Origin of the sequence: Pseudomonas bharatica, from assembly GCF_048586865.1 — a bacterium.
Classification (GTDB): Bacteria; Pseudomonadota; Gammaproteobacteria; order Pseudomonadales; family Pseudomonadaceae; genus Aquipseudomonas; species Aquipseudomonas bharatica.
Window position 1 is genome coordinate 1 of record NZ_JBMAWR010000023.1, and the last position, 55,573, is coordinate 55,573.

Genomic DNA, 55,573 nt, shown 5'->3' on the forward strand with positions numbered 1-55,573 from the left:
CAATCGCGGGTGAACCCGCTCCTACAGGGTCCGCATACAGCTTTTAAGTGTTTACCAGCGAAGATCCCGAGCCGGCACCGGTCGTCCATACCAGTATCCCTGCCCCATGTCGCACTGGTGCTCCAGCAGGAAACGCGCCTGTTCCGACTGTTCGATGCCCTCGGCATGGATCGCCATGCCCATGCTCCGGGCCAGGGCGATGATCACCCGGACGATCGCCACGTCATCGTCATCCCCGGGCAGCCCGGCGACGAAGCCCTGGTCGATCTTCAGTTTCTGCACCGGCAGGCGCTTGAGCCGCAACAGCGAGGAATAGCCGGTACCGAAGTCGTCGATGGCCAGGCGCAGGCCTAGGTCGCGCAGGCGATGGAGTTGCTCCAGCGCCACTTCGTGGTCATCCATCACCGCGCTTTCGGTCACTTCGATCTCCAGGCGCGCCGGTTCCAGGCCGGTGTCGTCCAGCACCTGGGCAACCTGCTGGTACATCTCGCGATGGGCGAACAAGCGGCTGGAGACATTGCAGGCGACGAAGTCGAGCACCCTGCCCTCGCCCAGCCAGCGCACCATCTGCTGGCAGGCCTGGCGCATGACCCACATGTCGATGTCGGCGATCAGCCCGGTGCGCTCGGCGATGGGAATGAACTCACCCGGCGAGACCATCCCGCGTTGCGGGTGCTGCCAGCGCACCAGGGCCTCCAGGCCGATCATCCTGCCGCTGAACAGGTCGTGCACCGGCTGGTAGTACACCTGCAACTCGCCCTGCTCCAGGGCCCGGCGCAGCTCGCTGGCGGTTTCCACCCGCTGCTGGGCGTGGGCGGTGAGCTCCTCGGTGTACAAGGCATAACCGGAACGGCCATTGCTCTTGGCCTTGAACAGCGCCGCATCGGCGTTGCGCAGCAGTTGCTCGGCACTCTGAGCGTCGCCGGGAAACAGGCTGATGCCAATGCTGACGGTGCTGAACAGCCGATGGTTTTCCAGCTCGTAGGGTTCCTTCATCACGTTGACGATGAGTTGCGCAAGATCGGCCGCCTGCCCGACCTGCGCGCAGTTCTCGCTGAGGATGGCGAACTCGTCGCCGCCCAGGCGGGCCAGAGTCACGCCGGGGTCGATCACCAGCTTGAGACGGTCGGCCACGGCCTTGAGCAACTGGTCGCCGATGTTATGGCCCAGGCTATCGTTGATGTTCTGGAAATGATCGAGATCGAGCAGCAGCAAGGCGCAGCCGCGCTTGTTGGTTTGCGCCGCAGCCAGGGCCTGCTCGGCCCGGTCATTGAACAGCAGGCGGTTGGGCAGGTTGGTCAGCGGGTCGTGGTGGACCAGGTGGGCCAGCTCGCGCTCGGTGTGCTTGATCGCGCTGATATCGCTGAAAACTGCAACATAGTGTGTCAAACGGCCGCTATCGTCGCGAATTGCGCATATGGTTTGCCATTGCGGGTACACTTCGCCGCTCTTGCGCCGGTTCCAGACTTCGCCACTCCACTCGCCCTTGTCATGCAGGGCGCTGTACATGGCTTGGTAGAACGCCTGGTCGTGCCGTCCGGACTTGAACTTGTTGGGGCGCTGGCCGATGACTTCGTCACGGCTGTAGCCGGTGATGTTGATGAAGGCGCGGTTGACGTGGACGATGATCCCGTCGCCATTGCTCACCAGCACGCCCTCCAGGGTGCTGTCGAACACTGCGGCGGCCATGCGCAGGCGCTCGCGGTCCTCGCGCCTGAGGCGCGCGCCGACACCGATGAAGTTGAGCAGGCGTACCCGGGAAACGAAGATGAGAAAGGCGCTGCAGCCCGCCCACACATAGGCATTGACCAGCTGCCAGGCGGCCTTTTCAGACGGATCATCGAAAACACTGCTTAATATTTGATCAGAAACAACCAGCCACAGTAGCGACAGCACCAGGTACAGCGCGGCCATGCGCAAGGCTTCTCGTGCGGAAACAGACATAGCGTCCCAGATGCCCACATCAAAAGATGGGGCATTATAGGGATAGTTTTCCCGGTTGACCTCCTATCTAAAAGGCCGACTGGTTTTATTTGACATGGTGGTAATAATGTCCATCGCTGTTCAACCGCTCTAAGAGGGCACTCCCACCTATGTGGTATTACGGTTTACTCGACCTGTCGGCCTGGCAACTGCTGGCGGTCACCCTGCTGATGACCCACGTGACCATCGTTGCGGTCACGATCTACCTGCACCGCTATTCGGCGCATCGCTCGCTGGAGCTGAACGCCGGGCTCAAGCACTTCTTCCGCTTCTGGCTGTGGCTGACCACGGCGCAGAACACCCGCGAGTGGACCGCCATCCACCGCAAGCACCACGCCAAATGCGAAACCGAGGACGATCCGCACAGCCCCGTGATCAAGGGCCTGTCCACCGTGCTGCGCAAGGGCGCCGAGCTGTACCGCGCCGAGGCGCAGAACCCGGACACCCTGCGTATCTATGGCAAGAACTGCCCCGAGGACTGGATCGAGCGCAATCTCTATTCGCGCTACAAGCTCGGCGGTATCGCCCTGATGGCGGTGATCGACCTGCTGCTGTTCGGCACCATCGGCATCACCATCTGGGCCGTGCAGATGATGTGGATTCCATTCTGGGCCGCCGGCGTGATCAACGGCCTGGGCCACGCGGTGGGCTATCGCAACTTCGAGTGCCGCGACGCCGCTACCAACCTGGTGCCCTGGGGCATCGTGATCGGCGGTGAGGAACTGCACAACAATCACCACACCTACCCCAACTCGGCGAAGCTGTCGGTGCGGCGTTGGGAGTTCGACATGGGCTGGGCCTGGATCAAGCTGTTCACCTGGCTGCGCCTGGCCAAGGTGCAGCGGGTCGCACCGATCGCCCACCGGGTCGAAGGCAAGGGCCATCTGGACATGGACACCGCCATGGCGATTCTCAACAACCGCTTCCAGATCATGGCACAGTACCGCAAGCTGGTGATCGGCCCGCTGGTCAAGCAGGAGCTGGCCAGGGTGGACGACTCGGTGCGCCACCAGTTCCGCCGCGCCAAGCGCCTGCTGTCGCGGGAAACCAGCCTGCTGGAAGACCGCCATCACCAGCGCATCCAGACCCTGCTCGAACACAGCCATGCACTCAAGGTGATCTACGAGAAGCGCCTGGCCCTGCAGCAGATCTGGGCCCGCACCAGCGCCAACGGCCACGATATGCTCGCGGCGATGAAGGACTGGGTGCACGAGGCCGAAGCCAGCGGTATCCACTCGCTGCGCGAGTTCGCCGCGCAACTGAAAACCTACTCGCTGCGCCCTGCCCTGGCCTGACAGCCCCGTCCATCGCAGCGCCCCTATACGGGGTGCTGCGACCGGAACTTCCCTCCCGAATCAAGTTCTTACCAGATATGTCGCCCGCCTGGCGGGCCGGGCCGTGGCTGCCCCCAGCGCCTTACTAGAAGTACTGCGAACATGGTCGAGAACACCCCGCCGTTCAACCCGCCTCCCGAGGCTGCCCAGACATTGCTGGCCCTGATGCATGCACAAGGCGAGGTTGCCCGCCTGAGCGAGCGCGAGCAGCTGTTCAACTCGCTGCTGGACAGCGTCAACGCCGTGCTCTGGGCCTTCGATTGGGAAACCCGCCAGGTGCTGTATGTCAGCCCGGCCTACGAGCGTATCTTCGGACGTTCCGCCAGCCTGTTGCTGGCCGACTACAACCAATGGCGCGACGCGATCTACCCTGACGACCTCGACCATGCCGAGCGCACCCTGGCCGACGTGCTGGTCAAGGGCGCCGTGGAGGATCGCGAATACCGCATCATCGCCGCCGACGGCCAGGTGCGCTGGCTCAGCGACAAATGCTTCATCAACCAGCAAAGCGAAGGCCAACGGGTGATCGTGGTCGGCATGGCCGAGGACATCACCGAGAAGAAACAGCTCGAAGGCGAGCTGCAGCGCCTGGCGACCACCGACGTGCTGACCCAGAGCAGCAACCGCCGGCACTTCTTCGAATGCGCCGGGCAAGCCTTCGAGCGCGCACGGGTCGAAGGGACGCCGTTGTCCTTCCTGTTGCTGGATATCGATGACTTCAAGCAGGTCAACGACACCTACGGGCATCCGGAAGGTGACCAGGTGTTGCAGCGCATCGCCGACAGCGGCAAGGCCGCGCTCAGGCGCGGGGACCTGTTCGGACGCATCGGTGGCGAGGAATTCGCAGCGGTGTTCCCGGGATGTCCGCCGGAAATGGCGATGCAGGTGGCCCAGCGCCTGCAGCGGGAGATCCAGCGCCTGAGCTTCAGCCATGAAGGGCAGACCTACGGGATCACGGTGAGCCAGGGGCTGACCGGGCTCAATGGCGAAGACAGCGACCTGGATGACCTGTTCGCCCGGGCGGACGCGGCGATGTACCAGGCGAAGCGACAGGGGAAGAACCAGATCGTCCTGGGCTGAAGCCGAGCTTGCCTGTCAGGGCCTCATCGCCGGCAACGCCGGCTCCCACAGGTATTGAGTCCACCACCATGGGGGAGCCGGCGTTGCCGGCGATTGGCCCTCAAGGCTGGCACAAACCGTCTATTCCTTGCGCAACCGCGCCAGCTCCGCCCGTCCTACCTTGAGCAACCGCGCGGTCTTCCCGGCCGCCAGCTCCTCCAATCCGTCCTCCGTCGCCAGCCGCGCCATCTGCCCGGCCAGGTTCATTACCAGGTCCTCCCGGGAATACACCCCGCCGCCCAGTTGATAAACCGCCGCGATCAGCTCACGCAGCTCCAGCGGCAGGCGCCAGCGCGTGCGCAGGGCCGAGCCATAGGCTGCACCCGCCTGGTTCAGCGCCACCTCGACCTCGTTCTCGTCCAGCTCGCCACCGGCCAGCCGCCATTCCTGAAGGCAGCGCAGCAGCGCCAGGTCACCCAGGCAATGCAGCAACCCAGCGCAATAGCAGCGCTCGTAATCCAGTTCGAGCATTTGCGCCAGCTTGCGCCCGTACTCCGCGGTGCGTAACGAAAGCTGCCAGTACTGCTCGGCGTAACGCCCCAGCAGCGGGTCGCTGAGCCTGGCACTGCGCTTGAGGGTCAGGCCGAGGATCAGGTTCATGCTTTGGGTGGTGCCGAGCTTGTTCAGCGCCTGCAGCAGCGTCTGCACCCCGCCCTCGCGATGCAAGGCTGCACTGTTGGCTGCGGCGATCAGCACGGCGGTGATCTGCGGGTCGCTGCGCACTTCCTCTTCCAGCAATCGCAGGTCCAGGCCCTGCGGATTCAACGCGCGCTTGATCGCCTGCTGCACGTCGGCGAACAGCGGCCCGCCGTCGGCCACCGCGCGGTGCTCCTCGATGAAGCGCGACAGCGTCACCCCGGCGCGCAACGGCGGCACTTCGCAGGCAATCGGCCCGCTGCCCTTGAGCAGCTGTTCTTCAAGACGCTGGCGCAGCGCATCGAGGTTGAGCGGCTTGGTCAGGTAGGCGGTCGGCGCCAGCGGCAGTGCCTCGCGCACACTGGTCACGTCACTGCGGCTGCTGATGATGATGAACGGCAACGCCGGCGTGCGCGGCCGCGAGCGCACCTTGCGCAGCAGTTCCAGGCCGTCCAGGCCGGGCAGTTCGCGGGCGGCGATAATCAGGTCGGGCTTGCCCGAGAGGCCTTCCAGCGCTTCGTTGCCATTGGCGCAGACCTTCACTTCGGCGTCACAGCGCACACTGAGCAGCATCTGGGTCAGCATGTCCCGCACCCATGGGTCTCCCTCGGCGATCATCACCTTGGGCGAGGTGGCGGGGTCTACAGCAGTCATTGGAATCTCCTTACGGCCATCACGCGTTCCAGCGTACCTTCCAGGACATCTCCTGTAATCCTTAGAAACCTTAGCGTTCAAAGTTCATCACGCAGGCGAAAAAAAACCCGCCGAAGCGGGTTTTTTCTCTAGCGCATCACAAATCAGGCAAGTTCGGCGAAGCACTCTTCAATGATCGCCAGGCCTTTGTCCAGCAGCGCGTCTTCGGCGGTCAGCGGAACCAGGATCCGCAGGACGTTGCCGTAGGTGCCGCAGGACAGCAGGATCAGGCCCTTGTCACGCGCCTTGGCGACCACTGCGTTGACGGCAGCGGCGTTCGGGGTGTGGGTGCCTTTTTCGAAGACTTCGATGGCGATCATCGAGCCCAGGGCACGCACGTCACCGATGATCGGGTGCTTGGCCTGGATAGCCTTCAGGCCGGTAACCAGACGCTCGCCGACAGCCTGGCTGCGCTCCAGCAGTTTCTCTTCCTCGAACACTTCGATCACGGCCAGGGCCGCGGCGCAAGCGATCGGCGAACCGGCGTAGGTGCCGCCCAGGCCGCCCGGGGCGATGGCATCCATGTACTCGGCCTTGCCACACACACCAGCCAGCGGGAAGCCGCCAGCGATGGATTTGGCGAAGGTGGTCAGGTCAGGCGCGACGCCCATCTGTTCCATGGCGAAGAAGGTGCCGGTACGGCCAGCGCCGGTCTGCACTTCGTCGGCGATCAGAAGGATGCCGTGCTGGTCGCACAGGGCGCGCAGGCGCTTCATCAGCTCTTTCGGAGCAGGCAGGAAACCGCCTTCGCCCTGTACCGGCTCGATGATGATGGCAGCGATGTCACGCGGCTCGGCGTCGTTCTTGAAGATGCGCTCGATGGAGGCGATCGACTCGTCGACGCTCACACCGTGCAGCTCGTTCGGGAACAGCGCGCGGAAGATGCCGCCAGGCATCAGGCCCATGCCTGCGGAGTAAGGCACGACCTTGCCGGTCAGGCCCAGGGTCATCATGGTGCGGCCGTGGTAGCCGCCGGTGAAGGCGATCACGCCAGCGCGGCCTGTGGCGGCACGGGCGATCTTGACGGCGTTCTCGACGGCTTCGGAGCCGGTGGTGACCAGCAGGGTCTTCTTGGCGAAGTCGCCTGGCACGCGCGCGTTGATCTTCTCGCACAGCTCGACGTAAGGCTCGTAGGCCAGGACCTGGAAGCAGGTGTGGCTGACCTTGGTCAGTTGTTCCTGGACCGCTGCGACCACTTTCGGGTGCAGGTGGCCGGTGTTCAGTACTGCGATGCCGCCGGCGAAGTCGATCAGTTCGCGGCCTTCAACGTCGACCACGGTCGCGTTCTTCGCGGTATCGACGAAGATCGGGTGGATCTGGCCTACGCCACGTGGAACGGCGTTGACGCGACGCTGCATCAGGGATTCGTTGGTCTTGCTCATAGAGTCCTCAATTCGCCGATTGGGCGGCGAGTTCAAGAGGGTGGCCGGGAGTCATTGCAGGCAGCATGCGTTGATCGACTGCTGCAATGGCCCGGCCGCCGGGTGTTCCTGTGTAAAAAAGGCCAGCGAGACGTCGCTCTCGCGCCCCGCTGGCAGAGGTAAAGCCTTAACCGCGACTCAGATGCTGAGGCACAGGTATTTGATTTCCAGGTAGTCCTCGATGCCGTACTTGGAGCCTTCACGGCCCAGGCCCGACGCCTTGATACCACCGAACGGCGCGACCTCGTTGGAGATCAGGCCGGTGTTGATGCCGACCATGCCGTATTCCAGCGCTTCGGCGACACGGAACACGCGGCTCATGTCACGGGCGTAGAAGTACGATGCCAGGCCGAATTCGGTGTCGTTGGACATGGCGATGACTTCGGCCTCGTCCTTGAAACGGAACAGCGGCGCCAGCGGGCCGAAGGTTTCTTCCTTGGCGACGGCAGCGGTCTTCGGTACATCGACCAGGATGGTCGGCTCGAAGAAGTTGCCTTCGATCAGCTTGCCACCGGACAGCACCTTGGCGCCCTTGGAGACGGCGTCGTCGATGTGCTCCTGGACCTTGGCCACGGCCTTGCCGTCGATCAGCGGGCCGGTGGTGGTGCCTTCTTCCAGACCGTTGCCGATCTTCAGCTTGGCGACCGCGGCTTTCAGCTTCTCGGCGAAGGCGTCGTAGACACCGTCCTGCACGTAGATGCGGTTGGCGCAGACGCAGGTCTGGCCGTTGTTGCGGTACTTGGAGATGATCGCGCCTTCGACGGCCTTATCCAGGTCGGCGTCGTCGAACACGATGAACGGTGCGTTACCGCCCAGCTCCAGGGAAACCTTCTTGATGTCCTTGGCGCACTCTTCCATCAGCTGGCGGCCGATTTCGGTCGAACCGGTGAAGGACAGCTTGCGCACCAGCGGGTTGCCGGTCAGTTCCGAGCCGACTTCGCCGGCGCTGCCGGTGATTACGCTCAGCACGCCAGCCGGGATGCCGGCACGGGTGGCCAGCTCGACCAGGGCCAGGGCGGAGTAAGGGGTCTGCGAAGCGGGCTTGAGCACCATGGTGCAGCCAGCGGCCAGGGCCGGGCCGGCTTTACGGGTGATCATCGCCGCCGGGAAGTTCCACGGGGTGATGGCGGCGGTGACGCCGATCGGCTGCTTGATGACGATCAGGCGCTTGTCCGGCTGGTGGCCAGGAATGACGTCACCGTAGACGCGCTTGGCTTCTTCGGCGAACCACTCGATGAAAGAGGCCGCGTAGGCGATCTCGCCCTTGGCTTCGGCCAGCGGCTTGCCCTGCTCGGTGGTCATCAGGCGAGCCAGGTCGTCCTGGTTCTCGATCATCAGCTCGAACCAGCGGCGCAGCTTGCTGGCGCGCTCCTTGGCGGTCAGGGCACGCCAGGCCGGCAGCGCCTTGTCGGCGGCTTCGATGGCACGGCGGGTTTCGGCAGCGCCCATTTTCGGCACGGTACCGATGACTTCACCAGTGGCCGGGTTGGTCACCTTGATGGTCTGGCCGCTGTCCGCATCCAGCCACTCACCGTTGATGAAGGCTTGCTGACGGAACAACTGAGCGTCTTTGAGCTGCATGTCGACTTCCCTTGAACACCGTGCACGGACGGCGCGAATTATTGGTAGTTGAGTAAGCACCCTGCGGGGCGCTTGCCTGTAGGAATGAGGCACCGGATCCGGGCCAATGTTCCACTCGCAGGCGTCGAGCGTTTGAAATCTCGAACGAGATCCTAGGAGCAACCCGATAAAAGGACAAGAGGGCGTTCGAAAAAAAGAACGATTGACGGAATGGGTGGTAGGGGCAGGCGACCGGCGGTGGTGATTGAAGGAGCGACGCGGGCCTTGTGGGAGCGGGTTCACCCGCGATTGCGGTGGTGAATTCACTGACGTAATCGCGGGTGAACCCGCTCCCACAGGGTCCGTGTACGTTCGTCAGCCCAGCTCCTTCAGGTAGGCCCAGGGATAGATCCCCCGCTCATGCCCATCACTGAACACCAGCTGGACACCATAGCCCTGCCCTTCCACACGCTCCACCCGCACAGTGTCGCTGACCAGGTCGATCCGCCCGCCCAGCCGCCCTGCTCGACATTGCGAACAGGGGCATGCGCCCCGCAGCCGCGCATGGCTGATCACCTGCTCGCCATCGCGCCATTGCAGGACCAGTTCGCCTGCCTCGCGCCGGTTGCGCACCGCGCTAGGGGCGATCATCAGGCGGCGCCTTGCAACTGGACCAGGGCGATGCGCACCGCCTTGCGCACTTCCGGATCGCTGTCGGCCTCGGCTTCATGCAGGGCCGGCAAGGCCGCCGCATCGCCCAGTTCGCCAAGCGCCAGCGCCGCTTCCTTGCGCAGGTTGGCGATGGCATGCCCGAGCAATTCGGCCAGACCACCCAGCGCCGGACGATGACGCAAACGCCCCAGCGCACGCGCCGCGCGCAGGCGAACCTGCCAATAGCCGTCCTGCAAGGCGTCGATCAATGCCGCACCGGCCTCTGCCTGCCCTACCTTGCCCAGCGTGGTCGCCGCCTCTTCGCGCACTTGCCAGGCGTCGTCCTTCAAGGCGGCGGTAAGCGCTGCAAGCACCGCAGCATCGCGGCCAAGCCCGAGAGCACCGATGGCCGCACGCCGCACCTCGGTATCCGGCTCCTCGGCGGCCAATCGCGCCAGCGCCGGCAAGGCCGGCTGATGCTTGAGCCACCCCAGGATGCCCACCGCTTCGCGACGCACCGCCGCCTCCGGGTCCGCCAGCGCCAGCAAGGCCGGGCCGGCCGCCTCTTCAAGACGCAGTTCGCGCAAGGCGCGCAAGGCACTGGCCCGAACGAAGGCATCGGCATGCGTGGCCCAGGGCAGGATCAGTTGCCCTGCTTCCAGGCTTTTCAATTCGCTAAGGCTTTGTGCTGCCGCCAGGCGCACCGGCTCGGCAGTGTCTGCCAGCGCGGCGCAGAGCGCCTGCACCACTTCAGGTTCTTCCCACGCCTCCAGCAGCCGCGCGGCCTCGGCGCGCACCTCGGGCGCCGGGTCGACCAGCAGCGCATCGGTCAGCCAGGGCAGGCCGTCGGGTTCTTCCAGGTCCGCCAGATCGATCAGGGCGATGCGGCGCACGGCGGCGTCCGCGTCGTTGATTCGCGGCAGCAACTCGCGGATTTCGGGGTTGTCGCTGGTTCTTTCGCTCATAGGGCAATCCGTAACGGTGGGTGATCGCTGTCCGGCAGGCCCAGCGGGGTCAGGCGCGGCAACTCGCGGCCCTCCTCGTGGCGCAGCAGGGCCAGGCAGTGACGCTTGAGATGAGTGAATTCCGGGCTGGTCAGCAGGCTGGCGCGGCGCGGGCGGGAGAAGGTCAGGCGCAGGTCTTCGATAAAGCGCCCGGGGCGCGGGCTCATCACCAGGATGCGGTCGGCGAGGAACAGCGCCTCGTCGATGTCATGGGTGACAAAGACCACGGTGGTGCGGATGCGCGTCCAGATATCCAGCAGCAGTTCCTGCATGCGTGAACGGGTCTGGGCATCGAGGGCTCCGAAGGGCTCGTCCATCAACAACAAGCGGGGACGGTTGATCAGCACCCGGGCGATCTCGGCGCGCTGCTGCATGCCGCCCGACAATTGGCTCGGCCAGCGCTCGGCGAAATCGGCAAGGCCGACCAGTTGCAGCATCTCCAATGCTCGACGTTGCCGCTCGGCCTTGCCCTGGCCCTGCATCTTCAGGCCGAAGGCGACGTTGTCCAGCACACTGCGCCACGGCAGCAGGGTGTGGTGCTGGAAGACCATGCCACGTTGCGGCGAAGGCCCGTCCACAGCCAGGCCATCCACCTGAAGTTGCCCGCCGCTGGGCACCAGATGCCCGGCCAGGGCGCCGAGCAAGGTGGACTTGCCGCACCCCGATGGCCCGAGAATGCACACGAACTCTCCCGGCTCGATGGTGAAATCCAGCGCCTGTACCGCCTCGAAGGCCTGGTTGCCTTGCCCGAGGCGGATGGATACGCCGCGGGCATCGATCCGCCCCGGCTCCGGGGCTTGTTGATAACTGCTCATCACGAGGCCCTCCGCACGCGATACCAGGGCGTCGCCAACGCGCCGAGGCGCTTGACCAGGGCGCTGCTGCCCATGCCCAGCACACCGATCAGGAGCATGCCGACGATGATGTCCGGGTAGTTCTGCAAGGTGTAGGACTCCCAGGTGTAGTAACCGATGCCGAACTGCCCGGAGATCATCTCGGCGGTGACCAGGCAGAACCACGAGGTGCCCATGCCGATGGCAAGGCCGGTGAAGATGCTCGGCAGTGCGCCGGGCAGCACCACTTCCCGCAGGATGGCGAAGCGCCCGGCACCGAGGCTGCGGGCCGAGGCCAGCAGGCGCGGGTCCACCGCCTCGACGCCGTGCACGGTATTGAGCAGCACCGGGAACAGCGCGCCGGTGAAGGTGATGAACACCATGGACAGCTCGGACGACGGGAACATCAGGATCGCCAGCGGAATCCAGGCTACAGCCGGAATCGGGCGCAGCACTTCCAGGGGCGGCAGCAGGGTGTCCTCGGCCCATTTCGAGCGGCCGATCAGCAAACCGAGGCCGACACCCAGCACCGCCGCCAGCAGATAGCCGGCGAACACCCGCGACAGGCTGCTGACGAGGTGCGCGACCAGGGTGCTGGAGGTGAACAGTTGCCAGGCCGCATCGAGCACCGACCTGGGCGTGGGCACGTAGGTGAAAGTGAACAGACCGAAATCCAGCTTGCTGCTCGCCGCGACATGCCAGAACAGCAGGCAGGCCAGCAGCGACAGCACGCGAACCGGCCAGCGCTTGAAGGTACTCGTCATGCGGGGTCTCCAGGGTCAGGCCCCTTGCGGGGCCTACCGATCAGCGCTGGGCGACCAGCCTGCGGCTGGCATCGACGAAGTCAACGGCCTCGCCACCATGGACCTTGGCGTACTGCTCGGCCTGGTCCTTGAGCAGGAAGGCAGACAGTTCGCCCTGGCCGTTGCGCACGAACCAGGCCTGGTTGGCCAGCAGCTTGATGCCGCTGTCCGCCGCCTGGGCGTAGATGGCGCGGATGTCCTTGCCCTCCTGCTCCAGCTGGGCCAGGGCGCCGAGCGCGGCTTGCGGCGAAGCGTAATGACGGACCTTGTCCTCGCCACGCACCCAGATCTGCGCCAGGCGGCTGAAATCGGTGATCGGCTTGCCGGTCAGCGCGTCGTTGGCCTTGAGCGGCAGCGGCGCGTAGTTCTTCAAGGCAACGTCATAGTCCTGGCCGGCCTGCTTGAAGGCGGCGCGGATGTAGTGGTCGTCGATGAACGTGTCGGTGTCGAGGCCGCGATCGGTCTTCTTCAGCAACTTGAGGGTATCGATGGAGGTAGCGACCGCCTGGCGATATTCGGGTTTCCACGTCAGGTCACGGGTCTGCAGGCCGAGCGGGCCGTGGAACAGGTAGTTCACCTCGGCCTCGATGCCGGTGACCTTCTCGATCAGCTCGCTGTACTTCTCAGGCTCCGCGGCGATCAGGCGGTCGGCTTCGAGGCTGGCACGCAGGTAGGCAGTGACCACTTCCGGGTATTTCTTCGCGTAGTCGGCATCGACCAGCGCTCCGTGGAAGGTCGGTGCGTTGGCCTGGGCGCCGTCGTAGATCTTGCGGGCGAAGCCGCGGTTGGGGAACAGCTCGGCGAACGGCACGAAGTCGGCATGGGCCTCGATGCGGTTGCTGCGCAGGGCCGAACCGGCAATCTCCGGGGCCTGGGCGATGATCCGCACGTCTTTCTGCGGGTCCCAGCCCTGGGCAGCGATGGCGCGCAGGAGCATGCCGTGGGCGGTGGAGGCAAAGGGCACGGAGATGGTCTTGCCCTTGAGCTCGGCCAGCGACTGCACGCTGGACGCCGCCGGCACCACGATGCCGTTGCCGCTGCCGTGCACGCTGCCGGACAGCACGCTGATGAACAGGCTGCGCTTGCCGGCATCGAGGTGCGCGACGCCGTTGAACGAGCCGGGGAAGTCGGCCATGGCGCCGAAGTCCAGCTTGCCGGCGACCATCTCGTTGGTCAGCGGGGCGCCGCTGGTGAAGTTCTTCCACTCGATCTGGTACTTGGCGTCCTTGTACTTGCCGTCGTGGGGCAGGTACTTGTCGAGCAGGCCCAGCTCGCGGATCAACAGGCCGCCGGTAGCGCAGTTGATGGTGGTGTCCTGGGTGCCGATGGCGACGCGGATGGTTTCGGCCTGGGCGTTCAGCCCGGCGATCGCCAGCGCAAGGCCGGCCACGGTTGTTGCAAGGCGCATGGTGTTTCCCCTCGAATCATCTAGGTATTGGAATCGTCTCCGCCACCGGGCTGGGTGGTGGGAAACGAGGGGGCAGTGTCAGGGCGTCCGGTGGTTGGGCCGGATGGCGTTTCGCTTGGCGGATCAGCGCAGCAGGTAGGGGATCTCCACCTTGACCGCGCCGGTGGGGCAGTCCTTCTCGCAGGGCATGCAGTACCAGCACTCGTCGAAGGCCATGTAGGCCTTCTGCGTGGCCGGGTTGATCGCCAGAAGGTCCATGGGGCAGACCTCGACGCACACGGTGCAGCCTTTCTCGGCGATGCACTTGTCCTCGTCGATGGTCACCGGGGCGCTGCTGCGAAAGAAGATGTCCTGGGCTTGATAGGCCATTTTCACGGTGTCCTTGGAGCCTGTGGCTCTCTTTATCTGTGGCTGACAATGGGGCTTGTGGTGTGGCTGATGGCCTCATCGCCGGCAACGCCGGCTCCCACAGTTTCGGCGGTGCACACAGATCCTGTGGGAGCCGGCGTTGCCGGCGATGAGGCCACCACAAAATCAGGCGGCGTCGACCCGCACGCGCAGGCGCTCATAGGCCGTCTGCTCGTCGGCATCCAGTGCAATCAGGTAAGGCTCGACCGCTTTCTTGAAACTGGTCATCGCCCCGTCCTCACCCTTCTTCAGATGGCAATGGCAGAACCATTCGCCATCGTTGCGCTCGGGGAAATCGACCCGGTGGTGATACAGGCCCCAGCGGCTTTCCTCGCGGAACAACGAGGCCCGGGCGGCCATTTCGGCGCAGTCGCGGATCACCGCCACTTCCATCGCCCGCATCAGCTCGTGGGGGTTGTGCGCCTTCATCTGCGCCAGGTCGCGCTCGATCTCGGCAAAACGCGCCAGGCCGATTTCCATCTTCTTGGTTACCTTGGGCGGCTGCAGGTAGTCGTTGACCATGCGTCGCAGCTTGTACTCGACCTGGGCCGGCGGCAGGCCGTGCTCGCGGTGCAGCGGCGCGAAGACCCGCTCGCGCTCACGCTCGACCTGCTCCAGGTCCACCTCGGCGAATTCACGCTCAGCGACATAGCTCGCCGCGTTGACCCCGGCGAACCAGCCATAGGTAAAGGCGCCGAGCATGTAGTTGTGCGGCACCGCCGCCATGTCGCCGGCAGCGTATAGGCCCTTGACGCTGGTCTCGGCCTTTTCGTTGACCCACACCCCCGACGCCGAATGCCCGGAGCAGAAGCCGATCTCGGAGATATGCATCTCGACCATGTGCTGGCGGTAGTCGGTACCGCGATTGGCGTGGAACTGCCCGCGACTCGGCCGCTCGTTGCTGTGCAGGATTTCCTCGATGTTCTGGATGGTTTCCTCGGCCAGGTGATCCAGCTTGAGGAACACCGGCCCGTTGCCGCCCTCCAGCTCCTGGTGGAACTCCCACATCATCTGGCCGCTCCAGTAGTCGCACTCGATGAAGCGCTCGCCCTTGCTGTTGGCGGTGTAGCCACCCAGCGGACCGGTAACGTAGGCGCAGGCCGGGCCGTTGTAGTCCTTGATCAGCGGGTTGATCTGGAAGCACTCGAGATTCGCCAGCTCGGCGCCGGCGTGATAGGCCATGGCATAACCGTCGCCGGCATTGGTCGGGTTCTCGTAGGTGCCCATCAGGTAACCCGAGGACGGCAGGCCGAGGCGCCCGGCCGCGCCGCAGGCAAGCACCACGGCCTTGGCGCGGATCACCCGGAACTCGCCGCTGCGGCAGTCGAAACCCAGTACCCCGGCGGCGGCGCCTTCGCCATTAAGGAGGATGCGGGTGCAGACCATGCGGTTGCTGATCTCGACCCGGGCGCGCTTGAGCTGGCGGTAGAGCACCTTCTTGATGTCATGCCCTTCCGGCATCGGCAGCACGTAGGCGCCCATGTGGTGGACCTTTTTCACCGCGTAGTCGCCGGTTTCGTCCTTCTCGAACTTCACACCCCAGCGATCCAGTTGCTCGATGGTTTCGAAGCTGTGGGTGGCATAGGCGTGCACGGCGGCCTGGTTGACGATGCCGTCGTTGGCCACGGTGATTTCCTTGGTGTACTGCTCTGGCGTGGCATGCCCGGGGATGATGGCGTTGTTCAGGCCGTCCATGCCCATGCTGATGGCGCCGCTGCGCTTGACGTTGGCCTTGTCCAGCAGCAGCACGCGCAGCGCCTTGTTCTGCTCCTTGGCCTTGATCGCGGCCATGGGCCCGGCGGTGCCGCCGCCGATGATGACGATGTCGTAGTCCTGGGTCTCGATGCTCATGCCTTGGGCCCCTTCTGGCGGTCGATGCGCAGGCGATACTGGAAGGCGTCGCCACGGTAATAGAGGTGTTCGAAGTCCAGCGGCGTACCGTCGGCGGCGTGGGTCAGGCGTTCGATGCGCATGATCGGCGAGCCCTCCTCGACCTCGAGGGCCTGGGTCAGGTCGCTGTCGGCCAGCACGGCATCGATCGCCAGGTCGGCGTGGCCGAGGGCGATGCCGCAATCGTTCTCCAGCACCAGGAAAATGTCGCGGGTGACCAGGTCGGCCTTCTCCAGCTTCTCGCCGACGGCGCGGGGCAGCCAGGTCAGCTCCAGCGACACCGGCTCGCGGTTGATCAGGCGCACGCGGCGGATCTCGGTCACCGGCGCGCCCTCCTCGATCTGCAAGCGCGCCGCCACCAGGGCACTGGCCGGCACATGGCGCAGGCTGCGCAGGCGGTTGATCACCTCGTACCCCATCTGCGTCATGGATTCGGCCAGGCCCTGCAAGGTGCTGACGTTCTGGAAAGCCTTGGGCTTGGCGACGAACGTGCCCTTGCCGTGGATCTTGAAGATCAGCCCTTCCTTCTGCAGGTCCCCCAGCGCCTGGCGCACGGTGATCCGGCTGACCTCGAACGCCTTGCCCAGCTCGCTCTCCGACGGCATGCGGCTGTGCGGTGGATAGGTGCCGTCCAGAATGCGTTCGCGCAACACTTCCTTGAGCTGGGAATACAGCGGTACCGGGGACAGGGGGAGCAATTCGGCCATGGTTCTCTTCGCTTGTTCGGTGACTTGTTATAACAAGTTGTGACGAGAGGTTAGGCGATCTAAGACCGGATGGTGAAATACCGTTATCGAATATGGATAGTCTGTGGTGCTGGGGAAAACGGCCTAAGATCAAGGCGATGGACGCCATACCCCAAGATGGGTATCATGGCGCCCGCGTTGCACTCGTAGCTCAGCTGGATAGAGTACTGCCCTCCGAAGGCAGGGGTCGTGGGTTCGAATCCCGCCGAGTGCGCCATATACGAGAAGGCCCAGGTGAAAGCCTGGGCCTTTTTCATTTTCAGCGCGATTACCGCAAGGCTGCACGTGTGGGAACGTCGTTCTATTACCAGCTACCCCTTCACCAACCGCGTATCCAGCCCAAACCGCTCCTGCTGCACCAGCCGATACTTCCCCGCCGCCAGCTCGCAGCTCATCAGCAGATTCCACGAATGCCGGCTCACCGCCGACGGGATCAACACGAAGGCATGCTCTGCCAGCAAGGCATCGACGAATTTCTGCTGGTTGGGCGAAGCCGCCGCGCTGCTGAGCCAGACCGGGTTGGGTACGTCCTCAGGCTGTACGACCTTGATCAGGGTGGGGTCCAGCACTTCGAAACAGGTGAGCACGTGGCGCACCGTGTCCAGCGCATCGAAGCCCAGATGCACCGCCACTTCGAGAATGGCGGTCGAAGGGTCCGCCGCGGCGTACACCACCTTGCGCCCCGGCGGATTCCAGCGCCCGCCGAGCTTGTGCGCACCGATGCCGCTGTCCCAGGAATCCTTGTACACCTCACGATCGAGGCGCCATGCGTACCAGCCACCGGACCATGGCAACGGATTCACTGATAGACCCCGTGCTCGATGCGCTCCAGGTAATCCTCGACCGCCTGGAATCCGACCGGGTTGTCGATGACATCCAGCGGCACATCGCCGTCGAGGTACTTGCACGGACGCCCGAGCCATTCCTCGGCAAGCCTCAACGAACCGAACACTTCGATGGCACGCTCCAGCACCCGGGCGAACTGGAAGGCCACGGCACTTTGCTGGGCATTGAGGTGGGCGGACTCCTTGCTGCCCTGGCGCTGCAACGTGCGTACAGACTTGCCGACGATGCGGCTCATGATCTTGCGCGTCGAATACAGCTCGGACAGCGCCAGCATCGCCTGTACATCCTTCAGGTCAAACCCCTTGGCTGTAAGGCGGTAGACCATGACAGGACTGAGCAGCCCGGCCTCTTCTCGAAGCAGGTACTCCGTCGGCCGGCGACTGGCACGGAGGGACTTGCGGGCATAGGTGTCGGCGACGGCCATGGCGTACTCCTTGAGGTGCGACAAGTGACGCAAGCATAGCGCCATTTGTCGCGACCTACACCAACAGCCCGTCGCCTTCCATTCGTTGTCCACCAGAGCGAGACAGTCATACCGTTTTCACCCGATTTATCCCGTTTCGAGAACACCCTAATCTGGCCACACCTAGCGGCAACCACCCAAAACAAACTTCTCGAACAAAAGGATTTCCACCATGACCAACGCCACCTACACCTACAACCGCCTGAACAAAGACGACGCCGTAGTCCTGCTGGTTGACCACCAGACCGGCCTGATTTCCCTGGTGCAGGACTTCTCGCCGAACGAGTTCAAGAACAACGTGCTGGCGCTGGCCGACCTGGCGAAATTCTTCGACCTGCCGACCATCCTCACCACCAGCTTCGAACAAGGCCCGAACGGCCCGCTGGTGCCGGAGCTGAAAGAGATGTTCCCGGACGCCCCGTACATCCCGCGCCCAGGCCAGATCAACGCCTGGGACAACGAAGACTTCGTCAAGGCGATCAAGGCCACCGGCCGCAAGCAGCTGATCATCGCCGGCGTGGTAACCGATGTGTGCGTGGCTTTCCCGACCCTGTCGGCGCTGGCCGAAGGCTTCGACGTGTTCGTGGTGACCGACGCTTCCGGCACCTTCAACACCACCGTGCAGCAGGCCGCGTGGAACCGCATGACCCAGGCCGGCGCGCAGATGATGAACTGGTTCTCGGTGGCCTGTGAGCTGCACCGCGACTGGCGCAACGATATCGAAGGTCTGGGCAACCTGCTGTCGCAGCGGATTCCCAACTACCGCAACCTGATGAACAGCTACGCGGCATTGACTGCCAAGTGATCGCTGAATGAAGAAAGCCCGCTCGCACTGAGCGGGCTTGCTATTGCGCTTCTTTTTCACCGCCCCGACGGAAGCCATTCGGCGACTGTCCGGTCAGGCGACGGAAGAACCGCGAGAAATACGCCGGGTCGGCAAAGCCGAGGTTGTCCGAGACCTGGGCCACGGTCATGTTGGTGTAGACCAGGTTGCGCCGCGCCTCCAGCAGCAGGCGCTGGTGGATGATCTGCAGCGCGGTCTGCCCGGCGAGCTGACGGCACAGGTTGTTCAGGTGCACTGCCGACATGCCCAGGCGATGGGCGAAGGTTTCCACGGTCAGGTGCTCGCGATAGTGCTGTTCCACCAGCTTGATGAACCCGCCGAGCGACTGCCGGTTGCGCTCGTCGCGTCCGCTGGCGGTCTTGTTCTGCTGGCGCGTGCGGCTTATCCACACCATCAGCACATTGACCAGCGAGCCCAGCACCAGGTCGCGGGACACGGCGCTGCCTTCGTATTCCTTGAGCAAGGCTTCGAACAGGGTGTTGATGAAGGCGTGATCCTCGCCGAGCGCATAGCAACCGGCCGACGCCAGCACCGCCAGGGGCGCGCCGAGACGTGCTTCCAGTTGTGCCACCAAGGGGGCGCCGAGGGTCAGCACGTAGCCCTCGATATCCTCGGAAAACTGGAAACCATGCACGCACAGCGGCGGCGTGACCTGGATCGAAGGCTCGACGATCCTGCTGCGCCGCCCTTCCACTTCCACCGTCGCCTGGCCATGTTGCACGTAGAGCAACTGGAACAGGTCGGCGTGGCGGTGGGGTTTGATCTCCCAGTGGTACAGGCTGCTGCGCTTGGGGATGGACTCGCAATGCAACAGGTCCGGGGTCGGCCAGGCCTGGCTTTCGCCGTAGAGCTTGAAGACGGGGACGGGTGGTTGGGTTGCTTTCATCTGGAACGCCAGGCTCATGGGTTTCGCGGGCCTGTGGGAGCGGGTTCACCCGCGATTGCTATGGTGGGTTCACCACCGCAATCGCGGGTGAACCCGCTCCCACAGGGTCCGCATTGCCCCAAAAAAGGTGATCGATAATCGGACATATTTTTCAAAAGTGCAATTTACCGGCAACAAATCACCTTCTGTTTCCGGTTTGTTCGGCAAAAAATACAGGCGATCTCACACCTAAAAACAAACACGAGACAACCGCCATGAACACTCAGGTCGCCATCATCGGCGCCGGTCCGTCCGGCCTTCTGCTCGGCCAGCTTCTGCACAAGGCTGGCATCGACAACATCATCATCGAACGCCAGACCCCGGACTATGTCCTGGGCCGTATCCGTGCGGGCGTCCTCGAACAAGGCACCGTCGATATGCTTCGCGAAGCCGGGGTCAGCGCCCGCATGGACGCCGAGGGCCTGGTCCACGAAGGCGTCGAGCTGGTGTTCGACGGCAAGCGCGTACCGATCCACCTGACCGAACTCACCGGCGGCAAGAGCGTGATGGTCTACGGCCAGACCGAAGTCACCCGCGACTTGATGGACGCCCGCAGCGCCAGTGGCGCACCGATCATCTACTCGGCCAGCGACGTGCAACTGCACGAAGTGAAAGGCGAGCGCCCCTACGTGACCTTCGAAAAGGACGGCGAGCGCCAGCGCATCGATTGCGACTACATTGCCGGCTGCGACGGTTACCACGGTGTATCGCGCAAGACCATTCCCGCAGGCGTGCTGACCGAATACGAGCGGGTCTACCCGTTCGGCTGGCTCGGCCTGCTGTCCGACACACCGCCGGTCAACGAAGAGCTGATCTACGCCCAGCATGAGCGCGGCTTTTCCCTGTGCAGCCAGCGCTCGCTGACCCGCAGCCGCTACTACCTGCAAGTGCCGCTGACCGACAAGGTCGAGGACTGGAGCGACGAGCGCTTCTGGGACGAACTGAAGGCACGCCTGCCGCAAGACGTCGCCGCGCGCCTGGTCACCGGGCCGTCGTTGGAAAAGAGCATCGCCCCGCTGCGCAGCTACGTCGTCGAACCGATGCAGTACGGCAAGCTGTTCCTGGTCGGCGATGCTGCCCATATCGTCCCGCCTACCGGGGCCAAGGGCCTGAACCTGGCGGCGTCAGACGTCTGCTATCTGTACCGCATCCTGGTCAAGGTCTACCGCGAGGGGCGCACCGACCTGCTGGAGAAATACTCCGAGCTGGCCCTGCGCCGGGTGTGGAAAGGCGAGCGCTTCAGTTGGTTCATGACCAACCTGCTGCATGACTTCGACGGCGAGAAGGACGCCTGGGACCGCAAGATGCAGGAGGCCGATCGCGAATACTTCCTCAATTCCCGTGTGGGCCTGGCGAATATCGCGGAGAACTATGTCGGCCTGCCTTACGAAGAGGTGTGCTGATGCAGGAACGCGGCCGCCCAAGGGCAGCCGCGATGATTGCTACTGGACGAATTTCGCGCTGACGAAGGGCGCGTAGTCCGGCAGCACGGTTTCCACCTTGCCCTGCTCCTTGAGGAATTTTGCCGTCTCGGCGATCGCCGCCGGGGTCTGGCCTTGCAGCAGGCCGGCCTGGGCCTGGGCGTCGGGGAAGGCGGAGCCTGCGAGCAGTTCAGGCACATCGGCGGGATTGGAGCCGGTCAGCCTGGCGATCTTCTGTACCGGCACCGAGTCGGCAGTCCACTGCGCCTTGTTCGCCGCATAGTCGGCGAAGGATTGCAGGGTCACCTTGGCGAACTTCGCCACGACGTCCGGGTGCTTCTCGGCGAAGTCCTTGCGTGCGACCCACACTTCGAAGGTCGGTGCGCCCCAGCCGCCGACTTCGGCGGCGTCGGTGAGGGTCTTGCCGGTCTTGCGGATCTCGCCCAGCGCCGGCGACCAGACGAAGGCGCCATCGATATCCCCACGCTTCCACGCCGCGGCGATTTCCGCCGGTTGCAGGTTCACCACTTTCACCTGACGCGTATCGAGCCCCCAGTGCTTGAGGGCGCCGAGCAGGCTGTAGTGGGAGGTGGAGACGAACGGGGTGGCGATGGTCTTGCCGACCAGGTCCTTCGGACTGTCGATACCACTGCCATTGCGCACCACCAGCGCTTCGGCGGCGTTGATCTGCGCCGAAACGATGAAGGCCACGATCGGTAGCTTGCGCGAAGCGGCAGCGGCCAGCGGGCTGGAACCGAGGTTGCCGATCTGCACGTCGCCGGAGGCAATCGCGGTGACCACTTCCGGGCCGCTGTTGAAGCGGCGCCAGTCGATCTTCTCGCCAATCGCCTGCTCGTAGGCACCATCGGCCTGGGGCACCTTGCTGGGATCGATGCCGGTCTGGTAGCCCACGGTGAGACCGGCGGCATGGCTGACCAGGGTCAAGCCGGTGAGGGCCAGGGCGGTAAATACTTTGAGCGGACGGGACGGCTTCATGGCGGGGAATTCCGGAAGGGGAAAGCCATGAATCTAAATGATCTAAAAAACCAACCAGAAATAATTTATGGGCATTAGCTTATGTGCCCGAAGCGATGTGAAATTTTTGTTGGTTATGTCAAAAAAATCTTAAAAAAACACAAATAATTCTTTTTAGGTTTATCGAATTGTAATTATCCTTCGCCCCCAGCATGGCGCATTAGACCAAAGTCTTGAAACGACTGGTTACGATTGACTCGATGGTCATCCATTGGTGCTAATCGCCCATCGACAACGAGCCGGGCGCAAGACCCGACCGTTAACGAACCACAAGAATTAGAAACAGAGAGGAGCAATTCATCCATGAAGAAGTCGACCCTGACTCTTGCCGTCGCGCTGGGGATCCTGACTCAACAAGCCCAAGCTGATTTCATCAACGACAGCAAGGCCACGTTGAAGCTGCGCAATTTCTATATCAACCAGGACAACCGTAACCACGGTACCAACACCGACTACAACTATCAGGAAGAGTGGGGCCAAGGCTTCCAGCTGGACTTCACCTCCGGCTACACCGAAGGCACGGTCAAGTTCGGTGTTGATGCCATCGGCCTGCTGGGCGTACGCCTCGACTCCGGCAAAGGCCGTCATGGCAACCGTGCCAGCACCGGCTACGGCGGCCTGGTCTTCCCGACCGACAGCGACGGTCGTGCAGTCAACGACTTCTCCAGCCTGGGCGCTACCGCCAAGGTGAAAATCTCCGAAACCGAACTGCGTCTTGGCACCCTGACGCCGAAGAACCCGGTCATCTCCACCAACGACGGGCGCCTGCTGACCCAGACCTTCGAAGGTGGCCAGGTCGTTTCGAACGACATCAAGGACCTGACCCTGACTGCCGGCCAGATCGAGCATGTGAAGGGTCGTAACTCTTCGAACAACGAAGAGCTGTCCATCGCTGGCGCCAACAATGCCCGCACCGGCAGGTTCAGCAACCAGTTCCGTTATGCTGGTGCCGACTACAAGCTGACCAAGGACCTGCTGGTTCAGTACTGGTACGGCGGCCTGGAAGACTTCTACAAACAGCACTTCCTGGGTGCCGTTCACAACTGGGCTATCGGCCCGGGCGTACTGAAATCCGACTTCCGCTACTTCCACAGTACCGATGACGGCAAGAATGGTGATACCGCCGCCTACTACACCACCGGCTACTACGGTGGCACCACCACCAAAGGCAAGGTCGACAACGATCTCTACAGCGCACTGTTCCTGTACACCGTTGCCGGTCACACCTTCGGCGGCGGCTACCAGAAGAGCCGCGGCGACAGCGACTTCCCTTGGCTGAACCAGGGTGACGGCTCGTCCAACTACACCATCACCGACTCGCAGATCCAGAAGTTCGGCCGTGCCGGTGAGTCCACCTGGCAGGCTCGCTACTCCTATGATTTCGCCAAGGTTGGCGTGGCTGGTCTGACCGCCGGTGTGGTTTACCTGAAAGGTGACAACATTGATGCCGCCATCGGCGACCGCACCGAGTGGGAACGCGACATCACCGTAGCTTACGTCGTACCGGAAGGTCCGCTGAAGAACTTCGGCGTGATGTGGAAGAACGCCATGTGGCGCTCTGACATCGCCAACACCAAGGACCAGGACGAAAACCGCCTGATCCTCAGCTACTCCATCCCGCTGCTGTAACCCCGCCGCGAGATACCCAACGCCCGCCCGGCCCCGTGCCGTGCGGGCGTTGTTTTGTCCACTATTTGTTATCTCTTTACGATCTAAATAAATCGATATTTATTCTTTTTAATTTGCTCGGCCTACAGGCACAGTTGAGTCCATCAACGAACAGCCAAGGACCCGCACCATGAGCCTCAGACTCGGCGATATCGCCCCCGACTTCGAACAGGATTCCAGCGCCGGCAAGATCCGCTTCCACGAGTGGCTCGGCGACAGCTGGGGCGTGCTGTTCTCGCACCCGGCCGACTTCACCCCGGTGTGCACCACCGAGCTGGGCTTCACCGCCAAGCTGAAGGAGCAGTTCGCCGAGCGCGGCGTCAAGGCCATCGCCCTGTCGGTGGACCCGGTGGACTCCCACCACCGCTGGATCGACGACATCAACGAAACCCAGAACACCACGGTCAACTTCCCGATCCTGGCCGATGCCGATCGCAAGGTTTCCGACCTGTACGACCTGATCCACCCCAACGCCAACGACACCCTCACCGTGCGTTCCTTGTTCGTGATCGACCCGAACAAGAAGATCCGCCTGACCATCACCTATCCGGCCAGTACCGGGCGCAACTTCCACGAGATCCTGCGGGTGATCGATTCGTTGCAGCTCACCGACAACCACAAGGTGGCCACCCCGGCCAACTGGCAGGACGGTGACGAAGTGGTGATCGTGCCGTCGCTGAAGGACGAGGAAGAGATCAAGCGCCGCTTCCCCAAGGGCTACCGCGCGGTCAAGCCTTATCTGCGCCTGACCCCACAGCCGAACCGTTGATTCTGATTTAGCCATCGCAGGGATTTTCGGGCCGTTTCGACGGCCCTTTTTTTTGCCTGCTTCCAAGCTGTACACGGCCCCTGTGGGAGCGGGTTCACCCGCGATTGCTGTAGTGGATTCACTATCGCAATCGCGGGTGAACCCGCTCCCACAGGGGCCGCATACAACCCCAAAACGCATATCTCCAATTCATATAAACAAATGAAAAAATATGATTTCTAGATATATGCAAGCACCTGTTAATGTCACCCCATTCCAGCGAGCCACCTAACTCGCGGGCCTTTCGAACAGTTCCAAGGATGCGCATTCAATGTTGGTCGTTTCTATCGGTGGAAGTCCCAGCCTGCGTTCACGGTCCGGCGTGCTGCTCGAACGCGCACGCGATTGGCTGCAAGGCCAGGGCGTGGAAGTGGTGACGTTTCAGGTGCGGGACTTCCCGGCCGAAGATCTGCTTCATGCCCGTTTCGACAGCCCTCAGGTCCAGCATTTCCAGCAGCTGGTGGAACAGGCCGACGGCCTGATCGTTTCCACCCCGGTGTACAAGGCGTCGTTCGCCGGTGCCCTGAAGACCCTGCTCGATCTGCTGCCCGAGCGCGCCCTGAGTCACAAGGTGGTGCTGCCCATCGCGACCGGCGGCAGCATCGCCCATATGCTGGCGGTGGACTACGCCCTGAAACCGGTGCTCTCGGCCTTGAAGGCGCAGGAGACCCTGCAAGGGATCTTCGCCGACGACAGCCAGGTCGCCTACGGCCAGGGCAATGTCCCGGCCCATCTGGCGCCCGCCCTGGAGCAGCGCCTGAACGAATCCCTGGAGCTGTTCCACAGCGCCCTGGCCCGTCGCCCGAAACCCCTGGCGCCCGGCCTGCTCAACGAACGCCTGATCAGTGCCCGCTGGAGCATCTGATCCCGTAGCACCCGTTTCATCGTGCAACCCCCACCTTACTGGCCCGACAACGAGGCAAGCAGGTGCAGCCCGAATCCCAACACTGCAAAAGGAGAGCGCTATGCGCACTGTCGTTTTGCGTCGTGGTCTGGCCGCTCTGTTCGCTGCGGCTGTTACCTTCGGCGCCATCACTCAAGCCCAGGCCGAAACCCTGCGTATCGGCTACCAGAAGTACGGCACCCTGGTTCTGCTCAAGGCCAAGGGCAGCCTGGAAAAGCGCCTCGCCGCCCAAGGCGTGCAGGTGCAATGGACTGAATTCCCCGGCGGCCCGCAACTGCTGGAAGGCCTTAACGTCGGCTCCATCGATTTCGGCGTGACCGGCGAAACCCCGCCCGTCTTCGCCCAGGCCGCCGGCGCCGATCTGCTGTACGTGGCCTACGAGCCGCCAGCGCCGCACAGCGAAGCGATCCTGGTGCCGAAGGGTTCGCCGATCCAGTCGGTCAAGGAACTCAAGGGCAAGAAGGTCGCCCTGAACAAGGGCTCCAACGTGCATTACCTGCTGGTCCGCGCCCTCGAGGACGCTGGCCTGAAATACAGCGATATCCAGCCGGTGTTCCTGCCGCCCGCCGATGCCCGCGCCGCCTTCGAGCGTGGCAGCGTCGATGCCTGGGTGATCTGGGACCCGTACCAGGCCGCCGCCGAGCAACAGCTGCAAGCCCGCACCCTGCGCGATGGCCAGGGCATCGTCGACAACCATCAGTTCTACCTGGCCACCAAGCCTTATGCGCAGAAGCACCCTGAAGTGATCAGCGCCCTGGTGGACGAGGTGCGTGCCGTGGGCGAATGGTCCAAGGCCAACCCGCAGGAAGTGACCGACCAGGTCGCGCCGCTGCTCGGCCTGCCCGCCGATATCACCCTGACCTCGGTCAAGCGCCAGGGCTACGGTGCCGGCTTCCTGACCCCGGAAGTGGTCGCCGCGCAGCAGAAGATCGCCGACACCTTCACCAGCCTGAAGCTGATCCCCAAGCCGCTGAGCATCAAGGACGTGATCTGGACGCCACCGGCCAAGGTCGCCACCGCACCTTGACGTTTCGCCCGAGCCGGGGCACCGCCCCGGTCTGAGCCACCCTTAGGAGACAACTCCAATGAGCCTCAACGTTTTCTGGTTTCTTCCGACCCATGGCGACGGCCATTACCTTGGCACCGCCGAAGGCGCTCGCGCCGTCGATCACGGTTATCTGCAGCAGGTGGCACAGGCGGCCGACCGTCTTGGCTTCGGCGGCGTGCTGATCCCCACCGGGCGTTCCTGCGAGGACTCCTGGCTGGTGGCCGCGTCGCTGATCCCGGTGACCCAGCGCCTGAAGTTCCTCGTGGCCCTGCGCCCGGGGATCATTTCGCCGACCGTGGCGGCACGCCAGGCCGCGACCCTCGACCGGCTGTCCGGCGGGCGCGCGCTGTTCAACCTGGTGACCGGTGGAGACCCTGACGAACTGTCCGGCGACGGCCTGTTCCTCAGCCATGAAGAACGCTATCAGGCATCGGTGGAATTCACCCGCATCTGGCGTCGGGTGCTGGAAGGCGAGACGGTCGACTACGACGGCAAGCACATCACCGTGAAGGGCGCCAAGCTGCTCTATCCACCGATCCAGCAACCGCGTCCGCCGCTGTATTTCGGTGGATCTTCCGACGCCGCACAGGACCTGGCCGCCGAGCAGGTCGAGCTGTACCTGACCTGGGGCGAACCGCCGAGCGCGGTGGCCGAGAAGATCGCGCAAGTCCGCGAGAAGGCCGCCAGGCTGGGCCGTACCGTGCGCTTCGGTATCCGCCTGCATGTGATCGTCCGCGAAACCAACGACGAGGCCTGGAAAGCCGCCGAACGCCTGATCTCCCATCTGGACGACGACACCATCGCCCGTGCCCAGGCTTCCCTGGCGCGCTTCGATTCGGTCGGCCAGCAACGCATGGCCGCCCTGCACGGCGGCAACCGCGACAACCTGGAAGTCAGCCCCAACCTGTGGGCCGGCGTCGGCCTGGTGCGTGGCGGTGCCGGTACCGCGCTGGTCGGCGATGGCCCGACCGTGGCAGCGCGGGTCAAGGAATACGCCGAGCTGGGCATCGACACCTTCATTTTCTCCGGCTACCCGCACCTGGAAGAGTCGTACCGCGTGGCCGAACTGCTGTTCCCGCACCTGGATATCGAACGTCCGGCCCTGCCGCAGGAGCGTGGCTACGTCAGCCCGTTCGGCGAGATGGTGGCCAACGACATCCTGCCCAAAGCCGCGGCGCAGCGTTGAGGATCACGCCATGAGTCGTTCTTCTTCCAACTCCTGGGTCCAGCGCCTGGCGCCCTGGGCCCTGCCGGTAGCGCTGCTGGCGATCTGGCAACTGGCGGTCAGCGCCGGTTGGCTGTCGACCCGCATCCTGCCGGCGCCAAGCGCGGTGATTTCCGCGGGCGTCGAACTGGTGCGCAGCGGCGAAATCTGGACCCACCTGGCAATCAGCGGCTGGCGTGCCGGGCTGGGCTTCTTGATCGGCGGCAGCATCGGCCTGGTGCTCGGCTTCATCACTGGCCTGTCGCGCTGGGGTGAGCGCCTGCTGGACAGCTCGGTGCAGATGATCCGCAACGTGCCGCACCTGGCGCTGATCCCGCTGGTGATCCTGTGGTTCGGCATCGACGAGTCGGCGAAGATCTTCCTGGTCGCCCTCGGCACGCTGTTCCCGATCTACCTGAACACCTACCACGGCATCCGCAACGTCGATCCGGCGCTGGTGGAAATGGCCCGCAGTTACGGCCTCAGCGGCTTCGCCCTGTTCCGCCAGGTGATCCTGCCGGGTGCGCTGCCGTCGATCCTGGTCGGCGTGCGCTTCGCCCTCGGCTTCATGTGGCTGACCCTGATCGTCGCCGAGACCATCTCGGCCAACTCCGGCATCGGCTACCTGGCGATGAACGCCCGCGAGTTCCTGCAGACCGACGTGGTAGTGCTGGCGATCGTGCTGTACGCGGTGCTCGGCAAGCTGGCCGACCTCGCTGCCCGCGGCCTGGAGCGTGTCTGGCTGCGCTGGCACCCGGCCTATCAAGTGAGCAAGGGAGACCGCGCATGACCGTTCTCAAGGAACAGCCGCCGCGCCTGCTGCGTGGCATCCCGCTGGCGGTGCAGAAGGTCGAGAAGACCTTCGGCCAACGCAAGGTCCTGCGCAATATCGACCTGCACATCCCGGCCGGCCAGTTCGTCGCCATCGTCGGTCGCAGTGGCTGTGGCAAGAGCACCCTGCTGCGTTTGCTGGCCGGCCTCGACCAACCGACCGGTGGTGAATTGCTGGCCGGTAGCGCGCCACTGTCGGACGCTCGCGAAGACACCCGCCTGATGTTCCAGGAAGCGCGCCTGCTGCCGTGGAAGCGGGTGATCGACAACGTCGGCCTGGGTCTCGAAGGCAAGTGGCAGGAACGTGCCAGGCAGGCACTGGAAGCGGTAGGCCTGGCCGACCGTGCCAATGAATGGCCGGCAGCCCTGTCCGGTGGGCAGAAGCAGCGCGTGGCCCTGGCCCGCGCCCTGATCCACCAGCCGCGCCTGCTGCTGCTCGACGAGCCGCTGGGCGCCCTGGATGCCCTGACCCGGATCGAAATGCAGCAATTGATCGAAGACCTCTGGCGCAAGCACGGCTTCACCGTGCTGCTGGTGACCCACGACGTCAGCGAAGCGGTAGCGGTCGCCGACCGGGTGATCCTGATCGAGGACGGCGAAATCGGCCTCGACCTGCACGTGGACCTGCCGCGCCCACGGGTACGTGGCTCGCACCGCCTGGCCGCGCTGGAAACCGAAGTACTCAACCGTGTTCTCTCGATCCCTGGCACTCCGCCCGGGCCCGAACCCGTAGCACCCTTGCCTACGCAACTGCGCTGGGCTCATTGACCTCAGAACCTACGAAGGAAGCAAGCAGATGACTATCAAAGCGATCAACGTACGTAACCAGTTCAAAGGCACCGTGAAAGAAATCCTGGAAGGCCCGGTACTGTCGGAAATCGACGTGCAGACCGCCTCGGGCATCGTCACTTCGGTGATCACCACCCGTTCGGTCAAGGAGCTGGAACTGACCATCGGCAGCGAGGTGATTGCCTTCGTGAAATCGACCGAGGTTTCCATCGCCAAGCTGTGATGGACCTGCGCGGACCTTGTGGGAGCGGGTTTACCCGCGATTGCGGTAGTGAATTCACTATTGCAATCGCGGGTAAACCCGCTCCCACATTGATCGCGGTCGGCCTTTGATCAGTGTTTGGGCAGGAACGGCGGTAGATACAGCCCCACATACGCTTCGAACACCCGCATCCCCTCCTCCGCCATGCGCGGCGTGATCTGCCCGTGCACCTGCACCGAACGGGCATATACCCGGTCGCTCAGTTCCATCGCCAAGGCAAATACATCCACATCACGCGGCAGCTCCGGCAAGCGGAAATGCTGCTCGAACAGCTTGTGCATCAGGTCGCCCAGCTCGATATCGTGCTGGCGGTCGGCCTGGGTCACTTCGCTCAGGCCATGCTGGGCGAGGATCAGTTGCCGGGCGGCGGCGTCCTGTTGATAGATCTCCAGCATCCGCGCTTCCACCAGCCGCGCCAGGTCCCGCCAGCCGGTCAGGCTCGCGCTATCGATGGGCGCCTGCAGGCAGGCGCGAAACGCGCCGTGTACATCCGCCGTCAGCGCCTCGAGCAAGGCCGGGACGCTGGCGAAGAAGTGATAGACCGACGACGGCGGGATCTGCGCGCGCTCGGCGACGCTGTAGATCGACAGGCTGGCCACGCCCTCGCTGGCCAGCAAGGTGCGGGCCGCGTCGAGGATCGAGTCGATCCGCGCCTGGCTGCGGGCGCGGGGTTTGCGAGGGGTGCTGCCGCGGCTCATGTCAGTTGCTGATCGCCAGGATGCTGGCCTGGTAGGCGCCGACGAACAGGTCGAAGTCGCCGACTTCCTGCTGCTCCAGACGCGCCTGCTCTTCCAGCGAAGCACGGGCCAGGCTTTCGAAACGCGCCTGCTCTTCAGCCGGCAGCGGCTCCTTGCGCAGGTAGTCGGCATGCAGCTGACTCTGGCGCAGGGCGAAGGCGGCGAAGCTTTCCTGGTGCGCGGTCATGCTGGCGAGCACCTGGGCCGACGGGGTCAGCGCCGGGTCGTCGACCTTGGCCGCCTGGGTGGCGAGGGCACGGGCGTGCTCGTCGCTGCCCTGGCTGCGGTCGAGCAGTTCGGCCAACGGTGCGATACGCGCCAGCAGCTCGGAGGCCCAGGCCTTGAGTTCGACCGGCTGGCCGTCGCGGTGCAGTTGCAGGCCCGGACGCCGGCCTTCCTTGACCACCTTGAGGAAGTTGTCGGTGCACTGGCCGCACTCGCCGTTTTGCAGCAGCGGGCTTTCTTCCAAGGCGCAGAACAGCAGGAAGGCATCGAGGAACCGCGCCTGCGGCAAATCGATGCCGGTCGGCAGGAACGGGTTGATATCCAGGCAGCGCACTTCGATGTACTGGATGCCCCGGGCCACCAGCGCCTGGATCGGCCGCTCGCCGGTATAGGTCACGCGCTTGGGACGGATGTTCGAGTAGTACTCGTTCTCGATCTGCAGGATGTTGGTGTTGAGCTGCACCCACTCGCCATCCTTGTGCGTACCGATCTCGACATAGGGCGCGTAGGGCGTGGCCACGGCGCGGCGCAGGCTGTCGGTGTAGCTAGCGAGGTCGTTGTAGCAGGGGGTCAGGCCGGCCTGGGCGTTGCTCTGGTAGCCCAGGTCGCTCATGCGCAGGCTGGTGGCCCACGGCAGGAACAGGGTGTCGGCGTCGAAGGATTCGAGCTGGTGCGGGCGGCCACGGAGGAACCCTGCGTCCAGCGCCGGCGAGGCACCGAACAGGTACATCAGCAGCCAGCTGTAGCGGCGGAAATTGCGGATCAGGGCAATGTAGGCCGACGACTGGTAGTCACGGTCGTCACCGCTGCCGCCTTCGGCATCACGCAGCAGCGGCCAGAGCTTTTCCGGCAGCGAGAAGTTGTAGTGGATACCGGCGATGCACTGCATGGTGCGGCCGTAGCGCAGGGCCAGGCCCTTGCGGTAGACGTACTTGAGCTGGCCGATGTTCGAGGTGCCGTACCAGGCGATCGGGATGTCCTCTTCCGCCGGCAACGGGCACGGCATCGACGGACTCCACAGGTACTCGCTGCCGAGCTTGCTGACGGCGAAGCGGTGGATGTTCTCCAGGCTTTCGAGGGTCTGCGCCGGGTCGGCCAGGGCCGGGGTGATGAATTCCAGCAGCGACTCGGAATAATCGGTGGTGATGGATTCGTGCGTCAGCGCCGAGCCCAGGGCCTCGGGGTGCGGTGTCTGGGCCAGGCGACCGTCCTCGGTCACGCGCAGGCATTCACGCTCGATGCCGTGCAGGCACTGCTTGAGCAGGGAGAGGTTGTCGCCTTGGCCAAGCAGGCTCAGGCGGCGGTTGAGAAGTTCGCTCAAGATGGATTCCTTCACACATCAGTCGCCCCGATATGGGGGTGGAAATGACGGTCTACAAGGGTGGACAGGAGGAACTGGCGTTGTCGCCTGGTTTTCGCAGGGAATCGGCAGCGCCCAGCGCACTGCCGAAAGTACCGCAGATGGCCTTTTGCGGCTAGAGCGCCGCGAAGGTGCCTTGGGCCTTGGCGACGAGTTTGTCGTCCTGGAATACGTCGGCGTCCAGTACGAGCGTGCGGCGCCCGGCGTGCAGGACGCGGGCGATACACAGCACTTCACCTTCGCTGACCGCACGAACGTAGTTGATCTTGCATTCCAGGGTGACACTGCGCCGATCGAAGCCGTGGCTGCTGGAGCAGGCCAGGCCCATGGCGATGTCCACCAGGCTGAAGATCGCCCCGCCATGCAGGAAACCGCCGCGATTGCGCAGGTGCGGCTCCAGGGCCAGGGCCACCTCGGCAACGCCCGCTTCGAGGCGTTGCAGACGGCAGCCCAGCAACTGGCTGAAGGCGCTCTGGACGATGTCTTCAGGCGCGCCCGTCACTTCTTCTTCAACTGCTTGGCGTTGGCGAACAAGGAGGCCATGGCGTTGTTGGCCGGTGGCGGGGTGTCCTTGACCCGCGCTGGCGCGCCTTGCTGGCGACCACCCGAACCCTGGCGACCGCCGCGGGCACCCTCGACCTTCTCGCCCGGGGTGTCGCTCATGCGCATGGACAGGCCGACGCGCTTGCGCGGGATGTCCACTTCCATGACCTTGACCTTGACCACGTCGCCGGCCTTGACCGCTTCACGCGGGTCCTTGATGAACTTCTCGGACAGCGCCGAGATGTGCACCAGGCCGTCCTGGTGCACGCCGATATCGACGAAGGCACCGAAGTTGGTGACGTTGGTCACCACGCCTTCGAGGATCATCCCCGGCACCAGGTCCTTGAGGTCTTCGACGCCTTCCTGGAACTCGGCGGTCTTGAACTCGGGGCGCGGGTCGCGGCCGGGCTTGTCCAGCTCCTGGAGGATGTCGGTGACGGTCGGCAGGCCGAAGGTCTCGTCGGTGAACTTCTTCGGATCGAGACGCTTGAGGAAGCCGCTGTCGCCGATCAGCGAACGGATATCGCGGCCGGTGTCGGCGGCGATGCGCTGTACCAGCGGGTAGGCCTCGGGGTGGACGGCCGAGGCGTCCAGCGGGTCGTCACCGTTCATCACACGGAGGAAGCCGGCGGCCTGTTCGAAGGTCTTCTCGCCGAGGCGGCTGACTTTCTTGAGGGCGGCGCGGGTCTTGAAGGCGCCGTTGGCATCACGGTGGCTGACGATGTTCTGTGCCAGGGTCGCGTTGAGGCCGGAGATGCGTGCCAGCAGGGCCACGGAGGCGGTGTTGACGTCGACGCCGACGGCGTTCACGCAGTCCTCGACCACCGCGTCCAGGCCACGGGCCAGCTTGAGTTGGGAGACGTCGTGCTGGTACTGGCCGACGCCGATGGATTTCGGGTCGATCTTCACCAGCTCGGCCAGCGGGTCCTGCAGGCGGCGGGCGATGGACACGGCGCCACGGATCGACACATCGAGGTCGGGGAATTCGCGGGCGGCCAGTTCGGATGCCGAGTACACCGAAGCGCCAGCCTCGGAAACCATGACCTTGGTGATCTTCAGCGCCGGGTATTTCTTGACCAGCTCGGAGATCAGCTTGTCGCTTTCACGGCTGGCGGTGCCGTTGCCGATGGCGACCAGCTCCACCGAGTGCTTGGCGCACAGGGCAGCGAGGATGGCGATGGTGCGATCCCAGTCGTTCTTCGGCGCGTGCGGGTAGACCGTGGTGTGGTCGAGCAGCTTGCCGGTGGCATCGACCACCGCGACCTTGCAGCCGGTACGCAGGCCCGGGTCGAAGCCCAGGGTCGCGCGCGGGCCGGCCGGAGCGGCCAGCAGCAGGTCGTGCAGGTTGTGGGCGAACACGTTGATCGCCTCGCCTTCGGCATTGTCGCGCAGCTCACCGAACAGGTCGGTTTCCAGGTGGCTGTAGAGCTTGACCTTCCAGGTCCAGCGCACCACTTCGGCCAGCCATTTGTCAGCCGGACGGCCCTGGTTGGCCAGGCCGAAGCGCTCAGCGATCATCAGTTCGCACGGGTGCAGGGTGCCCGGGAGTTCTTCGCCGACCTTGAGCGAGGCGGACAGCACGCCTTCGTTGCGCCCGCGGAAGATCGCCAGGGCACGGTGCGACGGCACGCCCTTGAGCGGTTCGTCATGTTCGAAATAGTCGCGGAACTTGGCGCCCTCTTCCTCCTTGCCCGGCACCACGCGGGCCGACAGGGTGGCTTCCTGGGTCAGGAAGTTGCGCAGCTTGTCGAGCAGGGCAGCGTCTTCGGCGAAGCGCTCCATGAGGATGTATTTGGCGCCTTCCAGCGCAGCCTTGACGTCGGCAATGCCTTTTTCGGCATCGACGAAGCGCGCGGCCTCGCTTTCGGGGGACAGTTGCGGATCGGCCAGCAGGCCGTCGGCCAGTTCGCCGAGGCCGGCTTCCAGGGCGATCTGGCCCTTGGTGCGACGCTTCTGCTTGTACGGCAGGTACAGGTCTTCGAGGCGGGTCTTGGTGTCGGCGAGCTTGATCTCGCGGGCCAGTTCCGGGGTCAGCTTGCCCTGCTCCTCGATGCTGGCCAGGATGCTGGCGCGACGCTCGTCGAGTTCGCGCAGGTAGCGCAGGCGCTCTTCGAGGGTGCGAAGCTGGGTGTCATCCAGGCTGCCGGTCACTTCTTTGCGGTAACGGGCGATAAAAGGCACCGTGGAGCCTTCATCAAGTAGAGCCACGGCCGCCTCGACCTGTTGCGGGCGGACGCCGAGTTCTTCGGCGATGCGGCTGTTGATGCTGTCCATAAAACCACCTGACAAATTGTGAATGCTTGGCCGCAGGGGCCGGCGCCAGAGGGCGTCGGGGCATGGCGGCGCGCGGTGAAAAGCGGCGCATTATACCCAGCGCAAAAGGCTTGCGGTGATAGCGGCTGGCCAGCCTGACAGACCATTCCGCTGGCACACGGGGAAAAATCTGCTAACAATGAGCTCGGCACCCGCAAATGGCGGCTAAGCCATAATGCGCGCCGAGATTAAAGGAGCTACCCATGAGCAGCACTGCACAAACAGCCGAAGGCGAAAAGATCCTCATCGTCGATGACGACCCGGGCCTGAGCAGCCTTCTCGAGCGTTTCTTCACCAGCAAGGGCTATCGCGCACGGGCAGTACCCAATGTCGAACAGATGGACCGCCTGCTGGCGCGCGAGGTGTTCAACCTGGTCGTCCTCGACCTGATGCTGCCCGGCGAGGATGGTCTTTCCGCCTGCCGGCGCCTGCGCGCAGCGAACAACCAGGTACCGATCATCATGCTCACCGCCAAGGGCGACGAGCTGAGCCGGATAAAGGGCCTGGAACTGGGCGCCGACGACTACCTGGCCAAGCCGTTCAACCCCGACGAGCTGGTCGCGCGGGTCAAGGCCGTACTGCGCCGCCAGGCGCCGACGGTGCCGGGCGCACCGGGCAGCGAGGACGAAACCGTCACCTTCGGCGACTACGAGCTGTCCCTGGCCACACGCGAACTCAAGCGCGGTGACGAAGTGCACATGCTCACCACCGGCGAGTTCGCCGTGCTCAAGGCATTGGTCATGCACGCCCGCGAGCCGCTGACCCGCGACAAGCTGATGAACCTGGCCCGTGGCCGCGAATGGGATGCGCTGGAGCGCTCCATCGACGTGCAGATTTCGCGCCTGCGCCGCATGATCGAGCCTGACCCGTCCAAGCCGCGCTACATCCAGACTGTCTGGGGCGTGGGCTACGTGTTCGTGCCGGACGGCAATGCCGGCAAGTGATGGCACGTGTTACCGATGAGTCATCGAAAGCAGGGCCACCGCAAGGTTGCCCTGCTTTTGCTTGGATCACCTCCTGCCCTGCCCGCGAGCCGCGCTCGCACCTGCCAAGCGTGTAGCCGTCGTCCATGAAAACGCCACTGTGGTTTCCGCAAAGCTTCTTCGCCCGCACCCTGTGGCTGGTGTTGATCGTCGTCCTGTTTTCCAAGGCGCTGACCCTGGTCTACCTGCTGATGAACGAGGACGTGCTGGTCGATCGCCAGTACAGCCACGGCGTCGCCCTGACCCTGCGCGCGTACTGGGCAGCGGACGAGGAGAACCGCGACAAGGTCGCCGAAGCCGCCGGCTTGATCCGCGTCACCGGCAACGGCGTGCCCGAGGGCGAGCAGCACTGGCCCTACAGCGAGATCTACCAGCGCCAGATGCAGGCCGAACTGGGCGAGGACACCGAGGTCCGCCTGCGCGTCCATTCGCCTCCGGCGCTCTGGGTCAGGGCGCCGAGCCTGGGCGACGACTGGCTCAAGGTGCCGCTGTACCCGCACCCGTTGCGCGGCCAGAAAATCTGGAACGTGCTTGGCTGGTTCCTCGCCATCGGCCTGCTGTCCACCGCCTCGGCGTGGATCTTCGTGCGCCAGCTCAACCAGCCGCTCAAGCGCCTGGTGTTCGCCGCCCGGCAACTGGGCCAGGGCCGCAGCGTGCGCCTGCCGATCAGCGACACACCGAGCGAGATGACCGAGGTATACCGCGCCTTCAACCAGATGGCCGAGGACGTGGAACAGGCCGGCCGGGAGCGCGAACTGATGCTGGCCGGGGTCTCACATGACCTGCGCACGCCCCTCACCCGCCTGCGCCTGTCGTTGTCCATGCTGCCCAGCGAAAGCGACCTGACCGACGACATGGTCCGCGACATCGAGGACATGGACGCCATCCTCGACCAGTTCCTCGCCTTCATCCGCGACGGCCGCGACGAGCCCGTCGAGGAAGTGGACCTGAGCGACCTGGTGCGCGAAGTGGTCGCGCCGTTCAACCAGCCGAAGGAACAGGTGCGCCTGTGCCTGGAGCCGATTCCGCCCTTCCCGCTGCGCCGTGTCTCGATCAAGCGCCTGCTCAACAACCTCATCGGCAACGCGCTGCATCACGCGGGCAAGGGCGTTGAAGTAGCCGCTTATGTCTCGGGTGACGCCAATGCGCCATACGTGGTGCTGAGCGTGCTGGACCGCGGTGCGGGGATCGATCCCGCCGAGCTGGATGCCATTTTCAACCCGTTCATTCGCGGCGATAAGGCCCGCAGCGGCAAAGGCACCGGGCTGGGCCTGGCGATCGTGCGGCGGATCGCGGCCCAGCATGGCGGCAACGTGGAATTGCGCAATCGCTCCGGTGGCGGGATCGAGGCCCGGGTGCGCTTGCCACTGGGCCTGCTGCTACCGCGCGACGCCGTCTAGCCCTTTCCTTTGGTGCGGGTCTGGTTGGGCCCGCCGTTCTTTTCCAGATGCTCGATGATCATCCCGGCGACATCCTTGCCGGTGGTGACCTCGATGCCTTCCAGACCGGGTGACGAGTTCACCTCCATCACCAGCGGGCCGTGGTTGGAGCGCAGGATATCCACACCCGCCACGCTCAGGCCCATGACCTTGGCCGCACGAATGGCGGTCATGCGCTCTTCAGGGGTGACCTTGATCAGGCTGGCGGTGCCACCGCGGTGCAGGTTGGAGCGGAACTCCCCCGGCTTGGCCTGGCGCTTCATCGAGGCGATCACCTTGTCGCCGACCACGAAGCAGCGGATATCCGCACCACCGGCTTCCTTGATGTACTCCTGGACCATGATGTTCTGCTTCAGGCCCATGAACGCCTCGATCACCGACTCGGCGGCCTTGGTGGTTTCGCACAGCACCACGCCGATGCCCTGGGTGCCTTCCAGCACCTTGATCACCAGCGGTGCGCCATTGACCATCTGGATCAGGTCGGGAATATCGTCCGGCGAGTGGGCGAAGCCGGTCACCGGCAGGCCAATGCCACGGCGCGACAGCAATTGCAGCGAGCGCAGCTTGTCCCGCGAGCGGGCGATGGCCACGGACTCGTTGAGCGGATACACGCCCATCATCTCGAACTGGCGCAGCACCGCGCAGCCGTAGAAGGTCACCGAGGCGCCGATGCGCGGAATCACCGCATCGAAGCCTTCCAGTGGCTTGCCGCGATAGTGGATCTGCGGCTTGTGGCTGGCGATGTTCATGTAGGCGCGCAAGGTATCGATCACAACCACTTCATGGCCCCGTTGCGTACCGGCCTCGACCAGACGACGGGTGGAATACAGACGCGGGTTACGCGACAGCACAGCGATCTTCATGCAGCACCTGTGGAAGGGGTAATGGTTGCCGGGAACGCCGGCTTGTCCTGTACATACTTGAGCCCTGGGTTGACCACCAGCTGGCCGTGCACCAGGGCCTTGGAGCCTAGAAGCAGCCGATAACGCATGGCCTTGCGACAGGCCAGGGTGAACTCCACTTCCCAGACCCTGTCGCCCAGCGCAAGTGCCGTGCGAATGACGTAACGCACCTGGGCGTGACCATTGGAGCTCTTGATGGTCTTCATCGCGACCAGCGGCGCTTCGCAGCGGCGGTGACGCATTTGCACTACCGAACCCAGGTGGGCGTTGAAGCGCACCCAGCGTTCACCATTGCGCGTGAACGGCTCGACCTCGGTGGCATGCAGGCTGGAGGTGCTGGCGCCGGTATCGATCTTGGCGCGCAGGCCGGCCAGGCCGAGGTCGGGCAAGGCCACCCACTCGCGCAAACCGATAACGCTCAGATGATCAAATGTCTTCACGATGGGCAACCCGGGAAAATTCGGTGAACTGTAAGCAGGCAGCGGACTTTTTGCATCCGTCAGTTACGGTAGTACAGTTCCATGACCGCAATTCAACGGAGCTGTGTCATGGCTTATCAGGAAGACGACGATAAGGTTCGTCTGGACAAATGGCTCTGGGCCGCGCGTTTCTACAAGACCCGCGCCCTGGCCAAGGCCGCCATCGAGAGCGGCAAGGTGCACTGCCGCGGCGAGCGCTGCAAGCCCGGCAAGGAGCCGCGTATCGGCGACGAGTTCGTCCTGCGTACCGGTTTCGACGAAAGGACCGTGGTGGTCAAGGCGCTGTCCATCGTGCGCCGGGGCGCGCCGGAGGCACAGACGCTATACGAGGAAACCGCAGACAGCATCCGCCGCCGCGAACAGGCGGCGGAGCTGCGCAAGGCCGGCGCGCTGGGCGTGACCACCGATGGCCGGCCGACCAAGAAACAGCGTCGGCAGATCCATCAATTCCAGGGCAATTACGACTGACCGCTGACCACGCTCAATTGCCGGATCACCGGCAGGCGGGTGGCGAAGGCGAACAACGGCGCGGTCCAGCGCATCAGCGCGGCGCTGGCCCTTGCAGCCAGTGGCGTGAAGCAGCTCCAGCCGAGTGCCAGCACGGCCATCAGCAAGCCACCGATGTAATCGTCCTGGCCCCAGTGAGCCCCCGCGACCAGGCGCGGCAGCATGAACAGCACGGCCAGGCCCCAGACCACCAGGTTCTGCCAGAGCCCCCGGGTAAACAGGGTCATGAACAGCGCCCAGACCAGCAGGACCGAGGCGTGGTCACCCGGGAAACTCTTGCTGGAACGGTCCTTCAGTTCCCAGGTGGCTTCCAGGTGCGGGTAGAAATCGCTGAGGCGAATGGCATCCTCGAACACCATGGACGGGCTGTGATGCTGCCAGCCGGCAGCGTCCACCCACTTGGAAAACAGCGCGCGAACCACCACTAAGAGCAGCAGCGTGACGAAGAAGCCGAAGAAGGCTTCGCGCACCTGGTACGCCTTGAACACCCAATTGCCACGGATCAGCACGGCCAGCAGGATCAGGCCGACGACGATATCGAAGGGACGCAGGCTGCCGAGGGTCCAGATATAGCGCCAGGCGGCGTTGTCGGCCAGCGGCGCATTGAGGCTGTGGAACAGCCACTCGTCGAAAGTCAGGCAGAGGATCTGGCCAAAAGGCCATAACCAGAAACACAGTAGCGCAATGGGTAGCAGCGTACAGGCTGCCAATGGGCCCCAGGACCACCTCGCTTGGAACAGTGGTCGATTGTCCATAAGATACCTCTCCAGAAAAATTGCCATGCGAGCACCTTCAGGTGCTCTGCCATAGGGGTTTCGAAACCCTTGTAATTATCTTGTCACATTTACAGACAGCAGATTCCCAATGAGCGACGTGCCGGATACAGACTTCACCCAACGCTTCATCTTCGACGAGCGCGACGTGCGCGGCGAACTCGTCAGCCTTGAAACCAGCTACGCCCGGGTGCTGGAAAAGCACCCCTACCCGCAACCGGTCGCACAACTGCTCGGCGAATTGATGGCCGCCGCCGCGCTGCTGGTCGGCACCCTCAAGTTCGATGGACTGCTGATCCTGCAGGCGCGTTCCGATGGTCCGGTGCCGTTGCTGATGGTCGAGTGCTCCAGCGAGCGCGAGATCCGCGGTATCGCCCGCTATGACGGCGACGCGCTCGGTGTTGACGCCGGCCTGCGCGAGCTGATGCCCAACGGGGTACTGGCGCTGACCATCGATCCGCACCACGGCAAGCGCTACCAGGGCGTCGTCGAACTGGATGGCGCCGACCTGGCCGAGTCCTTCACCAACTACTTCGTCATGTCCGAGCAGCTGGGCACCCGGTTCTGGCTCAGCGCCGACGGCAAGCGCGCCCGTGGCATGCTGCTGCAGCAACTGCCGGTGGACCGCCAGCCGGATGCCGATGAGCGCGCCGACAGCTGGGCCCACGTTTCGGCCATCGCCAACACCCTCAGCCGCGACGAACAGCTCGGCCTGGACAGCGAAACCCTGCTGCATCGCCTCTACCACGAAGATGCCGTGCGCCTGTTCGATATTCAGCCGCTGCAATTCCGTTGCAGTTGCTCGCGGGAGCGTTCCGGCAACGCGCTGGTCAGCCTCGGGCTCGAAGACGCCCGCGAGCTGCTGGTGGAACATGGCGGCGAGATCGAGGTCGATTGCCAGTTCTGCAACGAGCGCTATCGCTTCGATACGGCGGATGTGGAGCAGCTGTTCGCTGGAGGCGGCGTGGACTCGCCGTCAGATACTCGTCACTGAAACGTTTCCGCTCAGGGAATTCTCCTGTCGAATGCGCTTAAGAAGCAGTTCTGACAGGAGGGCCCTACTTTTTTTGGGCGTTTCTGGCATAATCCGGCCACTTTTTTCGCTGTAGTAGTTCGTAAAGATCTACTACAAATCGTTTGGAGCACTCGGCCACCGGGCCGGATGGGGAATCTCATGACGCAAGCCAACAACGCCGTGTTCACCGATCTGAGCGTCGACGAGCTGGTAAAAGAAGCACTGAAACGCGGTGAAGGCGAGCTGGCCGACACCGGCGCGCTGGTCGTGAAAACCGGTCACCGTACCGGTCGTTCGCCGGTTGACCGTTTCATCGTCGAAGAGCCGAGCACCCAGGACGCCATCGCCTGGGGCCCGATCAACCGCAAATTCCCCGCCGACAAGTTCGACGCCCTCTGGGCCCGTGTCGAGGCGTTCAACAACGCCCAGGAACACTTCGTTTCCCACGTTCACGTAGGTGCAGCCGAAGAGCACTACCTGGCCGTCAAGATGACCACCCAGACTGCCTGGCAGAACCTGTTCGGCCGTTGCCTGTTCATCAACCCGGCCCAGTACAACCCGGCTGGCCGCGAAGAGTGGCAAGTGCTGAACGTCGCCAACTTCGAGTGCGTGCCAGAGCGTGACGGCACCAACTCCGATGGCTGCGTGATCCTCAACTTCGCCCAGAAGAAAGTCCTGATCGCGGGCATGCGCTACGCCGGCGAAATGAAGAAAGCCATGTTCTCGGTGCAGAACTTCCTGCTGCCGGCCGCCGACGTACTGCCAATGCACTGCGCCGCCAACATCGGCGAAGAAGGCGACGTGACCCTGTTCTTCGGTCTGTCCGGCACCGGCAAGACCACCCTGTCGGCCGACGAAAGCCGTTACCTGATCGGTGACGACGAGCACGGCTGGGGCGAAGGCGTTGTCTTCAATATCGAAGGCGGCTGCTACGCCAAGTGCATCGACCTCTCCGAGAAGAACGAGCCGGTCATCTGGAAAGCCATCAAGCACGGCGCAGTGCTGGAAAACGTCGTCCTCGACGACGCCAAGCACGCCGACTACGCCGATGGCAGCCTGACCCAGAACAGCCGTGCCGCGTACCCGCTGGAGCACGTCGAGAAGCGTTCCGAGAAGAACCTCGGCGGCGAGCCAAACGCGGTCATCTTCCTGACCTGCGACCTGACCGGCGTCCTGCCGCCAGTGTCGATCCTGAACAACGAGCAGGCGGCCTACCACTTCCTGTCCGGCTACACCGCGCTGGTCGGTTCCACCGAAATGGGCTCGGGCGGCGGCATCAAGTCGACCTTCTCCACCTGCTTCGGCGCGCCGTTCTTCCCGCGTCCGGCCGGCGAATACGCCGAGCTGCTGATCAAGCGCATCAAGGGCTTCGGCTCCAAGGTCTACCTGGTCAACACCGGCTGGACCGGTGGTGGCTACGGCGTCGGCAAGCGCTTCAGCATCCCGACCACCCGTGCGGTGATCGCCGCGATCCAGAGCGGCGCGCTGATCGGTGCCGAGACCGAGCACCTGGACATCATCAACCTGGACGTGCCGAAGGCCGTTCCGGGTGTCGATACCGAACTGCTGAACCCGCGCAACACCTGGGCCGACAAGGCCGCCTACGACGAAGCAGCCAAAGGCCTGGCCTCGCTGTTCATCGAGAACTTCAAGAAGTTCGAAGTTTCCGACGCGATCAAGGCTGCCGGTCCTCAGCTGTAAGCTGACAGGCGCTGTGCAAAAAGCCCCGGCTTGTGAGAGTCGGGGCTTTTTTGTGGGCGCCTGTACCATCAACTTCTGGATGCAGCTCTTCCTAAGCCAGCAGTGCTTTAACTGCAGCCAGCAACTCTTCTGCGCTAACCGGCTTTACGAGCACCTTGTCGGCACGCGATTTCAGCAGCGGTGGTGGGCTCATCAAGCGAGCCGAACCACCACGATTACGTAGATGAATCCAGTACCGCTATTTGACCCAGATACCCTTGTTGATCTCGGTGAGTGGATCCTTCACGGCTGCGAGTGTCGTGCCGGTATTCGAGGGCACTTCAAGGATAAAAGTCGATTCTGGTGCATGGTTCTTTACGGACAGGTCTTCGAAACCATCTATGAGAGTAGCCACTGGTCGTTCCTCCTCATAGCCGACGGAATATCGACACAGCCATTTGAGGGGCATCGGGCAACCGGCACAACTGGCATTTTTATCAGGTGGCGAAGTGCAAGTTTCACAAACAGTTGATCTGCTTGTGGATCGCAGCAAGAAGTTCACAGGGCAGAAATGGCCTCGCCAACACCCCACGGGCGCCGCTGCCCCAGGCGACCTGTTCTTCACTACGATCGATCAATAACAGGCTTGCTGCCGGATAAAAACAACTGACCAGTTCCCGATAATTCGAGCGCAGGTGCAGGTCGGCGACGACCAGGTCATAGCTGTTCACCTTCAGAAGTTCCAGCGCGCCCTGAAGGTCATGAGCCTGCGTCGCCTGGAAGCGACTGTCCATCAGGCAGGTCATGGTGAAGATGGTGGTTGCCTGGCTGTCGCTGAAAAGCAGGACCGTGCTCATGCCCTGCCCTCTTCATCAGAAGATTTGGAGCCATTGAAGCCCTGGGCCCTTCTGTGGACAACTGGCATTTTTGTCAGGTGCCGACCAGTGGTAGTTGGCTCATCGGGCCGCCGAAGCACAACGATTACGTCGGTGAGTTCACCGCCGCAATCGCTGGCAAGCCAGCTCCCACAGGGTCCTGTGTCGTTCGCAGAATTCCGCCGCGGCTCGGTCAACTGTGGGAGCTGGCTTGCCAATGATTGCTATGGCGATCCGCCAACAAATCCTTCAGCATTCCTCGTTCCTCCCACTAGAGAACGCCCATGTCCGAAGACCTGCAGATCGACCACTTCCCCCACGCCGGCTTCATCTCCACCCGCTGGCAGGACGCGGACCTCAACGGCCAGATCACCAGCGCGGCGGTGTATGGCTTTTTCGATACGGTGATCCAGTCGTGGCTTGCCAGCCATGGCCAGATCGATCCGCAGGAAGGCGAGGTGGTGGCCTTCGTGGTGAGTTCGTCCTGCGATTTCTACGCCTCGGCAGCCTTCACCGATATGTTGCAGGTGGGCCTGCGGGTCGAGCGCTTCGCCGGGAGCACGGTGGAGTACGAGGCGGCACTGTTCGATATGAGCGGTAAGCAGCTGCATGCCCTGGGGCGGGTGGTGCAGGTGTTCATCGAGCGCAATACCGGCAAGCCGGCCACCTTCCCGCAGCACCTGGAGGCGGCACTGTCGGCCCTGACCTGACAGCGCTCAGTCGTTGAGCCGGATGATCCCTTCGCGCACCGCGAACAGCACCAGCCCCGGTACATCGTGAATCTGCAGGCGATGCATGATCTGCGAGCGGTGCGCCTCGATGGTTTTTACGCTCAGTCCCAGGCCGTCGGCGATGGAACGGGTCGATTCGCCCCGGGCGATCAAGCGCAGGATCTCCATCTGCCGCGCCGTGAGCTGCATCGCTGCGCTGACCTGCGGCTTGCGCCGGTTCTGCTTCACCGCCTGGCCGATCACCAGCGGCAGCACCGCCGACGACAGGTACTGCCCACCCCCGCGCAACGATTGCAAGGCCAGCTCCAGCTCCTGCACCGTCGCACTCTTGAGCAGGAAGCCATGGGCGCCCTGCTGCAGGCAGTGCATGACGAAGTCCAGCTCCGAGCGCGACGACAGCATCAGCACGGTACAGGCCGGCACCCGCAGGTACAGCTCGCGCAACAATTCCTCGCCAGCCATGGTGCCGAGGGCGATATCCAGCACGATGATGTCCGGCTTGAGGGTTTCGGCCAGCTCCACGGTGGTCACCGTGTCGCCCGCTTCGCCAACCACGGCATATTCTTGTTTTTGTTCGAGCAACGCCCGCAGACCTGCACGGAACAGGGGCGAGTCGTCGGCTATCAGTAAACGGCAAAGCATAGGTTCGAGCCTGTATCGCGCGCAGGGCGGCATTGGAAGGTGATACTGGACTGCTCAGCCATTGCGGGCACTGACACCGAACTGGTTGATCAGGATCGGCATGCGATCGAGCGGCTCGATGGTCTGGGCCGCGCCGAGGCGAATGGCTTCCTTGGGCATGCCGAACACCACGCAACTGGCCTCGTCCTGGGCCACGGTGCTGGCACCCTGTTCGCGCATGGCCAGCAGGCCACGGGCTCCGTCGTCACCCATGCCGGTCATGATGATGCCCAGGGCATTGCTGCCGGCATGGCGAGCGGCGGAACGGAACAGGACATCGACCGAGGGCTTGTGCCGGTTGACGGCAGGGCCGTCGAGCACTTCGACCAGGTAGTGCGCACCACTGCGCTTGAGCTGCATATGCAGGCCACCGGGTGCCAGCAAGGCGAGTCCGGTGTGCACGCGATCCAGATGCCTGGCTTCGCGAACTTCGATCTGGCACAGGCCGTTGAGACGGCGTGCGAAGTCGGCAGTGAACTTCTCCGGCATGTGTTGAACGATGACCAGGCCCGGACAGTCGCGCGGCAGTTGCCGCAGGACGAACTCCAGTGCCTGGGTACCGCCGGTCGAGCAGCCAAGTGTAACGATTCGGTCGGTGGTTTTGCGCAGCGCCGGGACCGGCTGCAGGTCTTTTTTTTCCGTCGCGGGCAAGGCGTGACGGGCCACTGGCCGGGTTTTCGCGGCATCCTCGATGCAGCGCACCAGATTCCCGGCAATGTTCTCCAGGCTCTGCTTGAGCCCCAGTTTCGCCTTGGTGAATACCCCGACAGCACCAGCAGCCAGGGCTTCGACATTGAGGTCGTTGCCGGCCTCGGTAAGCGTCGAGCAGATAATGGTCGGCGTCGGCCGCTCGGCCATGATCTGGCGCAGGAACGTCAGCCCGTCCATGCGCGGCATTTCCACGTCGAGGACCAGCACATCGGGCCAGTCGCGGCGCATCTTGTCGATGGCGTAGAGCGGGTCGGCGGCCATGCCGACCACCTGGATGCCGGGATGGTTGCCGAGATACTGCCCGAGCACCTGGCGGACCAGGGCCGAGTCGTCGACGATGAATACACGGATGGGAGTGGAACGCTCGATCATAAGCGTTCGAACACCGAAGGCCGCACCGGGCGCAGCGGCAGGTTGAAGCCGTGGATGCTTTCGGCGTGGCCGATGAACAGCAGCCCACCCGGGCACAGGCGCTCGACCAGGTTGCGAACGATGCGCTGCTTCTGCTGGGTATCGAAGTAGATCAGCAGGTTGCGCAGGAAGATCACCTCGAACTGGCCGAGGCTTTCCGGCATGGGCTGGATCACGTTGATTTCGCGCAACTGCACCTTGTTGCGCAGCCAGGCCTGCACGCGCATGCGCCCCTGCATGTCGTCGATCCCGCACAGGCAGTGACGGTGCAACCAGCCCTCGGGGAAATAACGCGCCTGGGCCAGGTCGTAGATGCCCTGCTCGGCGATCTCCAGCATGCTCTGGCTGAGGTCGCTGCCCAGCACCGACCACTCGTTGCCGCGCGCATGCTCGGCGGCGGTCATCGCCAGGCTGTAGGGCTCCTCGCCCGACGAACAGGCGGCGCTCCACAGGCGCAGCGGCCCGCCGCGCTTGCTCAGCCATTGGCCGAGAAACTCGAAATGGGCGAACTCGCGGAAGAAGTAGGTTTCGTTGGTGGTCAGCAAGTCCACGACCAGGCGCCGTTCACGGGCGTATTGGGGAGTGGCCAGGCAGTTCAGGTACTCGTCGTACGTTTCGATCTGCAGGTGGCGCAGGCGCTTCAACAAGCGTCCGGCCACCAGCGAGCGTTTGTTGCTCGCCAGGTGGATGCCGGAGGCATCGCGCATCAACTGCTGCAACTGGCGAAAATTCTGTTCGCCGAGCACCGGCAACTTGGGCATCGCGGACATTTCAATGGGCCTTCGCCGCCTGGCTGAGGTGGCGGATATCGTCCAGCGACAGCACTTGCAGCATGTTGAGGATGATCAGGAATTCCTGGGCCTGCTGGGCCATGCCAGCGATGAAGTCGGAGCGGATGGTGGTGCCGAAGGCCGGCGCCGGCATGACCAGGCGCGGATCGATTTCCAGCACTTCGTCCACCTCGTCCACCACCAGGCCGATACGCTGCAGGCCATCGGCCAGCGCCAGTTCGATGATCACGATGCAGGTGCGCTTGCCGGGCTCGGTCAGGCTCAGGCCGAAGCGGGCGGCCAGGTCCAGCACCGGTACCACGTTGCCACGCAGGTTGATGACGCCGTGGATATAGGCCGGCATCATCGGCACCCGGGTGATCTCGGCGTACTCGATGATTTCGCGTACCAGGGCGATGGGCAGCGCGTAACCGGCCTCGCGCACGCGAAAGCTCAGGTGCTGGACGGCATCGACTTGCGTCTCGATTCGTTGCGGCTGGCTCATGGAAACCTCGCTCAAGTGAAACTGACGAACTGGCCTTCATCGATCAGCGCCTTGGGCCCTGGGCGTGCCGGGGCCGGCAGGCTGTCGCCGCGCGGATTGCGCACCACGACGCTGCCCTGTTCGAAACGGAAATACCCGATCAGTTCCTGGAGCTGGCTGGCCTGGGCGTTCATCTCCTCGGCGGTGGCCGCCAGTTCCTCGGAGGCCGAGGCGTTCTGCTGGGTGATCTGGTTCATCTGGCCCATGGCGATATTGATCTGCCCCGCCGCGCTGCTCTGCTCCTGCGAAGCCGCGGTGATTTCCTGCACCAGGTCGGAGGTGCGCTGGATGTTCGGTACGATCTCGCCGAGCAGTTGCCCGGCCTGTTCGGCCAGTTGCACGCTGCTCGACGCCACCTGGCCGATCTCCTGCGCGGCCACCTGGCTGCGTTCGGCCAGCTTGCGCACTTCCGCCGCGACCACCGCGAAGCCCTTGCCGTGATCGCCGGCGCGGGCCGCCTCGATGGCTGCGTTAAGGGCCAGCAGGTTGGTCTGGTAGGCGATGTCGTCGATGATGCCGATCTTGTCGGCGATCTGCTTCATCGCCAGCACCGTGTCGCCCACCGCGCTGCCACCCTGCACCGCATCGTTGGCGGCCTTGCCGGCGATACCGTCGGTGATCTTGGCGCTTTCGGTGTTCTGGGCGATGGAGGCGGACATCTCTTCCACCGAGGCGCTGGTCTGCTCGACGCTGGCCGCCTGTTCGTTGGCTGCCTGGCTGAGGGACTGGGAGGTCGAGCTGACCTGCTCGGACGCCGACGACAGTGCGTCGGCGGAGCTGCGGACATCACCGAGGATGCTGCGCAGGCGCTCGGTCATGTTTTGCATGGCACCGAGCAGACGGCCGGTTTCGTCCTTGCGATCGATCACCAGGTCCTGGCTCAGGTCGCCGGCGGCCATGCGGTCGGCAGCCTGCACCGCGCCAGCCAGCGGGCGGGTAATGCTGCGAGTGACCAGCACCCCGATCAGCATGCCGAGCAGGGTCGCGGCCAGCACCAGGACGATCATCTGCAACCGCGAGCTCTCGGCGATGGCACTGATATCGGCATTGGCCTCGCTGGCGCGGGCCTGCTTGGCGTCGCTGGCAATGCCCAGCAGGCGGTCCACTTCGTTGGCCGCAGCGGTGTTGCGCGGCATCAGTTCCAGGGCGGCGCTCATGGTTTGCAGCTCACCGGACTGACGGTGGGTATCGAGCATCAGGTTGGCGGCGCTGATGTACTCCTGCAGCGGGCCTTCGATCGCCGCGACCTGCGCCCTGCCCTCCGCCGTCAGGAAGTACTGCCGGGAGCTGGTCAGCAGCTCGCGGGTCTTGTCCATCGCGGCCCGGGCCTGGGCGGCGGATTCGTCGCGGTCCTGTGCATCGCTGGCCATCAGGCTGCGGCGTACCGCACGGTTGGCCAGGAGCAACTGGATATTGGCTTCCTGGAGCGTGGACAGGCCTACCACGTCCATGTCGTACATGCGGTCGGAGAGGTCGTTGACCTGGCTCAGGTTGCGGATGCCGATGAAGCCGATGACCGCGGTCAACGCCACCACCAGCAGGAAGCCCAGGGTCAGGCGCACGCCTATCTTCATGTTGCTGATCATTTGCATGGTGACTCTCCGGAAGGGCTGAGCAGGTTCGATCGGGGTTCGCTTTCCGCACGTTGCTGCAACTGGCGGAACAGGCTGGGAATATCGAGGATCAGCGCGACCTGGCCGGAGCCGAGGATGGTCGAGCCGCTGATGCCGGACAGGTGCTGGAACATCTGCCCGAGGGGTTTGATGACGGTCTGCAGCTCGCCCAGCAGGTGCTCGACGATCAGCCCGGCCTGTTGCCGGCCCTGGCTGACCACGACGATGTTGCGCCGGGCGCGCGGGTCGCCACGCAGGCCGAAATGCCGACCCAGGTCGACGCTGGGCAGGGGCTTGCCACGCAGATTGAGGTGGCCGCTGGCATCGAGGGCGTCGGCACGCTCTTCCATGCACTCGGTGACCATGTCCAGCGGGATCACGAAGTGATCGCCACCAACGCTGACCAGGAAGCCGTCGATGATCGCCAGGGTCAACGGCAGGCGGATACGGAAGGTGCAGCCCTGTCCTGCGCTGGATTCGATCTCGATGATCCCGCGCAGCTCGTCGATGGCGCTGCGCACGACGTCCATGCCGACACCGCGACCGGACAGGTTGGAAACCGCTTCGGCAGTGGAAAAGCCGGGTTCGAAAATCAGTTGGTGGATGTCCTGCTCGCTGATCTGCGCATCGGCGTCGAGCATGCCGCGGGCGATGGCTTTTTCGCGGATGCGTTCGGTGTTCAGGCCGCGGCCGTCGTCGCTGACTTCGAGGACGATCATCCCCGAGTCATGGCAGGCGTTCAGGCGCAGGTTGCCCTGCTCCGGCTTGCCTGCGGCGCGGCGCTCTTCCGGCGATTCGATGCCATGGTCGATGGCGTTGCGCACCAGGTGCACCAGCGGATCGGCGATACGGTCGGTGAGGGTCTTGTCCAGCTCGGTGTCGCTGCCGGACAGGCTTAGCTGGATCTGCTTGTTCAGCCCCTGGCTGACATCGCGGACCACGCGATGGAAGCGGTTGAAGGTCTCGCCGATCTCCACCATGCGCAGCTTCAGCGCGCGCTCGCGGATCTGCTCGACGTGCTGCTGCACGGCCTGGACGCTTTCGATGCAGGCCGTGGAGCCGCTGCGCAGCGATTGCATATGCGCGCCCGCGGTGCTTATCACCAGTTCGCCGACCAGGTTGATCAGTTCATCGAGCTTGTGCGCGGCCACCTTGACCATCGCGCTGCCGTGGTTGCCGCTGCGCGGTTCGCTGGTGGCGCCCGGGAAGCTGGCAATGGACGGCAGCGGGGCCGGCGCCAACGTTTGCGCTTCGACTTCCGAAGCGAGCGGACCAGGCTCGCCGGCGTCCTCCCGCAGCTGCAGGCGCAAGGTGCAGAAGTCTTCGGCCAGGGCGAAAACGTCGAGCAATTCCTCGCGACTGGCGGCGCTGCGCAAGGTCAGCTCGTAGCCCAGGTAGCAGGCTTCGGCGTCCAGTGCATGCAGGTCCGGCACCGCCCAGGCGAGGGTTTGCAGCGTCTCGATGCGGCCCAGGCGGTCCAGGTAGCGCAGGAAGCTGCTGGGTTCGAAGCCGTTGCGCAGCAGTTCGTTGTCGAAGCGGATCGACAGGAACCACTCGTTGATCTCGCCCGCCTGTGCAGCACTTTCGGCAACCGCCTCGCCGCGCTCGGCCACGCCGCCGCCCAGCGCCACGAGCAACTCGCTCTGGCGTGGCGTATGAGGCGCCAGGGTACCGTGCCGAGGGTCGATGCTTTCGACCATGCCGTTGAGTTCGTCCATGCACTGCAACATCAAGGACACCAGCGGTGCGGTCAGCTGGCGCTGCCCGTCGCGAACCCCCATGAGCTGGTTTTCCAGCTGATGGGCCAACGACACCAGCGGCTCCAGCGAGAAGATCCCCGCCGAACCCTTGAGGGTATGCACCGCGCGGAACAGCGCGTTGATCACCTCGGCATCGTCGCTGCCCTGTTCCAGGCGCAGCAGGTTGTCCTCGGCTTCCTTGAGCAGGTCGCGGGCTTCCTCAAGAAAGCCTTCCAGCAGTTGCGTCCATTGATCGCTATCGAACATCGCGCAACTCCTCGCCAGCGCCGGAGGCGCCCAGCGGATACAGGGATTCGAGGCGCAGCAGGTCGACCAGTGCGCGGGCCTGGGCTGGCAGGTCGATTACCTGCGCGCCCTGCACCAGGGTCTTTTGCAGCGACAGCAGCAGTTGCAGGCCGGCGCTGTCGATTTCCTCCAGGCCGCCGAGATCCAGCGCCCAAGGGCCCGGGTCTTGCGCCAGCAGGGCCAGCAAGGTCTGTCGGGTCTCGCCCGCTTCGTAGATGGTCAGGTCGCCGTGCACGCTCAGCCGCGCAGGCGCCAGGTCGCTGGCCGGATGCAGCGTGACGGTGGCCATCAGCCGATCAGCTTTTCGACCGCCGCCAGCAGCTGCTGCGGCTGGAACGGTTTGACGATCCAGGCCTTGGCCCCGGCCGCCTGGCCTTCGGCCTTTTTCGACTGCTCGCTTTCGGTGGTGAGCATCATGATCGGAGTGAAACGGTACTCGGGCTTCAGCTTGACCGCCTTGACCAGGCCGATGCCATCGAGGTTGGGCATGTTCACGTCGCTGATGATCAGGTTGATTTTCTGCCCGGTGAGTTTGTTCAGGGCGTCCTTGCCGTCGCAGGCCTCGATCACCTGGTGACCGGCACCGGTGAGGCTGAGCTTGACCAGTTGGCGCATGGAGGCGGAGTCGTCGACGATCAGGATGGTCTTGGCCATGTCAGGGCCCTCGGTAGTTAGAAAAAGGTCACGTCACTGCTGCTGGCGGCCTGGCTGTGGCCGGCGCGCTCCTCGCTGGTGGTGAAGCGCTCGCGCAGCCGGGCAAGCCAGGCCTGGGCATCGTGCAGGCGCTGGTCGCCGCGCTCGATGGCTTCGAGCAGCTGCTGCAGGTCGGTCTGAAGGTGGTCGAGCATCTGGTCGGCGCGGTCCTGGAACTGCAGGGCGACCATGACGGCGTGGATATCGCCCTGGGTGGAGCGGGCGTTGTCCTGGAGATTGCGCGAGGCGGCGTCGAGCTCGTCGAGGTTGCTGCCCAGGCCGTTGATGACCTCGCCCAGCACTTGTTCCAGGCGCGCGAGGTTCTGCTGCTCTTCGGCATTCAGCTCGTTGGCGGATTCGATGCTGGACTGGATCGCCTGGTTGATCTCGCCAACCTTGCTGTCCATCGATTGGCCGGTCTCGGCCGACAACCGGGAAAGCTTGCGCACTTCGTCGGCGACCACGGCGAAACCGCGACCGAACTCACCGGCACGGGCGGCCTCGATGGCGGCGTTGAGGGCCAGCAGGTTGGTCTGGCTGGCGATTTCCTGGACGTGGCGGGCCATCTGCTGCAACTCGCCGGTGTAGCCGCCGAGGTGGCCGATAGTCGCGAGGAATTCCTGCTGGCGACGGCTGCCAGCGGCGAAGGCTTCGGTGACGCCCTGCAGGCGCTGGTTGGCCTGGCGCAGGTTCTCGCCGAGACCGCCGCTGGTGAGGACGTCTTCGCTCTGGTCGAGGCTGGCCTGGAGGCGCTGGCTGATATCGCTGAAGCGACCGAGCAGGCCGCCGATGTTATCGGCGAGCAGGCGGCGGCTTTGTTGCAGGCTGTCGGTCCAGGACGGCACGACGGCGGGCAGGAGTTTTTCCAGGGCGTGGGTTTCAGGTTCGAGCGGCAGGCTTTGCGCTATTTCCTGCGACCCGGTCGCGGCGACCTTGCGCGGGGCCAGGAACAGCGCGGCGGCGGCGATCAGCAGCAGACCGACGATGTTCAGCCAATGCAGTCCGGAGAGCATCGCGGCGACGCACAGAACAATCCCTATACCGATTCCTACGTGCATTCGCATCCCTTACGCCCACCGTCCCTTCTTTGAAGGCTTCGCATGGTAGCGATAGTGATTTGACGTCAAAATCGGGACGCCCCTTAATCCGACCGGAGCGTCACAAAACTGCGACGACGAAAGGCTACGGGAGTGCGCTGACCAGTCCGACAGGAATGTCGGGTGAAACGCTTTAGGCGCAGCGCGCCCGGGGATTCCGGGAAGGATTAGGAGGGAGTGGCAGGCGTAGGAGGATGGCTTAAGGCAAAGGTGTGATGGCGTTTAGCTTGATAAGCCATCGGTTACAGGGACCTTGGGGGCTTTCCCGCATTCCGTCCTCCGGGAGAACGGAATGCGGGGCGACGGATCAGTCGCGCCAGTGACGCTTGTGCTTGCGGTGGCCGTAGTGATGGCCACGATCATGGGCATAGCGGCGGTCGTAACCACGACCGCGATCACGGTAGTGACGATCGTCGTCGTCGGCCTTGTTGCCCATGTAGTTACCCAGGGCACCACCGGCGCCACCGCCGGCTGCGGCGCCGATCAGGCTGCCGGTGTTGCCGCCCATGCTGCGGCCCACCACGTTGCCGCCGGCTGCGCCCAGGGCACCACCGATGGCGGCTTCGCCGCGGCTGCGTTTGTCGGCGCCGACGGCACTACCGGCCGCACCGCCGAGACCGGCGCCGATCGCCGAACCGGTGCTGCCACCGATCGACTGGCCGACCACCGAGCCCAATACCCCACCCAATGCGCCGCCAATACCGGCTTCGGTGGTGCCGCCTGCGCTGGCAACGCCACTGAGCAGGCTAAGGGACAACAGAAGAATCGAGGAGTACTTCATACGAAAGCCTCAAAGGGATGACGCGGCGATCCTGCGTCCCGCGCGTGAGGCTGACAATTGAAATCCGACGAGTAGCACGACTGTCACACATATTTCTAACTTATTGATTTCACGGTGAAACTTATCGTGTTTTTGCGGGTCTTACGTTACTTGCAGGATAAGGCTCTGACGGATGTCAGGGCCTTTTTTGTGGGCGGGGATTTGTGGTGTTGCTGAGGACCTCATCGCTGGCAAGCCAGCGATGAGGTCCGAATAAACGACATCAGACCCGAATCAGGGCAACGCCTTCTTCACCTCCAAGCGCTTCGGCAACAACCGGTTCTCGTAGAACAGATCCGCCGTCGCCTGCTGCGCCGCGATCACCGCGTCGGTGATCGGCAATACCGGCGAGGGCGGCCGGTTATCCACATAGCTGGCGACCACCGCCTCCGGTAGCCCCATCGAAGCGCTGAGCACTTTCAAACTCCCCGCACGATCGCTGCGAGTCAGTTCTTCCGCTGCGGTCAGCTGGTCCAGCAGGCTGTGGATAAACTCGCCATTCTCCGCCGCATAGGCCCGCCGTGCGGTGTAGATCGGCCCGGACAGCCCCAGGCCCTGCCCATCCGCCAGCTTGCGGCTGTGCCCCTCGCTTAGCGCCAGCGAGACATAGGGATCCCACACCGCCCAGGCATCCACGCTGCCGTGCTCGAACGCCGCGCGGGCATCGGCCGGGGTGAGGTACACCGGCTGGATGTCCTTGAAGCCCAGCCCTGCCTTGTTCAGTGCGCGCAGCACCAGGTTGTGCGAGCTGGAACCCTTCTGCAGCGCGACCTTGCGTCCCTTCAGATCAGCCACCTGCTTGAGCGCGCTGTCATTGCGCACCAGGATCACCTCCGCCGACGGCTTGGCCGGCTCGGCGCCGATATACACCAGGTCCGCCCCCGCCGCCTGGGCGAACAGCGGCGGAATATCACCGGTGGAACCGACATCCAGGCTGCCGATATTCAACGCCTCCAGCATCTGCGGCCCGGCAGGAAACTCGATCCACTGCACCTTCGTCCGGGCAAAGCGCTTTTCCAGCAGCCCATGCTCCTTGGCCAGTACCAGGGCGATGGAGCCCTTCTGATAGCCGATCCGCAATTCCTGCGGATCAGCCACCGCCGCCGTCGCCAGCCCCAGCAGGGCCAGGCCGGCCCCCAGCATTGCGATTACCTTCATGCATCACTCCGCCAGCGAGGGCTTTTCCCAGAGGTTGATACCGCCCTCGACCGCATGCCGGTCGATCTGCGCCAGTTCCTCGGCGCTGAACACCAGGTTATTCAAGGCACCGACGTTCTCGACGATCTGCTCCGGACGGCTGGCACCGATCAGCGCCGAGGTCACCCGCGTATCGCGCAACGTCCAGGCCAGCGCCAGCTGGGCCAGGCTTTGGCCCCGCGCCTTGGCGATCTCGTTGAGGGCGCGGACATGGGCCAGGTTGGCCTCGGATAGGTGCGACGGCAACAGCGAGCCACCGCCCGGCTTGTTGACCCGCGCATCCTTGGGCACGCCATCGAGGTATTTGTCGGTCAGCAGGCCTTGGGCCAACGGCGTAAAGGCAATCACCCCGGCCCCGAGCTCATCGGTGACATCGAGCAGGTCCTTTTCCACCCAGCGATTGAGCAGGTTGTAGGCCGGCTGGTGGATCAGCAGCGGCACCTTCCACGCCTGCAGCAGCCGGGCGATTTCCCGGGTCTTGCTTCCGGAGTAGGAGGAAATTCCGATATACAGCGCCTTGCCCTGCTGCACCGCCGTCGCCAGTGCGCCAGCGGTTTCTTCCAGCGGCGTGTCCGGGTCGAAGCGGTGTGAATAGAAGATATCCACATAGTCCAACCCCAGCCGCGCCAGGCTCTGGTCGAGGCTGGCGAGGATGTATTTGCGCGAGCCGCCGCCCTGCCCGTAAGGCCCCGGCCACATGTCCCAGCCGGCCTTGCTGGAGATGATCAGCTCGTCGCGGTAGCCCTTGAAGTCCTCGCGCAGCAGGCGACCGAAGTTGCGCTCGGCGCTGCCGTAGGGCGGGCCGTAGTTGTTGGCCAGGTCGAAGTGGTTGATGCCCAGGTCAAAGGCGGTACGCAGCAGGGCGCGTTGGTCGACCAGCGGCGTACTGTCG

Annotated in this window: 54 protein-coding genes and 1 tRNA gene (1 of these 55 cut by a window edge); 19 read left to right on the top strand and 36 right to left on the bottom strand. The window is 64.0% G+C overall.

Annotated elements, in window-relative coordinates; all coding sequences use genetic code 11:
* Positions 1-51 precede the first annotated feature (51 nt).
* The gene (gene dibA / locus ACKLLE_RS21545; RefSeq protein ID WP_064303159.1) at positions 52-1,944 is read right to left on the bottom strand and encodes a phosphodiesterase DibA; all 1,893 of its coding nucleotides are present in this window, start codon (positions 1,942-1,944) and stop codon (positions 52-54) included.
* A 149-nt stretch (positions 1,945-2,093) separates the two neighbouring features.
* Between dibA and desA the strand changes: the two genes are divergently transcribed.
* Both desA and ACKLLE_RS21555 read left to right on the top strand, forming a co-directional pair.
* Positions 2,094-3,278, top strand: a complete 1,185-nt coding sequence (gene desA, locus ACKLLE_RS21550; RefSeq protein ID WP_064303150.1) for a delta-9 fatty acid desaturase DesA — start codon at positions 2,094-2,096, stop codon at positions 3,276-3,278.
* A gap of 141 nt (positions 3,279-3,419) precedes the next feature.
* Complete coding sequence (locus tag ACKLLE_RS21555; protein WP_009400186.1) at positions 3,420-4,397, top strand: GGDEF domain-containing protein; 978 nt, start codon at positions 3,420-3,422, stop codon at positions 4,395-4,397.
* Positions 4,398-4,517: 120 nt separating this feature from the next.
* On the opposite strand, the gene ACKLLE_RS21560 is transcribed toward ACKLLE_RS21555, so the two are convergent.
* The 11 genes from ACKLLE_RS21560 to ACKLLE_RS21610 form a co-directional block, all read right to left on the bottom strand.
* Positions 4,518-5,726 carry a response regulator gene (locus tag ACKLLE_RS21560; protein WP_064303149.1) on the bottom strand — a complete coding sequence of 403 codons (1,209 nt, stop codon included), beginning with the start codon at positions 5,724-5,726 and terminating at the stop codon, positions 4,518-4,520.
* A gap of 143 nt (positions 5,727-5,869) precedes the next feature.
* Positions 5,870-7,147, bottom strand: coding sequence for a 4-aminobutyrate--2-oxoglutarate transaminase (gene gabT, locus ACKLLE_RS21565; protein ID WP_420059032.1), 1,278 nt, complete (start codon positions 7,145-7,147; stop codon positions 5,870-5,872).
* A 177-nt stretch (positions 7,148-7,324) separates the two neighbouring features.
* Positions 7,325-8,767, bottom strand: a complete 1,443-nt coding sequence (gene gabD, locus ACKLLE_RS21570; protein ID WP_009400182.1) for an NADP-dependent succinate-semialdehyde dehydrogenase — start codon at positions 8,765-8,767, stop codon at positions 7,325-7,327.
* A gap of 354 nt (positions 8,768-9,121) precedes the next feature.
* On the bottom strand, positions 9,122-9,397 hold the full coding sequence (locus ACKLLE_RS21575) for a DUF971 domain-containing protein (protein ID WP_064303148.1): 276 nt from the start codon (positions 9,395-9,397) through the stop codon (positions 9,122-9,124).
* A complete protein-coding gene (locus tag ACKLLE_RS21580; protein WP_420059033.1) occupies positions 9,397-10,362 on the bottom strand; it encodes a HEAT repeat domain-containing protein in 966 nt (321 codons plus the stop codon). The genes ACKLLE_RS21575 and ACKLLE_RS21580 overlap by 1 nt, the downstream gene beginning before the upstream one ends.
* Positions 10,359-11,216: an ABC transporter ATP-binding protein gene (locus ACKLLE_RS21585; RefSeq protein ID WP_420059034.1), complete on the bottom strand. Its 858-nt coding sequence runs from the start codon at positions 11,214-11,216 to the stop codon at positions 10,359-10,361. The genes ACKLLE_RS21580 and ACKLLE_RS21585 overlap by 4 nt, the downstream gene beginning before the upstream one ends.
* Positions 11,216-11,998: an ABC transporter permease gene (locus ACKLLE_RS21590; protein ID WP_064303146.1), complete on the bottom strand. Its 783-nt coding sequence runs from the start codon at positions 11,996-11,998 to the stop codon at positions 11,216-11,218. Before ACKLLE_RS21590 ends, ACKLLE_RS21585 begins: the two co-directional genes overlap by 1 nt.
* Positions 11,999-12,038: 40 nt before the next feature.
* Positions 12,039-13,445 (bottom strand): ABC transporter substrate-binding protein, encoded by a 1,407-nt coding sequence (locus tag ACKLLE_RS21595; protein WP_064303145.1) that lies wholly within the window; start codon positions 13,443-13,445, stop codon positions 12,039-12,041.
* A 123-nt stretch (positions 13,446-13,568) separates the two neighbouring features.
* Positions 13,569-13,814, bottom strand: coding sequence for a 4Fe-4S dicluster domain-containing protein (locus ACKLLE_RS21600; protein ID WP_009400169.1), 246 nt, complete (start codon positions 13,812-13,814; stop codon positions 13,569-13,571).
* A 165-nt stretch (positions 13,815-13,979) separates the two neighbouring features.
* Positions 13,980-15,704, bottom strand: a complete 1,725-nt coding sequence (locus ACKLLE_RS21605) for a fumarate reductase/succinate dehydrogenase flavoprotein subunit (protein ID WP_420059035.1) — start codon at positions 15,702-15,704, stop codon at positions 13,980-13,982.
* Positions 15,701-16,450, bottom strand: a complete 750-nt coding sequence (locus ACKLLE_RS21610) for a GntR family transcriptional regulator (RefSeq protein ID WP_009400167.1) — start codon at positions 16,448-16,450, stop codon at positions 15,701-15,703. Before ACKLLE_RS21610 ends, ACKLLE_RS21605 begins: the two co-directional genes overlap by 4 nt.
* Positions 16,451-16,629: 179 nt before the next feature.
* Here ACKLLE_RS21610 and ACKLLE_RS21615 point away from each other — a divergent pair.
* Positions 16,630-16,706, top strand: a tRNA-Arg gene (locus tag ACKLLE_RS21615).
* 94 nt (positions 16,707-16,800) lie between these two features.
* On the opposite strand, the gene ACKLLE_RS21620 is transcribed toward ACKLLE_RS21615, so the two are convergent.
* Positions 16,801-17,292 carry an RES family NAD+ phosphorylase gene (locus tag ACKLLE_RS21620; RefSeq protein ID WP_064303141.1) on the bottom strand — a complete coding sequence of 164 codons (492 nt, stop codon included), beginning with the start codon at positions 17,290-17,292 and terminating at the stop codon, positions 16,801-16,803.
* Entirely contained in the window at positions 17,289-17,759 is a 471-nt protein-coding gene (gene parS, locus ACKLLE_RS21625) for a type II RES/Xre toxin-antitoxin system antitoxin (protein WP_064303140.1), read from the bottom strand. Before parS ends, ACKLLE_RS21620 begins: the two co-directional genes overlap by 4 nt.
* Before the next feature lie 211 nt (positions 17,760-17,970).
* Here parS and ycaC point away from each other — a divergent pair, with 211 nt between their 5' ends.
* On the top strand, positions 17,971-18,603 hold the full coding sequence (ycaC, locus tag ACKLLE_RS21630; protein ID WP_420059036.1) for an isochorismate family cysteine hydrolase YcaC: 633 nt from the start codon (positions 17,971-17,973) through the stop codon (positions 18,601-18,603).
* Positions 18,604-18,643: 40 nt separating this feature from the next.
* Here ycaC and ACKLLE_RS21635 read toward each other — a convergent pair whose 3' ends face one another.
* Complete coding sequence (locus tag ACKLLE_RS21635; RefSeq protein ID WP_009400154.1) at positions 18,644-19,528, bottom strand: helix-turn-helix domain-containing protein; 885 nt, start codon at positions 19,526-19,528, stop codon at positions 18,644-18,646.
* Positions 19,529-19,782: 254 nt separating this feature from the next.
* Here ACKLLE_RS21635 and pobA point away from each other — a divergent pair, with 254 nt between their 5' ends.
* A complete protein-coding gene (pobA, locus tag ACKLLE_RS21640) occupies positions 19,783-20,970 on the top strand; it encodes a 4-hydroxybenzoate 3-monooxygenase (RefSeq protein ID WP_420059037.1) in 1,188 nt (395 codons plus the stop codon).
* Positions 20,971-21,009: 39 nt separating this feature from the next.
* Here pobA and tauA read toward each other — a convergent pair whose 3' ends face one another.
* On the bottom strand, positions 21,010-21,984 hold the full coding sequence (gene tauA, locus ACKLLE_RS21645; protein WP_009400148.1) for a taurine ABC transporter substrate-binding protein: 975 nt from the start codon (positions 21,982-21,984) through the stop codon (positions 21,010-21,012).
* Between the two features lie 342 nt (positions 21,985-22,326).
* On the opposite strand from tauA, the gene ACKLLE_RS21650 reads away from it, so the two are divergent.
* From ACKLLE_RS21650 to ACKLLE_RS21685, 8 genes are all read left to right on the top strand, one after another.
* The gene (locus ACKLLE_RS21650) at positions 22,327-23,652 is read left to right on the top strand and encodes an OprD family porin (RefSeq protein ID WP_420059038.1); all 1,326 of its coding nucleotides are present in this window, start codon (positions 22,327-22,329) and stop codon (positions 23,650-23,652) included.
* Between the two features lie 169 nt (positions 23,653-23,821).
* A complete protein-coding gene (locus tag ACKLLE_RS21655; RefSeq protein ID WP_279899718.1) occupies positions 23,822-24,460 on the top strand; it encodes a peroxiredoxin in 639 nt (212 codons plus the stop codon).
* Between the two features lie 310 nt (positions 24,461-24,770).
* Positions 24,771-25,364 (top strand): NADPH-dependent FMN reductase, encoded by a 594-nt coding sequence (gene ssuE, locus ACKLLE_RS21660; RefSeq protein ID WP_009400143.1) that lies wholly within the window; start codon positions 24,771-24,773, stop codon positions 25,362-25,364.
* Between the two features lie 100 nt (positions 25,365-25,464).
* Positions 25,465-26,430, top strand: a complete 966-nt coding sequence (locus ACKLLE_RS21665; protein ID WP_009400141.1) for a sulfonate ABC transporter substrate-binding protein — start codon at positions 25,465-25,467, stop codon at positions 26,428-26,430.
* A 58-nt stretch (positions 26,431-26,488) separates the two neighbouring features.
* Positions 26,489-27,637 carry an FMNH2-dependent alkanesulfonate monooxygenase gene (ssuD, locus tag ACKLLE_RS21670; RefSeq protein WP_420059039.1) on the top strand — a complete coding sequence of 383 codons (1,149 nt, stop codon included), beginning with the start codon at positions 26,489-26,491 and terminating at the stop codon, positions 27,635-27,637.
* Positions 27,638-27,647: 10 nt separating this feature from the next.
* A complete protein-coding gene (ssuC, locus tag ACKLLE_RS21675; RefSeq protein WP_009400136.1) occupies positions 27,648-28,445 on the top strand; it encodes an aliphatic sulfonate ABC transporter permease SsuC in 798 nt (265 codons plus the stop codon).
* Positions 28,442-29,254, top strand: coding sequence for an aliphatic sulfonates ABC transporter ATP-binding protein (ssuB, locus tag ACKLLE_RS21680; RefSeq protein WP_009400134.1), 813 nt, complete (start codon positions 28,442-28,444; stop codon positions 29,252-29,254). The genes ssuC and ssuB overlap by 4 nt, the downstream gene beginning before the upstream one ends.
* A 28-nt stretch (positions 29,255-29,282) precedes the next feature.
* Complete coding sequence (locus ACKLLE_RS21685; protein ID WP_009400132.1) at positions 29,283-29,498, top strand: TOBE domain-containing protein; 216 nt, start codon at positions 29,283-29,285, stop codon at positions 29,496-29,498.
* A 110-nt stretch (positions 29,499-29,608) separates the two neighbouring features.
* Here the strand turns inward: ACKLLE_RS21685 and ACKLLE_RS21690 are convergent, their stop codons facing one another.
* The 4 genes from ACKLLE_RS21690 to ACKLLE_RS21705 form a co-directional block, all read right to left on the bottom strand.
* Positions 29,609-30,235 carry a TetR/AcrR family transcriptional regulator gene (locus ACKLLE_RS21690; RefSeq protein WP_420059040.1) on the bottom strand — a complete coding sequence of 209 codons (627 nt, stop codon included), beginning with the start codon at positions 30,233-30,235 and terminating at the stop codon, positions 29,609-29,611.
* Between the two features lies 1 nt (position 30,236).
* A complete protein-coding gene (gene gshA / locus ACKLLE_RS21695) occupies positions 30,237-31,820 on the bottom strand; it encodes a glutamate--cysteine ligase (RefSeq protein WP_009400128.1) in 1,584 nt (527 codons plus the stop codon).
* 154 nt (positions 31,821-31,974) lie between these two features.
* Positions 31,975-32,361, bottom strand: coding sequence for a PaaI family thioesterase (locus ACKLLE_RS21700; protein ID WP_009400126.1), 387 nt, complete (start codon positions 32,359-32,361; stop codon positions 31,975-31,977).
* Positions 32,358-34,676: a Tex family protein gene (locus ACKLLE_RS21705; RefSeq protein ID WP_420059041.1), complete on the bottom strand. Its 2,319-nt coding sequence runs from the start codon at positions 34,674-34,676 to the stop codon at positions 32,358-32,360. Before ACKLLE_RS21705 ends, ACKLLE_RS21700 begins: the two co-directional genes overlap by 4 nt.
* A gap of 242 nt (positions 34,677-34,918) precedes the next feature.
* Here ACKLLE_RS21705 and ompR point away from each other — a divergent pair, with 242 nt between their 5' ends.
* Complete coding sequence (gene ompR, locus ACKLLE_RS21710) at positions 34,919-35,659, top strand: osmolarity response regulator transcription factor OmpR (RefSeq protein WP_009400122.1); 741 nt, start codon at positions 34,919-34,921, stop codon at positions 35,657-35,659.
* A gap of 125 nt (positions 35,660-35,784) precedes the next feature.
* Positions 35,785-37,098 carry an ATP-binding protein gene (locus ACKLLE_RS21715; RefSeq protein ID WP_064303132.1) on the top strand — a complete coding sequence of 438 codons (1,314 nt, stop codon included), beginning with the start codon at positions 35,785-35,787 and terminating at the stop codon, positions 37,096-37,098.
* On the opposite strand, the gene rimK is transcribed toward ACKLLE_RS21715, so the two are convergent.
* Positions 37,095-38,000 (bottom strand): 30S ribosomal protein S6--L-glutamate ligase, encoded by a 906-nt coding sequence (gene rimK, locus ACKLLE_RS21720; RefSeq protein WP_009400116.1) that lies wholly within the window; start codon positions 37,998-38,000, stop codon positions 37,095-37,097. The two genes, ACKLLE_RS21715 and rimK, sit on opposite strands and share 4 nt — an antisense overlap.
* A complete protein-coding gene (rimB, locus tag ACKLLE_RS21725; protein ID WP_009400114.1) occupies positions 37,997-38,479 on the bottom strand; it encodes a retropepsin-like aspartic endopeptidase RimB in 483 nt (160 codons plus the stop codon). The genes rimK and rimB overlap by 4 nt, the downstream gene beginning before the upstream one ends.
* 108 nt (positions 38,480-38,587) lie before the next feature.
* On the opposite strand from rimB, the gene ACKLLE_RS21730 reads away from it, so the two are divergent.
* Positions 38,588-38,986, top strand: a complete 399-nt coding sequence (locus ACKLLE_RS21730) for an RNA-binding S4 domain-containing protein (protein ID WP_064303131.1) — start codon at positions 38,588-38,590, stop codon at positions 38,984-38,986.
* Here the strand turns inward: ACKLLE_RS21730 and ACKLLE_RS21735 are convergent.
* Positions 38,977-39,780, bottom strand: coding sequence for a phosphatase PAP2 family protein (locus tag ACKLLE_RS21735; protein ID WP_420059042.1), 804 nt, complete (start codon positions 39,778-39,780; stop codon positions 38,977-38,979). The two genes, ACKLLE_RS21730 and ACKLLE_RS21735, sit on opposite strands and share 10 nt — an antisense overlap.
* A gap of 109 nt (positions 39,781-39,889) precedes the next feature.
* Between ACKLLE_RS21735 and hslO the strand changes: the two genes are divergently transcribed.
* A complete protein-coding gene (hslO, locus tag ACKLLE_RS21740; RefSeq protein WP_420059043.1) occupies positions 39,890-40,792 on the top strand; it encodes an Hsp33 family molecular chaperone HslO in 903 nt (300 codons plus the stop codon).
* A 180-nt stretch (positions 40,793-40,972) separates the two neighbouring features.
* Positions 40,973-42,514: a phosphoenolpyruvate carboxykinase gene (locus tag ACKLLE_RS21745; protein WP_009400106.1), complete on the top strand. Its 1,542-nt coding sequence runs from the start codon at positions 40,973-40,975 to the stop codon at positions 42,512-42,514.
* Positions 42,515-43,011: 497 nt separating this feature from the next.
* Here ACKLLE_RS21745 and ACKLLE_RS21750 read toward each other — a convergent pair whose 3' ends face one another.
* On the bottom strand, positions 43,012-43,350 hold the full coding sequence (locus ACKLLE_RS21750) for a response regulator transcription factor (protein ID WP_420059044.1): 339 nt from the start codon (positions 43,348-43,350) through the stop codon (positions 43,012-43,014).
* 302 nt (positions 43,351-43,652) lie between these two features.
* On the opposite strand from ACKLLE_RS21750, the gene ACKLLE_RS21755 reads away from it, so the two are divergent.
* A complete protein-coding gene (locus ACKLLE_RS21755; RefSeq protein WP_009400091.1) occupies positions 43,653-44,078 on the top strand; it encodes an acyl-CoA thioesterase in 426 nt (141 codons plus the stop codon).
* A 6-nt stretch (positions 44,079-44,084) separates the two neighbouring features.
* On the opposite strand, the gene ACKLLE_RS21760 is transcribed toward ACKLLE_RS21755, so the two are convergent.
* The 12 genes from ACKLLE_RS21760 to mgrA form a co-directional block, all read right to left on the bottom strand.
* On the bottom strand, positions 44,085-44,741 hold the full coding sequence (locus ACKLLE_RS21760) for a response regulator (protein WP_009400089.1): 657 nt from the start codon (positions 44,739-44,741) through the stop codon (positions 44,085-44,087).
* Between the two features lie 54 nt (positions 44,742-44,795).
* Positions 44,796-45,863, bottom strand: coding sequence for a protein-glutamate methylesterase/protein-glutamine glutaminase (locus tag ACKLLE_RS21765; protein WP_009400087.1), 1,068 nt, complete (start codon positions 45,861-45,863; stop codon positions 44,796-44,798).
* Complete coding sequence (locus ACKLLE_RS21770) at positions 45,860-46,672, bottom strand: CheR family methyltransferase (protein WP_037060494.1); 813 nt, start codon at positions 46,670-46,672, stop codon at positions 45,860-45,862. The genes ACKLLE_RS21765 and ACKLLE_RS21770 overlap by 4 nt, the downstream gene beginning before the upstream one ends.
* Before the next feature lies 1 nt (position 46,673).
* Positions 46,674-47,177, bottom strand: coding sequence for a chemotaxis protein CheW (locus ACKLLE_RS21775; protein ID WP_064303129.1), 504 nt, complete (start codon positions 47,175-47,177; stop codon positions 46,674-46,676).
* An 11-nt stretch (positions 47,178-47,188) separates the two neighbouring features.
* The gene (locus ACKLLE_RS21780; protein ID WP_081263178.1) at positions 47,189-48,808 is read right to left on the bottom strand and encodes a methyl-accepting chemotaxis protein; all 1,620 of its coding nucleotides are present in this window, start codon (positions 48,806-48,808) and stop codon (positions 47,189-47,191) included.
* Complete coding sequence (locus ACKLLE_RS21785) at positions 48,799-50,835, bottom strand: chemotaxis protein CheA (RefSeq protein WP_420059045.1); 2,037 nt, start codon at positions 50,833-50,835, stop codon at positions 48,799-48,801. Before ACKLLE_RS21785 ends, ACKLLE_RS21780 begins: the two co-directional genes overlap by 10 nt.
* On the bottom strand, positions 50,825-51,163 hold the full coding sequence (locus ACKLLE_RS21790) for an STAS domain-containing protein (protein ID WP_064303127.1): 339 nt from the start codon (positions 51,161-51,163) through the stop codon (positions 50,825-50,827). Before ACKLLE_RS21790 ends, ACKLLE_RS21785 begins: the two co-directional genes overlap by 11 nt.
* Positions 51,163-51,528 carry a response regulator gene (locus ACKLLE_RS21795; protein WP_009400075.1) on the bottom strand — a complete coding sequence of 122 codons (366 nt, stop codon included), beginning with the start codon at positions 51,526-51,528 and terminating at the stop codon, positions 51,163-51,165. The genes ACKLLE_RS21790 and ACKLLE_RS21795 overlap by 1 nt, the downstream gene beginning before the upstream one ends.
* Before the next feature lie 17 nt (positions 51,529-51,545).
* Positions 51,546-52,631, bottom strand: coding sequence for a methyl-accepting chemotaxis protein (locus ACKLLE_RS21800; RefSeq protein WP_420059046.1), 1,086 nt, complete (start codon positions 52,629-52,631; stop codon positions 51,546-51,548).
* Positions 52,632-52,971: 340 nt separating this feature from the next.
* Complete coding sequence (locus ACKLLE_RS21805) at positions 52,972-53,445, bottom strand: glycine zipper domain-containing protein (protein WP_420059047.1); 474 nt, start codon at positions 53,443-53,445, stop codon at positions 52,972-52,974.
* A 273-nt stretch (positions 53,446-53,718) separates the two neighbouring features.
* Positions 53,719-54,642: a sulfonate ABC transporter substrate-binding protein gene (locus ACKLLE_RS21810; protein ID WP_420059048.1), complete on the bottom strand. Its 924-nt coding sequence runs from the start codon at positions 54,640-54,642 to the stop codon at positions 53,719-53,721.
* Positions 54,643-54,645: 3 nt separating this feature from the next.
* A protein-coding gene (gene mgrA / locus ACKLLE_RS21815; protein WP_420059049.1) for an L-glyceraldehyde 3-phosphate reductase crosses the window boundary here: on the bottom strand, positions 54,646-55,573 show its 3' portion. It continues 110 nt past the right edge of the window; 928 of the gene's 1,038 nt are visible here — the last part of the coding sequence; the start codon falls outside the window, past its right edge — the gene reads right to left on this strand; its stop codon occupies positions 54,646-54,648.

Bases quoted from the DNA above. Each gene is read 5' to 3' on its own strand.
- desA (WP_064303150.1), top strand. From the start codon at position 2,094: ATGTGGTATTACGGTTTACTCGACCTGTCGGCCTGGCAACTGCTGGCG.
- ACKLLE_RS21595 (WP_064303145.1), bottom strand. From the start codon at position 13,445: ATGCGCCTTGCAACAACCGTGGCCGGCCTTGCGCTGGCGATCGCCGGG.
- ACKLLE_RS21685 (WP_009400132.1), top strand. From the start codon at position 29,283: ATGACTATCAAAGCGATCAACGTACGTAACCAGTTCAAAGGCACCGTG.
- dibA (WP_064303159.1), bottom strand. From the start codon at position 1,944: ATGTCTGTTTCCGCACGAGAAGCCTTGCGCATGGCCGCGCTGTACCTG.
- ssuD (WP_420059039.1), top strand. From the start codon at position 26,489: ATGAGCCTCAACGTTTTCTGGTTTCTTCCGACCCATGGCGACGGCCAT.
- ACKLLE_RS21735 (WP_420059042.1), bottom strand. From the start codon at position 39,780: ATGGACAATCGACCACTGTTCCAAGCGAGGTGGTCCTGGGGCCCATTG.
- ACKLLE_RS21650 (WP_420059038.1), top strand. From the start codon at position 22,327: ATGAAGAAGTCGACCCTGACTCTTGCCGTCGCGCTGGGGATCCTGACT.
- ACKLLE_RS21790 (WP_064303127.1), bottom strand. From the start codon at position 51,163: ATGGCCACCGTCACGCTGCATCCGGCCAGCGACCTGGCGCCTGCGCGG.
- gabD (WP_009400182.1), bottom strand. From the start codon at position 8,767: ATGCAGCTCAAAGACGCTCAGTTGTTCCGTCAGCAAGCCTTCATCAAC.
- ACKLLE_RS21745 (WP_009400106.1), top strand. From the start codon at position 40,973: ATGACGCAAGCCAACAACGCCGTGTTCACCGATCTGAGCGTCGACGAG.
- ACKLLE_RS21800 (WP_420059046.1), bottom strand. From the start codon at position 52,631: ATGCGAATGCACGTAGGAATCGGTATAGGGATTGTTCTGTGCGTCGCC.
- ACKLLE_RS21585 (WP_420059034.1), bottom strand. From the start codon at position 11,216: ATGAGCAGTTATCAACAAGCCCCGGAGCCGGGGCGGATCGATGCCCGC.
- ssuE (WP_009400143.1), top strand. From the start codon at position 24,771: ATGTTGGTCGTTTCTATCGGTGGAAGTCCCAGCCTGCGTTCACGGTCC.
- ACKLLE_RS21730 (WP_064303131.1), top strand. From the start codon at position 38,588: ATGGCTTATCAGGAAGACGACGATAAGGTTCGTCTGGACAAATGGCTC.
- ACKLLE_RS21610 (WP_009400167.1), bottom strand. From the start codon at position 16,450: ATGGCCGAATTGCTCCCCCTGTCCCCGGTACCGCTGTATTCCCAGCTC.
- ACKLLE_RS21560 (WP_064303149.1), bottom strand. From the start codon at position 5,726: ATGACTGCTGTAGACCCCGCCACCTCGCCCAAGGTGATGATCGCCGAG.
- ACKLLE_RS21635 (WP_009400154.1), bottom strand. From the start codon at position 19,528: ATGAAAGCAACCCAACCACCCGTCCCCGTCTTCAAGCTCTACGGCGAA.
- ompR (WP_009400122.1), top strand. From the start codon at position 34,919: ATGAGCAGCACTGCACAAACAGCCGAAGGCGAAAAGATCCTCATCGTC.
- ACKLLE_RS21770 (WP_037060494.1), bottom strand. From the start codon at position 46,672: ATGTCCGCGATGCCCAAGTTGCCGGTGCTCGGCGAACAGAATTTTCGC.
- ACKLLE_RS21805 (WP_420059047.1), bottom strand. From the start codon at position 53,445: ATGAAGTACTCCTCGATTCTTCTGTTGTCCCTTAGCCTGCTCAGTGGC.
- tauA (WP_009400148.1), bottom strand. From the start codon at position 21,984: ATGAAGCCGTCCCGTCCGCTCAAAGTATTTACCGCCCTGGCCCTCACC.
- ACKLLE_RS21785 (WP_420059045.1), bottom strand. From the start codon at position 50,835: ATGTTCGATAGCGATCAATGGACGCAACTGCTGGAAGGCTTTCTTGAG.
- ACKLLE_RS21760 (WP_009400089.1), bottom strand. From the start codon at position 44,741: ATGCTTTGCCGTTTACTGATAGCCGACGACTCGCCCCTGTTCCGTGCA.
- ACKLLE_RS21690 (WP_420059040.1), bottom strand. From the start codon at position 30,235: ATGAGCCGCGGCAGCACCCCTCGCAAACCCCGCGCCCGCAGCCAGGCG.
- ACKLLE_RS21590 (WP_064303146.1), bottom strand. From the start codon at position 11,998: ATGACGAGTACCTTCAAGCGCTGGCCGGTTCGCGTGCTGTCGCTGCTG.
- ACKLLE_RS21600 (WP_009400169.1), bottom strand. From the start codon at position 13,814: ATGGCCTATCAAGCCCAGGACATCTTCTTTCGCAGCAGCGCCCCGGTG.
- ACKLLE_RS21705 (WP_420059041.1), bottom strand. From the start codon at position 34,676: ATGGACAGCATCAACAGCCGCATCGCCGAAGAACTCGGCGTCCGCCCG.
- pobA (WP_420059037.1), top strand. From the start codon at position 19,783: ATGAACACTCAGGTCGCCATCATCGGCGCCGGTCCGTCCGGCCTTCTG.
- ACKLLE_RS21665 (WP_009400141.1), top strand. From the start codon at position 25,465: ATGCGCACTGTCGTTTTGCGTCGTGGTCTGGCCGCTCTGTTCGCTGCG.
- ACKLLE_RS21795 (WP_009400075.1), bottom strand. From the start codon at position 51,528: ATGGCCAAGACCATCCTGATCGTCGACGACTCCGCCTCCATGCGCCAA.
- ACKLLE_RS21655 (WP_279899718.1), top strand. From the start codon at position 23,822: ATGAGCCTCAGACTCGGCGATATCGCCCCCGACTTCGAACAGGATTCC.
- ACKLLE_RS21765 (WP_009400087.1), bottom strand. From the start codon at position 45,863: ATGATCGAGCGTTCCACTCCCATCCGTGTATTCATCGTCGACGACTCG.
- ACKLLE_RS21605 (WP_420059035.1), bottom strand. From the start codon at position 15,704: ATGAGCATCGAGACCCAGGACTACGACATCGTCATCATCGGCGGCGGC.
- ACKLLE_RS21580 (WP_420059033.1), bottom strand. From the start codon at position 10,362: ATGAGCGAAAGAACCAGCGACAACCCCGAAATCCGCGAGTTGCTGCCG.
- gabT (WP_420059032.1), bottom strand. From the start codon at position 7,147: ATGAGCAAGACCAACGAATCCCTGATGCAGCGTCGCGTCAACGCCGTT.
- ACKLLE_RS21780 (WP_081263178.1), bottom strand. From the start codon at position 48,808: ATGCAAATGATCAGCAACATGAAGATAGGCGTGCGCCTGACCCTGGGC.
- parS (WP_064303140.1), bottom strand. From the start codon at position 17,759: ATGGCCGTCGCCGACACCTATGCCCGCAAGTCCCTCCGTGCCAGTCGC.
- ssuB (WP_009400134.1), top strand. From the start codon at position 28,442: ATGACCGTTCTCAAGGAACAGCCGCCGCGCCTGCTGCGTGGCATCCCG.
- ACKLLE_RS21775 (WP_064303129.1), bottom strand. From the start codon at position 47,177: ATGAGCCAGCCGCAACGAATCGAGACGCAAGTCGATGCCGTCCAGCAC.
- ACKLLE_RS21575 (WP_064303148.1), bottom strand. From the start codon at position 9,397: ATGATCGCCCCTAGCGCGGTGCGCAACCGGCGCGAGGCAGGCGAACTG.
- ACKLLE_RS21755 (WP_009400091.1), top strand. From the start codon at position 43,653: ATGTCCGAAGACCTGCAGATCGACCACTTCCCCCACGCCGGCTTCATC.
- hslO (WP_420059043.1), top strand. From the start codon at position 39,890: ATGAGCGACGTGCCGGATACAGACTTCACCCAACGCTTCATCTTCGAC.
- ssuC (WP_009400136.1), top strand. From the start codon at position 27,648: ATGAGTCGTTCTTCTTCCAACTCCTGGGTCCAGCGCCTGGCGCCCTGG.
- rimK (WP_009400116.1), bottom strand. From the start codon at position 38,000: ATGAAGATCGCTGTGCTGTCGCGTAACCCGCGTCTGTATTCCACCCGT.
- ACKLLE_RS21810 (WP_420059048.1), bottom strand. From the start codon at position 54,642: ATGAAGGTAATCGCAATGCTGGGGGCCGGCCTGGCCCTGCTGGGGCTG.
- ACKLLE_RS21555 (WP_009400186.1), top strand. From the start codon at position 3,420: ATGGTCGAGAACACCCCGCCGTTCAACCCGCCTCCCGAGGCTGCCCAG.
- ACKLLE_RS21750 (WP_420059044.1), bottom strand. From the start codon at position 43,350: ATGAGCACGGTCCTGCTTTTCAGCGACAGCCAGGCAACCACCATCTTC.
- ACKLLE_RS21715 (WP_064303132.1), top strand. From the start codon at position 35,785: ATGAAAACGCCACTGTGGTTTCCGCAAAGCTTCTTCGCCCGCACCCTG.
- ycaC (WP_420059036.1), top strand. From the start codon at position 17,971: ATGACCAACGCCACCTACACCTACAACCGCCTGAACAAAGACGACGCC.